At 44.7% G+C, this 57,671-nt stretch carries 40 protein-coding genes, 1 pseudogene and 1 riboswitch (1 of these 42 only partly in view); of the genes and pseudogenes, 22 read left to right on the plus strand and 19 right to left on the minus strand.

What is annotated here, in order from left to right; translation table 11 throughout:
- Window positions 1-56: 56 nt before the first annotated feature.
- On the plus strand, window positions 57-782 hold the full coding sequence (locus AC6I2O_RS00240; protein WP_497741483.1) for a MerR family transcriptional regulator: 726 nt from the start codon (window positions 57-59) through the stop codon (window positions 780-782).
- Window positions 783-1,000: 218 nt separating this feature from the next.
- Here AC6I2O_RS00240 and vanT read toward each other — a convergent pair whose 3' ends face one another.
- The 6 genes from vanT to vanR all read right to left on the minus strand — a co-directional run bounded on the left by vanT (window position 1,001) and on the right by vanR (window position 6,590).
- Window positions 1,001-2,149 carry a serine racemase VanT catalytic subunit gene (gene vanT, locus AC6I2O_RS00245; protein WP_120393608.1) on the minus strand — a complete coding sequence of 383 codons (1,149 nt, stop codon included), beginning with the start codon at window positions 2,147-2,149 and terminating at the stop codon, window positions 1,001-1,003.
- Window positions 2,133-3,149: an acyltransferase family protein gene (locus tag AC6I2O_RS00250; protein ID WP_120393607.1), complete on the minus strand. Its 1,017-nt coding sequence runs from the start codon at window positions 3,147-3,149 to the stop codon at window positions 2,133-2,135. Before AC6I2O_RS00250 ends, vanT begins: the two co-directional genes overlap by 17 nt.
- Entirely contained in the window at window positions 3,139-3,558 is a 420-nt protein-coding gene (locus AC6I2O_RS00255; RefSeq protein WP_497741484.1) for a D-alanyl-D-alanine carboxypeptidase family protein, read from the minus strand. The genes AC6I2O_RS00250 and AC6I2O_RS00255 overlap by 11 nt, the downstream gene beginning before the upstream one ends.
- On the minus strand, window positions 3,555-4,616 hold the full coding sequence (gene vanG / locus AC6I2O_RS00260; RefSeq protein WP_120393605.1) for a D-alanine--D-serine ligase VanG: 1,062 nt from the start codon (window positions 4,614-4,616) through the stop codon (window positions 3,555-3,557). The genes AC6I2O_RS00255 and vanG overlap by 4 nt, the downstream gene beginning before the upstream one ends.
- 146 nt (window positions 4,617-4,762) lie before the next feature.
- Entirely contained in the window at window positions 4,763-5,917 is a 1,155-nt protein-coding gene (locus AC6I2O_RS00265) for a sensor histidine kinase (protein ID WP_120393604.1), read from the minus strand.
- On the minus strand, window positions 5,895-6,590 hold the full coding sequence (gene vanR / locus AC6I2O_RS00270) for a VanR-ABDEGLN family response regulator transcription factor (protein ID WP_135976862.1): 696 nt from the start codon (window positions 6,588-6,590) through the stop codon (window positions 5,895-5,897). The genes AC6I2O_RS00265 and vanR overlap by 23 nt, the downstream gene beginning before the upstream one ends.
- Window positions 6,591-6,913: 323 nt before the next feature.
- Here vanR and AC6I2O_RS00275 point away from each other — a divergent pair, with 323 nt between their 5' ends.
- The 4 genes from AC6I2O_RS00275 to AC6I2O_RS00290 all read left to right on the plus strand — a co-directional run bounded on the left by AC6I2O_RS00275 (window position 6,914) and on the right by AC6I2O_RS00290 (window position 9,380).
- A complete protein-coding gene (locus AC6I2O_RS00275; protein ID WP_497741485.1) occupies window positions 6,914-7,252 on the plus strand; it encodes a hypothetical protein in 339 nt (112 codons plus the stop codon).
- Window positions 7,249-7,416 (plus strand): AlbA family DNA-binding domain-containing protein, encoded by a 168-nt coding sequence (locus tag AC6I2O_RS00280; RefSeq protein WP_497742481.1) that lies wholly within the window; start codon window positions 7,249-7,251, stop codon window positions 7,414-7,416. The genes AC6I2O_RS00275 and AC6I2O_RS00280 overlap by 4 nt, the downstream gene beginning before the upstream one ends.
- Before the next feature lie 90 nt (window positions 7,417-7,506).
- Entirely contained in the window at window positions 7,507-7,881 is a 375-nt protein-coding gene (locus AC6I2O_RS00285) for a TnpV protein (protein ID WP_497741486.1), read from the plus strand.
- Window positions 7,882-8,069: 188 nt separating this feature from the next.
- A complete protein-coding gene (locus tag AC6I2O_RS00290) occupies window positions 8,070-9,380 on the plus strand; it encodes an MATE family efflux transporter (RefSeq protein ID WP_497741487.1) in 1,311 nt (436 codons plus the stop codon).
- An 82-nt stretch (window positions 9,381-9,462) separates the two neighbouring features.
- Here the strand turns inward: AC6I2O_RS00290 and AC6I2O_RS00295 are convergent.
- From AC6I2O_RS00295 to AC6I2O_RS00315, 5 genes and pseudogenes are all read right to left on the minus strand, one after another.
- Window positions 9,463-10,415: pseudogene (locus tag AC6I2O_RS00295) on the minus strand (IS66 family transposase); the annotation flags it as partial.
- A 68-nt stretch (window positions 10,416-10,483) separates the two neighbouring features.
- On the minus strand, window positions 10,484-10,822 hold the full coding sequence (gene tnpB, locus AC6I2O_RS00300; RefSeq protein ID WP_497741488.1) for an IS66 family insertion sequence element accessory protein TnpB: 339 nt from the start codon (window positions 10,820-10,822) through the stop codon (window positions 10,484-10,486).
- Window positions 10,798-11,019, minus strand: coding sequence for an IS66 family insertion sequence element accessory protein TnpA (tnpA, locus tag AC6I2O_RS00305; RefSeq protein WP_497741489.1), 222 nt, complete (start codon window positions 11,017-11,019; stop codon window positions 10,798-10,800). Before tnpA ends, tnpB begins: the two co-directional genes overlap by 25 nt.
- Window positions 11,020-11,173: 154 nt before the next feature.
- Window positions 11,174-12,667, minus strand: coding sequence for an FGGY-family carbohydrate kinase (locus AC6I2O_RS00310; protein ID WP_497741490.1), 1,494 nt, complete (start codon window positions 12,665-12,667; stop codon window positions 11,174-11,176).
- A 68-nt stretch (window positions 12,668-12,735) separates the two neighbouring features.
- Window positions 12,736-13,542, minus strand: coding sequence for a DeoR/GlpR family DNA-binding transcription regulator (locus AC6I2O_RS00315; protein WP_147412316.1), 807 nt, complete (start codon window positions 13,540-13,542; stop codon window positions 12,736-12,738).
- Between the two features lie 434 nt (window positions 13,543-13,976).
- Here AC6I2O_RS00315 and AC6I2O_RS00320 point away from each other — a divergent pair, with 434 nt between their 5' ends.
- From AC6I2O_RS00320 to AC6I2O_RS00355, 8 genes are all read left to right on the plus strand, one after another.
- Complete coding sequence (locus tag AC6I2O_RS00320; RefSeq protein ID WP_120393242.1) at window positions 13,977-15,089, plus strand: 2-hydroxyacid dehydrogenase; 1,113 nt, start codon at window positions 13,977-13,979, stop codon at window positions 15,087-15,089.
- Window positions 15,090-15,248: 159 nt separating this feature from the next.
- Complete coding sequence (locus AC6I2O_RS00325; protein ID WP_120393241.1) at window positions 15,249-16,262, plus strand: zinc-dependent alcohol dehydrogenase family protein; 1,014 nt, start codon at window positions 15,249-15,251, stop codon at window positions 16,260-16,262.
- Between the two features lie 59 nt (window positions 16,263-16,321).
- The gene (locus AC6I2O_RS00330) at window positions 16,322-17,302 is read left to right on the plus strand and encodes a sugar ABC transporter substrate-binding protein (RefSeq protein WP_120393240.1); all 981 of its coding nucleotides are present in this window, start codon (window positions 16,322-16,324) and stop codon (window positions 17,300-17,302) included.
- A gap of 107 nt (window positions 17,303-17,409) precedes the next feature.
- Window positions 17,410-18,897 (plus strand): sugar ABC transporter ATP-binding protein, encoded by a 1,488-nt coding sequence (locus tag AC6I2O_RS00335; RefSeq protein ID WP_120393239.1) that lies wholly within the window; start codon window positions 17,410-17,412, stop codon window positions 18,895-18,897.
- Window positions 18,898-18,926: 29 nt separating this feature from the next.
- Window positions 18,927-19,898 (plus strand): ABC transporter permease, encoded by a 972-nt coding sequence (locus AC6I2O_RS00340; RefSeq protein WP_120393238.1) that lies wholly within the window; start codon window positions 18,927-18,929, stop codon window positions 19,896-19,898.
- Between the two features lie 92 nt (window positions 19,899-19,990).
- Window positions 19,991-20,827 (plus strand): class II aldolase, encoded by an 837-nt coding sequence (locus tag AC6I2O_RS00345; protein WP_497741491.1) that lies wholly within the window; start codon window positions 19,991-19,993, stop codon window positions 20,825-20,827.
- Between the two features lie 33 nt (window positions 20,828-20,860).
- The gene (locus AC6I2O_RS00350; RefSeq protein ID WP_497741492.1) at window positions 20,861-22,348 is read left to right on the plus strand and encodes a xylulokinase; all 1,488 of its coding nucleotides are present in this window, start codon (window positions 20,861-20,863) and stop codon (window positions 22,346-22,348) included.
- Between the two features lie 336 nt (window positions 22,349-22,684).
- The gene (locus AC6I2O_RS00355; protein ID WP_497741493.1) at window positions 22,685-28,372 is read left to right on the plus strand and encodes an InlB B-repeat-containing protein; all 5,688 of its coding nucleotides are present in this window, start codon (window positions 22,685-22,687) and stop codon (window positions 28,370-28,372) included.
- 132 nt (window positions 28,373-28,504) lie between these two features.
- Here AC6I2O_RS00355 and AC6I2O_RS00360 read toward each other — a convergent pair whose 3' ends face one another.
- From AC6I2O_RS00360 to AC6I2O_RS00390, 7 genes are all read right to left on the minus strand, one after another.
- The gene (locus AC6I2O_RS00360; protein ID WP_497741494.1) at window positions 28,505-29,569 is read right to left on the minus strand and encodes a type IV pilus twitching motility protein PilT; all 1,065 of its coding nucleotides are present in this window, start codon (window positions 29,567-29,569) and stop codon (window positions 28,505-28,507) included.
- Window positions 29,570-29,662: 93 nt separating this feature from the next.
- Window positions 29,663-30,142 carry a hypothetical protein gene (locus tag AC6I2O_RS00365; protein WP_120393233.1) on the minus strand — a complete coding sequence of 160 codons (480 nt, stop codon included), beginning with the start codon at window positions 30,140-30,142 and terminating at the stop codon, window positions 29,663-29,665.
- Window positions 30,139-30,585 (minus strand): hypothetical protein, encoded by a 447-nt coding sequence (locus AC6I2O_RS00370; RefSeq protein WP_120393232.1) that lies wholly within the window; start codon window positions 30,583-30,585, stop codon window positions 30,139-30,141. The genes AC6I2O_RS00365 and AC6I2O_RS00370 overlap by 4 nt, the downstream gene beginning before the upstream one ends.
- Before the next feature lie 94 nt (window positions 30,586-30,679).
- Window positions 30,680-31,186 (minus strand): DUF4860 domain-containing protein, encoded by a 507-nt coding sequence (locus AC6I2O_RS00375; RefSeq protein WP_120393231.1) that lies wholly within the window; start codon window positions 31,184-31,186, stop codon window positions 30,680-30,682.
- A gap of 12 nt (window positions 31,187-31,198) precedes the next feature.
- Complete coding sequence (locus AC6I2O_RS00380; RefSeq protein WP_497741495.1) at window positions 31,199-31,540, minus strand: hypothetical protein; 342 nt, start codon at window positions 31,538-31,540, stop codon at window positions 31,199-31,201.
- A 57-nt stretch (window positions 31,541-31,597) separates the two neighbouring features.
- A complete protein-coding gene (locus tag AC6I2O_RS00385) occupies window positions 31,598-32,638 on the minus strand; it encodes a type II secretion system F family protein (RefSeq protein ID WP_120393229.1) in 1,041 nt (346 codons plus the stop codon).
- Between the two features lie 114 nt (window positions 32,639-32,752).
- Entirely contained in the window at window positions 32,753-33,691 is a 939-nt protein-coding gene (locus tag AC6I2O_RS00390) for a transglutaminase-like domain-containing protein (RefSeq protein WP_497741496.1), read from the minus strand.
- A 164-nt stretch (window positions 33,692-33,855) separates the two neighbouring features.
- Window positions 33,856-33,939: riboswitch (cyclic di-GMP riboswitch) on the plus strand.
- Window positions 33,940-34,140: 201 nt separating this feature from the next.
- On the opposite strand from AC6I2O_RS00390, the gene AC6I2O_RS00395 reads away from it, so the two are divergent.
- Window positions 34,141-35,094, plus strand: a complete 954-nt coding sequence (locus tag AC6I2O_RS00395) for an anthrax toxin lethal factor-related metalloendopeptidase (protein WP_497741497.1) — start codon at window positions 34,141-34,143, stop codon at window positions 35,092-35,094.
- A 234-nt stretch (window positions 35,095-35,328) separates the two neighbouring features.
- Window positions 35,329-37,428, plus strand: coding sequence for a hybrid sensor histidine kinase/response regulator (locus AC6I2O_RS00400; RefSeq protein ID WP_497741498.1), 2,100 nt, complete (start codon window positions 35,329-35,331; stop codon window positions 37,426-37,428).
- A gap of 117 nt (window positions 37,429-37,545) precedes the next feature.
- Here AC6I2O_RS00400 and AC6I2O_RS00405 read toward each other — a convergent pair whose 3' ends face one another.
- Window positions 37,546-38,208 carry a YesL family protein gene (locus AC6I2O_RS00405; protein ID WP_120393228.1) on the minus strand — a complete coding sequence of 221 codons (663 nt, stop codon included), beginning with the start codon at window positions 38,206-38,208 and terminating at the stop codon, window positions 37,546-37,548.
- A gap of 420 nt (window positions 38,209-38,628) precedes the next feature.
- On the opposite strand from AC6I2O_RS00405, the gene AC6I2O_RS00410 reads away from it, so the two are divergent.
- From AC6I2O_RS00410 to AC6I2O_RS00440, 7 genes are all read left to right on the plus strand, one after another.
- The gene (locus AC6I2O_RS00410) at window positions 38,629-38,826 is read left to right on the plus strand and encodes a hypothetical protein (protein WP_120393227.1); all 198 of its coding nucleotides are present in this window, start codon (window positions 38,629-38,631) and stop codon (window positions 38,824-38,826) included.
- 11 nt (window positions 38,827-38,837) lie between these two features.
- Window positions 38,838-40,025 (plus strand): AfsR/SARP family transcriptional regulator, encoded by a 1,188-nt coding sequence (locus tag AC6I2O_RS00415; protein WP_497741499.1) that lies wholly within the window; start codon window positions 38,838-38,840, stop codon window positions 40,023-40,025.
- A gap of 20 nt (window positions 40,026-40,045) precedes the next feature.
- Window positions 40,046-40,483 carry a hypothetical protein gene (locus tag AC6I2O_RS00420; protein WP_497741500.1) on the plus strand — a complete coding sequence of 146 codons (438 nt, stop codon included), beginning with the start codon at window positions 40,046-40,048 and terminating at the stop codon, window positions 40,481-40,483.
- Between the two features lie 85 nt (window positions 40,484-40,568).
- Window positions 40,569-50,408, plus strand: a complete 9,840-nt coding sequence (locus AC6I2O_RS00425) for a Cna B-type domain-containing protein (protein WP_497741501.1) — start codon at window positions 40,569-40,571, stop codon at window positions 50,406-50,408.
- A gap of 497 nt (window positions 50,409-50,905) precedes the next feature.
- On the plus strand, window positions 50,906-54,067 hold the full coding sequence (gene ileS / locus AC6I2O_RS00430; RefSeq protein WP_497742482.1) for an isoleucine--tRNA ligase: 3,162 nt from the start codon (window positions 50,906-50,908) through the stop codon (window positions 54,065-54,067).
- Window positions 54,068-54,227: 160 nt separating this feature from the next.
- Complete coding sequence (locus tag AC6I2O_RS00435) at window positions 54,228-56,705, plus strand: glycogen/starch/alpha-glucan phosphorylase (protein WP_120393223.1); 2,478 nt, start codon at window positions 54,228-54,230, stop codon at window positions 56,703-56,705.
- 225 nt (window positions 56,706-56,930) lie between these two features.
- A protein-coding gene (locus tag AC6I2O_RS00440; protein WP_147412315.1) for a M23 family metallopeptidase crosses the window boundary here: on the plus strand, window positions 56,931-57,671 show its 5' portion. It continues 216 nt past the right edge of the window; the window shows 741 of its 957 coding nt (coding positions 1-741); the start codon lies at window positions 56,931-56,933; its stop codon lies off the right edge, out of view.

Below are 57,671 nucleotides of genomic sequence, written 5' to 3' on the forward strand. Positions count from 1 at the left end.
CTTGACTCTGACCTTACGTCATAGCATATAATGAGGTCACACGGGGAGGGGAAGACATGAGAACAGTACATGAGGTAAGCAAGCTGACAGGAGTGAGTATACGCACTCTGCATTATTACGACAGGATCGGGCTTTTGCATCCAACGGAAACAACCCTGTCGGGATACAGGCTGTATGACGATACGGCACTGGAACGTTTGCAGTGTATTTTGCTGTTCCGTGAACTTCAGTTTCCATTAAAGGAGATCAAACGAATTCTGGACAGTCCGAATTTTGATCGGAACAGAGCTCTTGATCAGCAGATTGCGTTACTGGAGCTCAGAAAGGAGCGTTTGGGAGAATTGATTGATCTTGCCCGTGAAATAAGAAGGACAGGAGTGAAGAAATTGGATTTTACAGCATTTGATACAAAAAAACTGGAAGAATACGCACAACAGGCAAAAGAAAACTGGGGAAATACAGAGGCTTATCAGGAATATGAAGAAAAATCGAGAGGTAAGTCCAAGGATGAAGTCCAAGAGAGAAATCGGGGATTGATGGAACTTTTTCAGGGATTTGCAAAGCTTTCGGATCAGACACCGGACAGCGCTGCTGTACAGGAGCAGGTAAAAAAGTTACAGATGTATATTACGGAGCATTTTTATACGTGTACCAAGGAGATTTTAAGAGGACTTGGAACAATGTATGGAGCCGGTGGAGAAATGACAGAAAATATAGACCGGGCGTCGCAGATAGGAACGGCAAAATTTGCAGCGGAAGCAATCCGTATTTATTGTAGTTAAAACAAGGCAGGATTCTCAGAAGAGGGTCCTGTTTTTGTGATATGGTTGAAAAATAGAACAGGTCACAAAAATCACTTAATTTATGTAATTATAACAGAAAATGATATATATTGATAAAACAGGTATTTGCATGAAAATACAACCCGCCAAAACGCTGTTTTTTTATTTGACGAGTTATAAATCCAATCAAAAATCTTATTCTAAACTTCCTGCTATGCCTATAAGAAAATGCTATCTTCCGCTATTTTTTTTATTGATACTCTGCCTAAACGACTTCCTAATTGGCTTAAAATCTCATTTGATATAGTGTTTATACTATCTGCAAGGTCAGCAGCCATGATTTCACTGTTTCCGCTTTTCCCAATAAATACGGCTTCATCCCCGCAAGATACGCCCTTAATATCTGTCACATCTACCATTAACTGATCCATACAAACACGACCGACAATGGCTGCTTTCTGCCCGTTTATCAAAACAAATCCCTTATTTGACAATTCACGGGGAATCCCATCTGCATATCCGACTGCAACAGTAGCAATCTGCATTTCTTTTCCAGCCTTATAAGTCAGACCATAACCGAGTGCTTCACCTTTATGTAACTGCTTTACACACGCAATTCTAGCTTTTAATGATAAAACTGGCTTCAATTTTGTATTAGAAATAATTCTATCTTTCGGAGAGCTTAATACACCATAAAGTGCGATTCCTAATCGTGCATAGTCAAACTTTAAAGCGGGGTAATTCAGTACGCCATAACTTCCTTGTATGTGCGTTTTAAAATGATGTATTCCCTTTCTATGCAGAAAGTTTATTACCATATTAAATTCCTCAATTTGTTTCAGAGTAATATCCCGTTCTGCATCACTAACTCCATCTGACATACACAAATGGGAATATACGCCTGTTATCTTCAGATTCTCAAACTCCCAGATTTTACAAATCTCCTTTATATTTTCGCTTCTTTCCCCTAATCGATGCATACCCGTATCTATTCCAATGTGGACAAAGACAGCTTGTCCAAAGTCATTCAGCAGTTTTGCGTAGGGATAATCAACTACGGTTTGTGTAAGATTGTACTTCACCAAATCAGAAAACTGATTTGGCGAGGTATATCCCAAAATCAAAATCTGCCCTAAAATTCCTGCTTTTCTAAGCAGGGCCGCTTCATTTACTGATGCCACGCAAAAATCTTTAATTTCCAAACCCTGCAATGCTTTTGCAATAAGGACAGCACCATGTCCATAGGCATTTGCTTTAACGGCGGGCATAATCGCACACTTAGGAGAAAGTATTTTTCTGAATTGCCTTATATTGTAAGCCAGATTGTCTATATCCAGTTCAATCCACGCCCTACCTTTTTGATACATTTCTATCTCCCCTTTCAAAAAATATTTGAATCATAAACATGGCTGCCAATGACAATAGACAGACCGAAATATATTGGAAAAAGGAATTGTCCACAAGTATTTTTGTAAGTCCTGTCACTTTAGCGATTAACCGTTGGGCAACAATTACCGCAGGATGAATAATATACAGCACCATTGAGCCATTCCGTATCCAAGCGGGAGCTTTCCCAGAAATTTCAAGCAGTAATTGAAACAAAAAATACATCACTGGCAGCAAAAAGAAATACATACTATTATGCTTTTGGATATGGAAAGAATAAGTAATCCATCCCTCTAAAAGCATAAGTAACGATGCTAACGCAAGTCCCCATTTACATACCTGTTCCCTACAATGAAATTCGGGAACAGCCAGCAACATACCGAGCAGGATATAAATTGGCGCAAAGAAAATACCATTTCTTGTATAACTGCTGACATAGAAAATGCCAGTATATAACGTGCGTAGTAAAGGCACGTTTTCTATAAGACCATAATAGGAATCACCAAATACTCCTATCACATAAGCAATGAGCGAAAAGTAAACTGCTGTCTGAACTGATCTTTTTGTCAGACACGCAAGAAGTACACACCCAATAATTGCGGCGGGAAAATACCACAAATGATAGAACGTGCCGTCAAAAAGAAGCTGCTTTATAAACTCCAAGATAGATTTTGGCATATTCCCAGAATATATTGAAATAGGTATATAAACAGCGGTCACAATGAGGTACAGCCTTATATTTTTAACAAGGTATTTACGGAGAGGATATTTCTTTTTAAAATTGCTAAGCACATAGGGAGCTAATACAAAATATCCTGTCGTCATAAAGAAAAATGGAACAGCAATTCTCCCAATACAATAGGTAATTAAATAATCAATTCCCTCACTCCAGACTGACAATGGCGATATATGAATTGCAATTACCATGAAAGCAGCCACTAAGCGGAAATAATCTATTCCTGCAAATGTTTTATGACGCATAATATTCCCTCGACCTACTTAAAATAGCCCCTTCCTCGTTTGTACCCGAAATCATATACGGCGACATCTCCGATACATCAAGTTTTACAGAGTAACCGCCATCTAAAAAAACATACGAAATTTCGATTTTGTCCGCTTTAGAACTGTTATAAATATAAGGATGCCTTAAATCGGTAGTTTCCTTTAAAAAGCAAATGTATTCTTCTAAAGCCATATCCTTTTCTGCCATAATGACAGAATGGGGATACCCCACATAACGGAAATGCCACGGTTCTGCTCCAATACCCGCTATCTGTTCTTTCCCAGACACATACCTTTCAACAAAACCAAATCGAGGAGCGGTCGCTCTGAACTCCCCACAAATCCCCGTATATGGAAAATGCGGGCAGATAAAGTCAATCTGTGTCACTTCGATACCCCCATTTCAATCAAGCGTTCGATTACTTCATCAAATGGCAGACCTGCTTCTTTTAACATATTGGGATAACGGCTATGCTCCGTAAAGCCGGGGATTGTGTTTACTTCATTAAAATAAATTTCCCCTGCGGGAGTCAAAAACATATCCACCCTTGCAAAACAGCAACAATTTAATGCTTTATAAATTTCAAGAGCTGTTTCTTTAATTTCTTTTGCCTTTTGTGGAGAAATACGTGCAGGTACATGAATACTGGAAGTTTTCAACGTATATTTCTCTGTGTAATCAAAAAATCCATCCGACAATTCAATTTCATCAACCTCACCCACAATCAAATTGGAATCCTTATTCCCCAAAACTGCACACCCAACCTCAAAACCATCAACCATCTCTTCCAGAATAACGGTAGAATCATGCTGGGAGGCACTCTCGATTGCTAAAAGCAAATCCTGTTCATGTAAGACTTTTGAAATCCCAAACGATGAACCAGACCGTACAGGCTTTACGAATAAAGGATAGCCAAGCTCTAGGGCTTTTTTCTGAACCATTTCCTCTGAATAATTTGTCTTAACAATAAAAGACCGTGCAGCTTTTATTCCGCTCATTTGTACGATACGGTGAGCCAGTTCTTTATCCATACACAAAGCGGAAGATAATAAACCACATCCGATAACAGGAATCCCCATCAAATCCAGAACCCCTTGAATTGTTCCATCTTCCCCATTCTTTCCATGTAAAACTGGCAATGCGACATCGAATGAAATTATCTTTAAATGATGATTGTCCAAGTAACACAACCCGTGAACTGTTCTGTCAAAAGACGGAAATACTGGCGTACAGTTTTCTTCTGACTGCCAATTATCCTCCTTTATCTTTTCCAGTTCCCCTTGATACCAGTACCATTTGCCAGAGTGAGGGGCAATGCCTATTAAGATTGGTACATATTTCTTTGTGTCAATACACTTGATCACCGCATATGCCGACTGCAACGAAACGGCATATTCTGTTGAGCAGCCGCCAAAAAAAACGGCAACTTTCTTTTGTTGATTCATTATGAAGTCCTCCTTTTTCTATACTTCTTCTCATACAAAACAAATAGCTTCTATTCAGTATTCATTCTACTGAACAGAAGCTATCCATACTTTAATATTCAATTTTCTAATTCCTAAGAAAATGCTAAGAGAGCCTATATATTTTACTAATGTGTTACAGGTAAAGAGATACGGAAAGTTGTTGATTCGTTTTCACTTTCGGCAGTAATTTTACCTCCATGCAGTGTTATGATTTCTTTTGCAATCGCAAGCCCCAATCCTGCACCTCCCGTATTCGTCGAACGTGCTTCATCCATACGGAAAAACTTCTCAAAAATAGAATTTAACTTACCTGCGGGAATTGTCTTTCCTTTATTGCAAAAATAAATCCAAACATCCGTATCTGTGCTTTCAGCCCATATTTTAATTATCGTATCTGGGTAACTGTAATAAATCGCATTTTTTAAAATGTTATTGAAAACTCTGGCTAACTTCATAGAATCCCCATAAACCGTTACATCTTCATCAACACATACCTCTGTTTGATTACTATGAGCATTTAACAGCGGGTAAAATTCATCTGTCATTTGAACCAACATATGACAGAGGTTTATAGATTCTTTTTCCAAATCAATTTGTTGCAGATTATATCTTGTTATATCAAAAAATTCGTTGATAAGCTTTTCTAAACGAAGTGCTTTGCTTAATGCAATATTTACATATTTTGTTTTTTGTTCTATCGGCATATCCTGTGCTTCATCCAATAATGCTAAATATCCAATAACAGAGGTAAGCGGTGTCTTTAAATCATGTGCAAGATAAGCAATCAAATCATTTTTTCTGCTTGCTTCTTCCTTTAACATTTGTTCATGCCGCTGCATCGTGGATTTTATTTCGGACATCTGGACTGAAATTTCGGCATACTCTTTTGGAAAAATATCTATATTTCCTTTTTCTTCTATCATAAAATCATGCAGCATCACCGAAGTCGCAGTGATGGATTTTCTCACTTCTGCCTTTGCATGTAAATTTGCAAACGCAAAAGTAATTGCAATGCAGATAAGTACGATTATAATCAGAACTGTCAAGATAAATACTTTCAGCTCCGACCACAAAGGCTCTGTAACAAGAATATCTTTTCCCACATCAGCAGAATAAACCTCATGCGTGTTCATGTACTTAGCCGTGAACCAGTCCACAAAAAAGCCGTTCCAAACCTTATCTACCAGATAATACAATCCAAAACATGCAGCAATGCCGAGGATACAAGTGCCAATTAGTGTAGCTGTCTTTGAAATCTTAATTTTCAATTTTGTATCCACACCCCCAGACTGTTTTTATATATTGTGGTTCTTCAAATGAATCTCCCATTTTCTCACGAAGATGCCGAATATGAACAGTAATGGTGTTATTGCTTTTACTGAAATATTCATCCCCCCATATTTGATGAAAAAGTTCCTCCGAACTGACTACATTTCCTTTCTGCTGACACAAAATCCGTAATATAGAAAACTCCGTAGGCGTTAATGAAAGAGGCTTTTCATTTAAAGTACACTCATGCGTTTTCACATTTAGAACTAAACCAGAATGAATCAAAATATCTTCCTCTGGCTCATTTCCCACATTGTATTTTTTATATCTTCTTAGTTGGGCTTTCACACGGGCGACCAATTCTAAAGGCAAAAACGGTTTCGTAATATAATCGTCTGCACCTAATGTTAATCCCGTTATTTTATCAATTTCCTCTCCCTTTGCCGTGAGCATTATCACTGGATAGCGATATTTCTCCCTTATCTTTTTGCATATTTGGAAACCGTTCATATCAGGCAGCATAACATCCAAAATTGCCAAATCAAGGGTTTCACTTTCAATACAAGCCATTGCATCTTTGGCATTATAAAATTTATATACAGTAAAATTCTCATTTTCAAGATAAAGGGAAACAAGGTCTGCTATTTCCTGTTCATCATCTACAATCAGTATTTTATTCTCCATATCAGTCCATTCCTTTCCTTTTGTTTTATTTTACTAAATTGCACATAAGCAATCCTGCACTTTCCAATAAGAAATTGTTAAGATTTTCCTAATCGCCGTATAGATTCAAGGTATCTCTGCAATTTCCGTATCATATTTTGATTGCGACAGTAAGATGAAGTTTTCGGTGGACAGAGAATAAGAGAACGGATCTTTTCTGGATAATAATTTAATAAAAACGCGCAATCGTTGGGCCTGAGGGCAGAACAGTTGCGCGTTTTTTGAAAACTAATTTGTTTAATGTTATTATTTTAATCAAAAATATTGATTAAGAAGAAATAAAAGTGTTACTTAAAGAGTGTGTTAAAACACAAGGGCTTTATACAATAATAGATTTTAGTGAATATATTGCCAGAGAAAGTAGTAAAAGTTTTACAAAATCACAGCTCACAGGTGCCATAGCTCAATTAGTGGATTTAGGTGAGATTATCCGGGTTGAACGAGGATTATATAAGGGAAAATGTTTTGTCGAAAAGTGTATAAAAGGAAATATGAAAGAAAATAACACATTATTTAACAGAGAATCGATATTATGTTTAGATAAAGTGGAAAAAATACTTACAGAATTCGTAGATTCACAAAAAGTTATGCAGTTGAATTCAAGCGTTGTGGGAATGGTATAGAATCGGATACTTATGAAACAGTCTGTTCTTTTTTGAACAGGTTTGGTGGAGATATTTTCATGGGGGTGTTAGATGATGGAACGATATTAGGTGTGCCGGAAAAAGCGGCTACAGACATGGTAAAAAACTTTATTAGTGTCACAAGTAACCCGGGGATTACTTAACTTAAAGATAACATATACATACAGCCTGCTGATACATTGCTTGCAGATACCCCGCAGAAGCCAAAACACACAGAAAAGGAGTTTTTGCATATGAAATCACTATTTGAACAGTTAGGCGGTACGTATCATGTAGAAAATGGGTATCTTATTCCAGATTTAAGATTACCCACCGAAGAAGAACAGGCGATAGGCACATGGGGACAGCGGCATCTGGACTATCTGAAGCAGTACCGCAGGGTTATATACACGAACCTTCTCACAAGCGGCAAGTTGAATGTATACCTTGCTGACACTGACAGACAGGCACAGGAATGCTTTGAAAGGCTCATAGAGGGCATGAAGCAGGCACAGGGCATAACGGAACGCCTAAAGGAAGAAAATGCCTTAGAATGGACAGGGCGGCTCAATAACATAAGGGCTTGTGCGAGGGAGATTGTGAACGAGGAGCTTATTTTTTCTAAGTAAAAACAGCAGATTTGGGATTTGACTTTTGATAAAAATTTGTTATAATGAATGTGCTTGTCAGAGGACTTGCAATCAAATAAGATTGTTGAAGTGGGATAAGACCTATTGGGCTTTATCCCACTTTTTGTTTATTTAGATGGGATGAAGCATAAACATGCTTTGTCCCATTTCCTGTATGGAGGTATATTATGAATGCAAAAGTAAAATCTTTATGCGGTTACATTTTCCCTGCTATGGGAGGCTTATTTGTAACCTATCTTTACAATGTTGTTGATGGAATTTTTGTCGGTCAAGGTGTTGGTTCGGCGGCTTTAGGTGCAGTAAATATTGCAGTTCCGTTTATCACTTTTGTTGTAGCCATTGCCGCTATGTTTCCAATGGGCGGTGCAACTGTAGTTGCAATACGAATGGGGAGAGAGGATAAAAAGGGGGCAAATCAAGCGTTTATGACAGCAATTACATTAACACTTGCTATGTCTGTTTTATTAATGATTGTTGGTATGGTGTTCTCACAACAAATTGTGGATATAAGTGGAGCAAGCAAGTTAAGTGATGAAATGAGAAAAATGGCGGCGGACTATCTGCTTTATTATTCAGCCTTTTCTATTCCGATGCTCATGAGTACCTGTCTATCCGTATTTGTGAGGAATGACGGTTCTCCGACTCTCTCTTTCATTGGGATGTGTGTTGGTGCGATTGCAAACATATTTTTAGATTGGCTTTTTATTTTCCCGTTTGGAATGGGAATAATTGGTGCAGCAGTTGCATCGGGATTAGGACAGGTATTTTCTGTACTTGTTCTGCTGTCACATTTTTGGAACAAAAAAGGACGCTTGAAACTGAATTTAATAAAATTGGAGATAACACTTGTTAAGAAAATTTGTAAGCGTGGTGTTCCTGAAGCAATTTCACAACTTACAACTCCCGTAACGGCATTATGCTACAACATTATGTTAGCAAGCCTTGTTGGAGATATTGGCGTATCAACTTTCAGTGTATTGAGTTTTATTTATTCCCTTGCGAATGCAATTCTTTCGGGTGTTGCACAAGGCTTACAGCCACTTTGGGGGAACAGCTATGGTAAAAAGGATACTGGAGAAATAAATTGGCTTTTCCGTTGTGGAATTATCATCAACTTAGTTTTGTCTGCCTTAATTTACAGTGCGTTGTTTTTCTTTGATAAACCTGTTATTTGTATTTTCAACAGCGATACAGAACTTGTGCAGACTGCATCTAAAGCATTGCCTTTGTTCTGTTTGTCATTTATTCCAATGGCGTTAAACCTTATTTATACATCGTTTCTTTATTCGACAAAAAGAACAAAGCAATCAAATGTTATTGCAGTAAGTAGGGGAATTATTATAAAAGCGATGGCAATATGCAGTATTCCAATGCTATTCGGAAAAGAAATGATTTGGGTTGCTCCATTTATAGCTGAAACAATAACTCTTATAATTGCAATTACAATTACCAAACATACAAAATTGATTTTTCAATAGTTTATCGGCTTTATTCGTAAGCGTCAAATAAGATAGTGGATAGAAAAATAACCACCAACCCTCTATACTAAAAGGGCAGTGGTTATCTACAACGTTCCTGTACCATGGGATCCCATGGCAGATAATCATCCAGATATTCCGGATTTTCAAGAGATCCCCCCACTTGCGGCAGCACCTTTCGGGCTTCCCGAAAACAGCCAGTTCTTACGGCCGATCACAAACGGACGGATACAGTTCTCCGCTAAAGAGTTGCTGATGGAACAGTTCCCATCCTCAAGATAGTTGAAGAACTCCTGCCGGTTGTTCAGGGCATAATGGAAAGCTGTATGGAGTTTCGACTTTGGAAGTTCTCCGACAGAGTTTATCTCTGCCCATGACCAGAAAGCCTCGAGAAGCGGTTTCTCGCGGTTAAGCCGTTCTTTTTTCTTCTGCTCCGGGGGAAGGCCGTCCAATTCCTTTTCTATCTCAAACAACTTATTCAGCCGCAGGACTGCTTCCGCGGGCTTCATCAATGTGCAGATACTCCTGTTTCAGAAGTTCCTGCCTGAGATGACCGACCACATGGGAAAGCCAGTCCCGATAGACGACCATGAGCCAGTTCGACATCGTCGCCCTGCTTAATGACAGTCCCATGGCCTCCCATTCCTTTTCCTGGCGGTATAAGGGGATACCCAGTTCAAACTTCTGGTGGATGAGCCACGAAATCGTGGAAGCAGATGCAAGGGAGTGCATGACCGGGGGACAGGGCACCGGAGATTTTTCCATATAAGGTGTTCCGTTTTTTCGGCATGCCCTGCATTCATAAGTTTCCCGGTAATGATCGACCACTTTTAGGCTGGCAGGAATGAACTGTACTTCAGTACGGACAAACTCCTCACCGACTTTTACCATGGCGCTCCCGCACCTTTCACAGATCTGTTCACGCTCATCGATCGTGTGGAGCACTTTGCTGCGGGGAATGTCTTTTATCAGCTTCTCCCGCTGGCCGGCATATTTCCTTTTACGCAGATGTTTTTCGACCTCCACCAAATCCGGCATGGGCTGAAAACCTTCTTTTTTCTGATAGGTTCATTATACCATAAAACAGCAGGATTTTCCAGCACTTATAAGGAATTCCCGGTTTTTCCGGGCTTTGTAGGAGCCCATTTGCGCACTGCTTTTGGCTGTTCCGGGTTCAGACCCTCCAGCAGCCAGCGCAGCTGCTGATGGGAGATCTGTCTGGCTTCTTCACCTGTGCGCGGCCACTTTAGACGGCCGTTTTCGTAGCGCTTATAGAAAAGGCAGAAGCCGTCCCCTTCATAGTGGACTGCCTTGATCCGGTCCGCACGCTTCCCACAGAAAAGGAATAAGGAATTGCTGTAAGGATCAAGCTGAAAGCTGTATTTTATGATATCTACCAGGCCGTCCAGCTGTTTTCTCATATCCGTGTACCCGGCCTGCATCCATGACTCTTTCGGGGCAGTTCCTCAAGCGCCAGCTTCCGAATCTTTGCGATCCAGTAATAATAGCTTTTTAAAGAGATATCATGCTGTTCGCACCATGCCTGGTTTGTCAGGCCGGAGGCTCTGCATTGCCGGATCACGTTCAGCCAGTACTGAAGTTTTACCTGTTTATCAGGAGTTAAAGATGAAATATCCATGGGTTCGCCCCTTTTTCTTAGATTTAGAGTTTCGAGAGCGGACTCTAAAAACTCTAACCCTAAGTTTACAAGAGAACGCCAAATATTTCACTACACGTTCTTATTTGACGCTTACGACATTCTGAGTACTCTGCGGGAAACATGGATTTTGACTTTACACGCGAAATTCATGCATTTTTTCATAAAATTCTCTGAATTTCCCATACTTTTCTTCATGCATCGCAAAGTTTGCAGGATCAGGAAGCGTCTCAGTGGCATACTGCACAACCTCACGGACGCAGGCGGCGATATCGGGATATGCGCCGATGGCAACTGCGGCAAGGATCATGCAGCCGAGTGTTCCGGCTTCGTTGTTTTGCAGTGTGTAGACAGGCTTCCGGAAAATATCAGCGCGCAGGCGGGCGGAAACGGAAGAATTTGCAGCTCCTCCGGATATTACGATTTTTTCAAAATCAAGACCAAGCGGCGCCGCGTATTCATGTGCCAGCCGGATCTGATAGATCATGGATTCCTTTAATGCAAGATACAGGTCTTCCGCAGTGGTATCGAGGGTCAGTCCGCAGATAGAACCGGCCATGGCATTTAAGTTCAGGTCCGGATGTCCCGAGGAGCCGAATTGTGGGAGAATCAGCACATTTGTCTGTGCATCCATTACGCGCTCATCCATGCACCGGAAAAAGTCTGTGCCCTTTGCAGTGCAGGTCTGATAGATTCCCTGAAACAAGACATCGCGCGCCCAGTTTGAGAGTGCGCCGCACGTCGTAATTTCCAGTGTTGTAAAATACGAATCAGGAAGCGGATAGATCATACATGGCAGATCAAACTTCTTCAGGATGCTTTCATCGTACGTTTTCGGTAGCATCAGAGCAAGGCATTCGCATGTTCCGATTCCGTCTTCGGCAATCGAGTAGTCCAGGAACCCGCATCCAAGCGCTGCGCAGACCTGATCGTGGGCTCCCGCGACAACCGGAATGGAACCATGCATGCCGCAGCTTTCGGCCATATCATGTTTTACATACCCGATCACGGCTCCGGAAGGAACAAGCTCGGAAAAATGCTCCGGTGTAAGTCCGGCCAGGGCCAACAGTTTTTCATCCCATTTCAGATTGTGAATATCAACAGACATGCTTCTGGCACCCGTGCTGTAGCTGACCTTGCGCTCTCCGGTCAGCAGGTACCCGATATAATCTTCATAGAAAAAGATTTTGCGGGCTTTTGGAATCACATCCGTGTGATCATACAGCCAGATCATTTTCGGAAGCGAGTAGAGCTGGCTTGGCATCAGGCCAGACACCGCAAACGCATAGTCTGCGCCAAACTCCTGGCATATTTTATCAACACCCTCCTGTCCGCGGTTATCGCCAGTTACCATGGAATTGCATAAAACACGATCCTGTTCATCGAGAATAACGAGAGATTCGCCAAGGCAGGTAACAGCAATCGCCTGGACAGGCTCCGGACAATTCAAAACCGCCTCCTTCAAAGACTCAAAAACACATTCCCGAACTGTATCGGGTTCAATTTCGCGGATACCATTGCCGCGTCGTTCTGTATATTTTCTTCCGGCTGTGCTCAGTACCTTTCCACGGAGATCAAAAGCACATACCTTACAGCCGCTTGTTCCGACATCAATTCCTATAATCGCCATAATATCCCCCCCTGTCTGTTTCTCTGAAAATTTTTGTATCTGCGATCCGGATTCGCCCTGCAATTATTTTACTTTGTGATACCGACCGCAGTTTCTGCAAGAATCAGATTTCCTCCAAGCTTTTTGATGTGTGCCTGAATCTTTTCCGGAATCGCGCTGTCTGTGATGATTCCGTCAAAATCTCTCACGGAAGCATACGTGGTCAGACTGTGACTGTCAAATTTAGAAGAATCTGCGAGCAGATAGATTTTATCAGAAACACTCATGATTTTCTGCTTCAGTCCCAGCTCTGTCAGATTTCCAATCATCACGTTTCCATCGGGTGATATGGCGTTGCAGGCCAGAAAGGCAATGTCCGCATGGAAGTTATTGATTTGTGCTTCTGCAAGCGTTCCGCGGGAGGACCAGGTATTCAGATCCACTTCGCCGCCGATGATAATGACACTTGGGCACTGGTGCGTCAAAAGGGTTGCGGCCAGATTGACCCCGTTTGTGATAAAAGTGCAGGGAATGTCCTGAGAAACGGATTTGGCAAGAGAAAACGTAGTTGTTCCGGAATCCAGGAAAACAAATTGTTTTGGCTGAATCATCCGCGAAGCGGTCTGCGCAATCGCCTGTTTGCTGGAGGCCTGCTCTGCCATACGCGTAACATAAGGGGGCTCCAGTTTGAGCGTTCCCTGAGCGTCCTCCTGTTCTGCAAGGACTGCACCGCCATGCGTTCTCACGATTTTTCCTTTTTCAACGAGACAGTCAAAATCTCTGCGGATTGTCATATCAGTTACTTTGAAACGGCGTACCAGATCATGAATCTGTACCTTTCCCTCGTGAGAAAGAAGTTCCAAAATAGTATCAAGACGCTGGTCTTTTGTTATCAATAGAAACACCACCTTAAATATACAGATTTAGTATCAGCCGCTCCTTTTTCATTTCCATGAAAGTACAACTCAAGTAAACATGTTTGCATTTCCATTTGCCGCTGTATGCGAGCCGGCAAAACACTGTGAACTGGATGTCACTTTGTTGGCGTTTTATGTAGAGAAGCTGAAATAGAAAATGTTTGATATTTGGATTAAATTCAAACAAACATGTTATGGTTAGTATAAAATAAAACATCATGGGAAGTCAAGCAAAATGAAGATATCGGTAAAATAAACAAAAATAGGACATTAAAATATAGGATAAATCAGAAAAAATGAACTATTGACGAAAAAAATAAATTGATTTATTGTAAAATAAAGTTTAAAACAAACACAATAAACAAACATGAAACAAACATTTTGAGCAGTAGCAATTCGGAGGAGGAAGCAGTATGAAGGTTTTATGTATGTATGATGGATTGTATAAAAATTACAAAGAGCAGATTGCCTATTCGGAAGAATATGCACGGAAATTTACGGATGGTCCTATTATTGTGGGTGAGTATACAGATCCGGACCCGGAGGTGGATTTTATTAAAAATATCTATCGCCTGGAAAAGTTCGGACCGGAGCCAGAGCCGACAGTTCCTGTTTATTTGGAACATAAAGACTCAGAAGTGCTGGCAGTTTCGTTTTCTCCGGTTTCCGGTCAGATGATGGATGTGTTTGAAAATCTGCGTGTGATCGGCATTTCGCGAACGGGCACGGAAAATGTAAATATTCAGGCAGCCACAGAGCGCGGAATCCTCGTTGTTCATGCAGCAGGAAGAAATGCAAATGCCGTTTCTGATTATGCAATCGGGTTGATGCTGGCAGAATCAAGAAATATAGCAAGACAGCATGCGCTGATGAAGAAGGGCGGACTGACTGCCATTTATTCGAATAATGCGATCTTGCCGGATCTTTGCGGTAAAACAATCGGTCTTTTCGGTTTTGGATATATTGGAAGGCTGATGGCAGAGAAGCTTAGCGGATTCCATGTAAATATAATAGCAGTAGATCCGTTTGTTTCAGAAGAGGATATGAAGAAATGGAATGTCACAAAAGTGGATCTCGAAACCTTGTGCCGGGAATCCGATTTTATCAGCATTCATGCACGCCAGACAGCCGACAATTTCCATACGTTTGGAGAAGAGCAGTTCCGTATGATGAAACCGACCGCCTATTTTATCAATACGGCGCGCGCATCCATGGTGGATTATGACGCACTTGTAAAAGCGTTGCAGGAACATAGAATTGCAGGTGCGGCGACGGATGTTTATCCCAAAATGCCGCTGGATTCGGACGATCCGATTCGAAAGCTTGATAATATCACGCTTTCTGCTCATCTTGCAGGAAGCACGCGGGATGCTGTGATTAATTCATGGAAATTCGTATTTCAGAGAACCGCAAACGTGATTCACGGCATATCAAATTTTGGTGTACTGAATCCTGAAGTTCTGGAGATGGATGTGTTTAAAAACTGGTGCGATGCAGTAAAAAATGACATTCATCTGATTTCTTAGTTGTTTAAAATACACAAAAATATGTTAGATATTTTGTGTAAATAAACACTTGAAACAATAAAATAAACATGATAACATGTTAAACAAACAAAACAAACATAAATCAAACATTCCGTGAAGGAGAAAGCTGAACGTAAGCGATAAAAGGAGTATTGAAGTATGAAAGCACTTTATATTGAAAAAGAAAACACGGTTTATTTGAAAGATGTGGAGGTACCACAGCCGCAGCCGGACGAGCTGCTGATTAAAGTGGCGGCGAGCGGATTTTGCGGATCTGATATACATATTCTAAAAGGCGGACATGTGCAGAAGTATCCGGTGATTCCGGGGCACGAGTTCTCCGGAGTGGTTGAGGCAGTCGGAAGCAAGGTCATGAATTTTAAAGTGGGAGACCGTGTTTCCGCAGATCCGAATGTCTTTTGTGAGAACTGCGATGCCTGTAAGAGCAATCATCAGATTCACTGTAAGAATCTTTCCGTTCTCGGGAGCCTGCGGGACGGCGCATTTGCCGAGTATGTGACAGTGCCGGAACGGTGTGCGTTTCACATCGGAGACCTTGATTTTATCCAGGCTTCCATGGCAGAACCACTTGGCTGTGTCATAAACAGCCATAACAAATACGAAATACCGATTGGTTCCACTGTGTTGATTATGGGAGCCGGGACGATCGGCCTGATGCAGATGATGCTGTCGAAAAAACGTGGTGCAGCGCGCGTTGTTATGACAGATATCAAAGAAACACAGCTGGAAAAAGCAAAAGAGCTGGGGGCAGATTTTACAGTTAAGTCTGAGGCGGATGTGGAACAGAAGCTTCGCAGGATTGCACCGGAGGGCTTTGATATTGTAATTGATGCGACCGGTGTTCCGAAGTGTGTAGAGATGGGAATCCGACTTGTCAAATACGCGGGGAAAATGATTGTATTCGGAGCGTGTCCGGTTGGAAGCCAGATAACGGTTGACCCGTTTGATATTTATTTCCGGGATCTTCAGATCATTGGTTCTTATGCGCTGGAAAAAACGCTGGGCCAGGCAATTGCCATGCTGCAAAGCGGCGCGCTTGATCTTCGTCCGCTTGTGGGCCAGGTGGTCAGTCTGGAAGAGTCGGTACAGGTCTTCCGGGATTTTGCAGATGGAAAGACAAGCAATAAATTAATTGTCAGCTTCTTTGACTGATCGGGCATTTGTTTTCATAGGATCTCAAAAAATTATATATATTTAAGGAGGATTTTGTAATGAGAAAGAGACATTTATTAACAGGCGTTCTGGCAACATCACTGGCACTGTCACTGGCGGGCGGAAACCTTGCAATGGCGCAGGAAGCAAAAGAGCTGAAGATTGCTTATTCTATTCCGCAGATGTTTTCAACCTTCTGGGCAGCATGTATGAAGGGGTTTGAGGATCAGTGTGAAGCGTACGGTTACGAGGCAGTTACGCTTGACCCGAACGGAGATACGGAGCTTCAGATGAGCCAGCTGCTCAACCAGGCGACTACAGGAGCAGACGCAATCGTTATTTCCCCGATTGAGAAAGATACGATTGGACCAACGGTTGATCAGATCAATGCACAGGGCATTCCGGTATTCTGTATTGACAGAAAAGGTTCCGGAGACGTTGTATCTATGCTGACAACGGACAACTATCAGGCAGGCGTTGATATGGCAAAACAGATGATTGCAGATTATGGCGAGGAGTTCAAGCTTCTGATCGTTCAGGGCGTTCTTTCCGATCAGCCGACCATTGACAGAACAGCAGGTGTGGAAGATACCATCAAAGAGTATCCGGGTATTGAGCTCGTAGGCGACCCGTCTGCAGGCGAGTACAGCGAGGAAGCGGCGATGTCAGTCGTTAAGAACTATCTGGAGAGCAATCCGGATATCGACGTTATTTTCCTTGATACAGACGCACTTCTGAAGGGCGCATACGCAGCAATCACAGAAGCCGGCCACACAGGCAAGGTTGGCGAGGAAGGCCATATTGGTCTTTACTCTGTTGACGGTGAAGGCTTCGTGCTGGATATGATCAGAGAAGGTACCTGTGATGGCGTTTACTCTCAGTATCCGATCACGCTTGGAGCAGACGTAGTTACCAAGATCAAAGAGTACTATGAAGGCGGTGAGATGGAACCGACTTATGATTATGGCGGAGACGTTGTAACGTGTGCAAACATTGAATCCTTTGGAACCGAAACACTTTGGGGCGACCTTGTTCGATAAGTAATTATTTGGCCCGTTTCCCGGGTGGCTTAACATGACAATCCGGCCTGAAGACTTTTGAAAACGGCGAGGTCTTCAGGCCGCTTTTTAATAAGGAAGAAATAAACATGGAACCAATTATTGAAATGAAAAACATAGTTAAGACATTTTCCGATAATGTAGTGCTTGACCATGTGAACTTTACCTTACATAAGGGAGAAACGTGTGCGCTTCTCGGGGTAAACGGCGCAGGAAAGTCTACGCTGATCAAAATTCTTAACGGTATTTACCATGCGGACAGCGGGGAAATTTTCTTTGAAGGAAACAAAGTAAAAATCAGCGAGCCGCAGGATGCGGAAAAACTGGGTATCCGTTTTGTGCATCAGGAATTAAACGTGTGTCCGGATTTAACAGTAGCGGAAAATATTTTTATCGGTCATTTAAAAAAGAACCGGTTTGGATTTTATAATTCCAGAGAAGTATACAAGGCTGCACAGGAGCTGATTGATCAGCTGAAAATTGATATTAAGGCAACCGATAAGGTCGGCGACTTAAGAGCAGCAGAAAAGCAGATTATTGAGATTTTAAAAGCAATGACTTTAAATTCGAAAGTACTGGTACTCGATGAGCCGACTTCTTCTTTAAGTGAGAAGGAGAAAGTTATTTTCTTTCATCTGCTCGCAACCTTAAAGGAGCGGGGAGTATCGTTTATCTTTATTTCGCATTTCCTTGAGGACGTCCTTCAGATCAGCGACCGTGCGATAGCACTGAAGGATGCAAAGAACAACGGTGAATTTGATACCAAGCATGCGACAAAGGATGATCTCATTTTTGCGATGATGGGTAAAAATGCAGTGCAGCGGGAGCGTGTGGAACGCAGTGAAAAAAGTGATGCGGCTCCGGTGCTGGAACTGAAAGATCTGTGCAGTGCCGGGAAGTTCAGTCACATTAATCTGTCAGTGCAGCGGGGAACAATTCTTGGAGTCTGCGGCCTGCTTGGAGCCGGAAAATCAGAGATTGCAAGGGCGATTTATGGCCTTGATCCGTATGACAGCGGTACGATTGTATACAAGGGTGAGGTAATCAGGCGTCCGAAACCGGAAATGATGATGAAAAAGCATGTGGCCATCGTGACAGAGGACCGAAAGCTTGAGGGGTTTGCGCCGCTGATGTCGATCAGCGAGAATATTACCCTGTCCGTGCTCCGTAATTTTTCCACAAAGCTTGGTTTTATGAAAGAAAAAGCACGGGCAGCCGAGAGTCTTCGGATTGCAAAAGACGTAACCGTAAAAATGACGTCTGACCAGCAGAAAGTGGAAAGCTTAAGCGGTGGAAATCAGCAGAAGGTTATCATCGGCCGCTGTCTGGAAAGCAATCCGGATCTGTTTATTCTGGATGAGCCGACACGGGGCGTTGATGTTTATGCAAAAACAGAAATTTACAATATTCTGATTGATATGGCAAACAGAGGCGTAACAGTCCTGATCTTTTCTTCGGAGCTGGAAGAGTTGCTGTCTGTGTGTACGGAAATTATTATTTTGCGAAGCGGTGAGATAAAGGGACGCGTTTCTGCCAAAGAAACCGATAAGGCACAGCTTCTTTCGATGATCAGCTAATTACGAAAATAAAAAACAGAGGTCCAAACATGAAAAATAAGAGTTCAATTTCATCATTTTTATCGGAATACGTGGTGTTACTTGGGATTATCGTTGCATTTTTTGTCGGAATGTCGATCGCATCACCGTATTTCCTTACATTTTCTAATATCACGAATATTATCCAGTATGTCAGTACATACGGAATAGTCTCAATCGGTATGTTGCTGGTGATTCTGACCGGCGGTATCAACCTGTCTGTTGGCGGTACGCTGGCGATTTCCGCATACATAGGGTGTTCTCTGATGCTGAAAGGGTACCCGTGGTTTGTTTCCGTGCTTGTCTGTGTTCTGGTCGGAATGTTTGTCGGCCTGATTAACGGACTGGCTGTTACGAAACTGAATATACCTCCGCTGATCGCAACGCTTGCAGTAGAGCAGATGGCAAGAGGTATGCATCTCGGGCTGGCACAGGGTGCTCCGCTGACCGGATTTTCACAGACCTACCTGAATATCGGTGCAAGTAAGCTGCTGAATCTGCCGATGTCCGTATGGTGGACGATTCTGCTTTATATCATTTTCTTTGTAATTCTGCACAAGACATGCTTTGGAAGAACGGTATACGCGGTGGGCGGCAATCCGATGGCGGCCAGAGTTGCAGGCGTGAACAATGACAAGATGATTATTTCTGTTTATATGCTGGCTGGATTTTTGTGTGCAGCTGCCGGTATCATCGTGACAGGCCGTATGAATTCCGTTGCAGTTTCCATTGCACAGGGACTTGATACCCGTTGTATTACCTGCTGTGTGCTTGGCGGAGCCAGTGTCACGCGTGGCGGGAAAGGAACGATTATCGGGTGCTTCCTCGGCGTGTTTATCATTGGTCTGCTTCAGAACAGCCTTGATCTGCTGGCAGTGTCGTCTTACTGGCAGACATTTATCCAGGGTGTTGTTCTTTTCCTTGCTGTTTCAGCGGGGTTTTTCCGTACTTTCTTTGCAGAGAGGAGGACGAAGGTTCGGTAATCCAATAGATTTTGAGGGGCTGTCTTGCGAAAGGCGATATGTAGAAGGCCGAGACGTTTTGGTGTGGATGGGAGAATGGAGGATTTCTAGGAATGAAACTGGTGAATGGATACGATTTAATGAAATTTGCGAAGAAATATGGGTATGTGCTTCCGGCGTTTAATACGACGAATCTTGAGATGACGTATGCGATTGCGAATGGCTTGATGGAGGCGAATCTGCCGGGATATATTCAGATTTCTTCGAATAATCTGCGGCTTTCTAATCCGGAGGTGATTGCGGGCATAGCGAGGGATGCGGTTAAAAAATCAGAGACGCCGATCGGGTTGCATCTGGATCATGGCAGATCTTTTGCAGATGTGAAGGCTTGTGTAGATGCAGGATTTACTTCAATTATGATTGATATGTCTCATCTTCCGTTTGAGGAGAATGTACGAGAGTCAAAAAGGGCTGCGGAGTACTGTCATTTTTATGGGATTCCGGTGGAGGTGGAACTGGGTGCGCTTCGCGGAAAGGAAGAGGATATAGTGGATGAGAGCGGGTGTAAGACGGACCCGGATATGGTGGAATCTTACGTGGAAGGCACCGGGTGCGATGTTCTGGCTGTTTCCGTTGGAAATGTACATGGTCTTTGCCTGAATCCAGAAATTGATATTCCGCTTCTTGCCAGGATTCATGAGGTCTCAAAGGTACCGCTCGTTCTTCACGGCGGCTCCGGTATTCCAAAAGAAGTAATCTGGGAAGCAAAGAAGCATGGGCTGATTAAGATTAATTATGGCTCAGATCTTCGCAGGGAATATATTCGAACGTTTGGCGAAGCGTATGAGGCAAATCATAATGAACACGATGTCATACATCTGAGTATTGATGCAGTGAAAAATGTTGCGGACAGAGTTAAAGAGCTCGTTATGATGATCAATGAGCATTAATACAGGACAATCATATTTAACAGGTGCAGAAGAATGAAACGATTATATCTGGGTATTGATCTTGGCACGTCAGCCATGAAAATAGTGTTAATGGATGAACAGAAGCAGGTATTGGCACAGACTACTGAGGAATACCAGTTATCAAGTCCGCAGGCAGGGTGGAGCGAGATAGATCAGGAACTCTGGTTTGAACGTATGGTACAGGGAATCCGGAAAGTCCTGGAAGGCCGGGATGCATCGGGTCTACGCAGCATAGGGCTTACGGGACAGATGCACACACTGCTCGTTCTGGACGGGGTAGGCAGGTGCATTCGGCCGGCATTGATGTGGAACGATCTTCGGACAAAGGACTTGATTGTAGAACTGAAAGAGAATATGAGGTCATTTGAGGACGGGGAATATTTTTCACGGATTATATCAACCGGCAGTCCGGCTGCAAATCTTTACTGGATGAAAAAGTACGAGCCGGAGAATTTCTCCAGAATTGAAAAATTCCTGATCGGTGCAGACTATCTGGTGTATCGTCTGACTGGTTGTTACGGTACTGATTATTGTGAAGCGTCGACCTCCTGTCTTTACGAAATCAGAAACCGGAGATGGTCTGCACAGATGCGGGAGTTTCTTGGCCTGAAAGAATCAGCATATCCTGACGTCCACGAGAGTGCGCATGTGAGTGGAACTGTGACGCCGGAAATGGCGGAGCTGCTTGGTATCTCCACAGAGGTTACGGTACTGACCGGTACCGGGGATAACCCGGCCATGGCAATTTCGACGGGATGTCTCGGAAAGGGCTATCCAGTGATTTCACTTGGTACTTCGGGTGTGCTGGTAATACCGGTTGAGCCAGACCGGGACAATCCATATGGGAAAAAAATTCTGTTTTCTTTTGATAATCAGAAATATTACAATCTGGTGCAGGGCGTCGTCCAGTCAAATGGCAGTACGATGGAATGGTGGCTTCGCAAGGTACTGAAAAAAAAGGATTTTTCTTACATAGATAAAGGGATTGATCTGGAAAGGGCAAAACGAAATTCTGTTATCTTTTATCCGCATCTTGCAGGAGAAAAAACGCTGTATGCAGACCCGGCGCTGAGGGGTTCTTTTTTTGGCATCAGTGCGGACAGTGAACAGGAAGATCTGACGTATTCTGTTCTGGAAGGCCTTTGTTTTGGATTCCGGGAGCTTTCTGAAAAAATGGAGCTGCCACTTGCACATTATGGAAGTGTGAAGGTAGTCGGAGGCGGATCAAAAAGCAGCGTGTGGCTGCAAATTATGGCGAATGTCCTGAATCTTCCGATAGAACGAATGGATGGAATGATTGGCGCTGCCTATGGTATGGCGCTGTTAACGGCACATCGTGACGGCAAGGCGACAGATTATACGAGAATTGTTGAGAAAACCATCCATGTAGAAGAATGTTTCCAGCCAGATCCGGAAATGGCAGCGATCTGTAACAAAAAATATCAGATTTATAAACGAATTTACACTGGTATGAAATATATCACAGGAACTACTTCGTGAACGCTGTAATCAGATTGACGGCATGTACCATGTCTTTTTCAGAAATCTGTGTTGCAGAATAAAAGAATACAAAGTAACTGTAAAGAAAAACAAAGTAAAAAAGTCAAAAAAAGCATTGAAGCATGATTTGATTATTTGCACAATGCTTTTTTTGATGCAATTTTAAAAAAATGACATTTATTACAAAAAATAAATGAATAGAACAAAGAAAATATAAGAAATAGGAAAAGAAAATGTAATTACTTTTACTGGAAAATTGTGTATAATTTACTATGTATTAATAATTAATAAAGGAACTTTTATTTTTAGAAAGGTTCAAGAAAGGAAGGTAGGGATATGGCAAAGAAGCGATTAGGTAGGAAAATATTATCGCAGGTTTTGGCTGTGAGTATGGTATTTTCTTTGTGGGGGGGACCAGTCAATGCATTAGCTGCTGAAACGCCTGTTGCAGTTGAGGGTTCTACAGAAGCCATGACAGAAGCTCAGACCACAGAAGAGACAACCGCGCCGGAGACACAGGCTGAGACAACAGCAGAAACAAAAGCGCCGGAGACAGAGAAACCAGCGGAAGTACAGACAGAAGCACCGGAGACAGAGAAACCAGCAGAAGTACAGACAGAAGCGCCGGAACAGACGGAGGCACAGACAGAAACACCGAAGGAGACACAGAAGCCGGAACAGACGGAGGCATCGGCAGAGATACCGAAAGAGACAGAAAAGCTGGAACAGGAACAGACAGAAGCGCCGACGCAGAATGTGCTGAAGTCGCCGGCGAAAGAAACAGCATCAACTACAGAAATTTATTTCCGCTCAAATGGAAATGGATACGTTACAAACGGTGAGACAGCAGGAATTGATTTTTTATATAAAAATGTAGAAGCTGGACAGGAGATTCAGGTTCCGGGAGTACAACCGTTTGACGGATATGTATTTGCGGGCTGGAGAGAAAAGAGCGCATCCGGAACACCGGTTGAACTCGGTTCAAAGGTAACGGGAACAGATACAGATCAGACGTATTATGCACTTTTTACTCCAAAGACAATTACATTGACATTTGTAGTGAAGGAGCCGGGAACGGCAACCATCAAGAATTCAGGTACCAGTAATATGGTGACTTATGAAACGATTGATGACCATACGGTAAAGGCTGTTTATAAGTATAATAAAAACTCTGTAAAAGTAAAATTTCCGACTGTAACCATAGCGGACGGATATGAAGGAACGGGTACAGGTACTTATAAATCTTATTGGACAAAGCCGGATGGAAATCGTACGCCGGATACAACAAACATGACCGGTACGCTTCCGTTTGAAGATCAGACATATACCCTGATTACGCAGCCGAAAAGCAGTCGTAATTTTACAGTAAAGTGCCTGAATGCAGCCGGAACAGAGGTGTATAGTTTTACAAGTAAAAGAAATTTGAATGAGACTGCTGTATTATTTAGTTCTTACACGATCGGCAAAATTGAGGAAAAGGGTTATACTGTTTCGGACGCAGCAAGAGCTTATCAGGTTCGTTATGTAAAGGCAAATGAACTGGAATTGCTGGACGAAGAAGGAAATGTATTGCAGACATCAGTTCTGGATTCTGACGATCTCGTATTGAATGTGAAGCTTACAGAAGAAGAACCGGTAACGACAAATATCAAATTCTACAGCACGGCCGGCGGAAGTATTGCAGTCGAAGGAGAGACAAAGAATCCTGTGGAGTACAGCGATGTGGCAGCAGGAACTACGGTTGCAGTGCCGGAAGTATCATCGTTTACCGGTTACGAATTTAAGGGCTGGAGAAAAGGCAGCGCAAGCGGAGAGGCCGTTGATCTTGGTTCTGCTGTGACAGCAACAGAAGAGGATCAGATTTATTATGCAACATTTGACCGAAAAACCATTGTCATTACTTTTACAGTAGAAGACCCGAATGCAGCGACGCTCAGCAAACCGAAAACAGGTTTCGGCGGAGCCAGCTCAACCATTACGTATGAGCAGATTGATGCACAGACGATGACAGCTACCTATAAATATCCGTATGCAAACGGAGGAGTGAAATTATGGTATCCGACGGCAACGATTGCTGCTGGATATAACACCTCTTTTGTAAAAGGCGAGGGAACCTACTGGCGTCATGAAGACGGAAGCGAGGGAATCGGAAAGGAAGAACTTTCTGTTCTGCCGTCAGAGAATGAGACAATGACGCTTGTTGTCAGCCCGGTTACAAAGAGAAACGGTAAGATTATTTTCCGGGGGGAAGACGGAACCGTTGTTTATACGTCTTATCCGACAATGATTTTGAATCAGAAAATAGATCTGATCAGCAGCTATGTGACGGATGCAGCGGACACAGCCGGATATGAAATTCCGGAGGAAATGAAAGCTTATACGGTACATTATGAGAAAGCTAACTGCATAGAAATCAAAAATGCAGCCGGAGAAACCGTTTTTACAGGAACCAGTACTAATGGCAGCGATACAATTCTGCTTACCGTGACAGTTCCGAAAAAACAAGTAAAGAGAACGATCACGTTCAACAGTGGTGCAAACGGCAAATTTGTTGTTGATGGAGAAGAAAAAAGCAGCGTTACCTACAGTGATGTAACGGTAGGTCAGGAGATTTCGGTACCGGAAGTAAAAGCAGACAATTATTTCGAATTTGCAGGCTGGAGAAAAGACAGCGCTACAGGGCCGGAGTGGGTGCTTGGCGAGACAGTTGTGGGAACAGAGTCAGACCAGACCTACTATGCAGTTTATGAGAGAAGGACAGTTAAGATTACCTTTAAAGTAAAGGAACCAGGTTCGGCAACGCTTACAGCCCTAAAAGGAAGCAGCCAGACAAAGGCGGAGCAGATTGATCCGGAAACAGTAGTAGTTACTTATCCAGCTAATTATTATATACAGGGAAGTATAAAAATTAACTTTCCAAAGGCAACGATAGCGGACGGATATGAAAAAAGTTTAAGCGCGGCACAGAGCTTTAAGTCTTACTGGGAGAGACCGAGCGGAAGCAGAGACAGCGGCGGTACCATGACGTTTGTTTCAAATGAAGACGAAACGTACTATCTGGTGGCCATGCCAAAATCATCACGGGATTATTACATTAAGTTCCTGAATGCGAACGGCGAGGAGATTACCAGCAGCTCCACAAAAGTAAATCTGAATGAGACGGAAAAAGTAATGCAGTTTTCTTCTGTAATCAATAGGATTGAAGAAAAAGGTTATTTTATTCCGGAAGACGTTATGGGATATACCGTGACGTATGACAGAGCCAACGCAATAGACCTGAAGAATGCTGCGGGCGAAGTTGTGGAAACCCTCACAGGAACAGGGGAATTTATCTTTACAGTGACGCTTCCGAAAGCATGTACGATTGAAACAGCCAGCAACGATAATGTAACAATCGACGAGACTGCGAAGGTAGCTCCGGGTTCTGCTCATACTGTACATTTTACGGTAAACGAAGGCTGTGCAATTTCCAGTGTGATTATAGACGGAGAAAAATTAAGCAAAGAGGAAATCGCGGCTTTGAATGGCGCTTACACATTTGAGAACGTGCAGGGAGATCATCAGATCCGTGTAGACGCAGAACCGGTATCTTCTATTTCTTTCCACGCAGGATACGGCGGAGAGCTTGTTGTAGATGGCGAAACAAAGAGAGATATCAGCTACGAAGAACTGATGAATGGTACAACAATTACGGTACCTGAGACAAAACCGATGACCGGTTATGAGTTCAAGGGCTGGAAAAAAGGAAGCGCAAACGGAGAGGCTGTTGAACTTGGCGCTGCGGTTATGGCAACCGGTGAGGATCAGGTATATTATGCAGTATTCCAGGCAAAAACGATTACGCTTACTTTTGTGGTGAAGGAACCGGGGTCGGCGACACTTACAAAAGCCCAGGGAAGAGGTACAAAAGCAGAGCAGATTGATGAATCTACTGTAAAGGTTACCTACACATATCCGACCAGTACAATTCCGGGAAGCATTCAGATTAAATATCCGAGCGTAAAAGTAGCAGCGGGATATGAAAAAATAGGAAGTGGGAAATACGCTTCTTACTGGACGACTCCGGATGGAAATCGTACACCGGATACAGGAACGATGACAGGATATATCCCGACAGAGGATGGCACTTACACACTGATTGCAGCTCCGTCCACTATCATGAACTGGGAAGTAGATTTTGTGGACGCAGATGGAACAAGAATTGATTATACAACTGGTAAGAACAATCTGAATGAGACAAAGACAGTACTTTCGTATCAGTCTGTAATTACAAGGATTGAAAATAAAGGCTACTTTATTCCGGAAGAAATTAAGGAATATACGCTGACGTATGAAAAAGCAAATGCAATGGAAATGAAGAATGCGGAAGGCGAAGTCGTTCAGGAAGGCGTTCTGCAGACAACCGGATCAAGAAAAATGATTTTCACCGTGGAACTTCCGAAGGTATATGAAATCACCACGACAGGTGAAAATGTAACCATCAGCGAATCCGGTAAGGCCCCGGCAGGCTCTGATTACACAGTAACCTTTGCAGCAAATGAAGGCTATGGTATTTCAAGCGTGACTGTAGACGATGTAGTGCTTAGCAAGGAAGAGATTCAGGCTCTGAACGGCTCCTATACGTTTGCAGATCTGAGTGCAAACCATACGATTGCCGTAGCGGCAACGCATGAACCGAAGCTTGAGGCAGCCCTGAACATTACATCCACACCGGGTGCTGATGGCGTTTATAAGCTTGGCGAAACAATTACTTATACGGTAACTGTAACAAACACAGGAAATATCCCGCTGAAGAATATCGTAGCAGAAAGCGTTCTGAGTCGTGCAGACGGAATGTCAGTCGCTCCGGACGGACAGGCAGAAGGCCTGGAAGTTCTGGCAGTTGGCGAGACGAGAACGTTTACGTACAGCCATGTCGTTACGGCAGAGGATCTTGGAAATACGCTGATCTGCAAGGCAACCGTATCCGGTAGTGCAGAACCGGTTCCAGACAGTGAGGCAGAGGCTCTGAGCGTGTCTGTGGAAGCAGCAGCGGTCGCAACGGAAGATCCGTATAACTGCGCAGTAAACGTAACGCTGAATCTGGTAGAGGCAGTTGCAGATACACCGTACGTGGTAGAAAATGCAGAATTCTATGTAGCGCTGTTTGCAGATGCGGAAATGACGCAGAGAGTCAGCGACGTAAAGGCGCTTTCCTTCAACCGTGAGAATTCATCGGCAGCTGTGACCTTTGACGGTCTGCAGAAGGGAAGCTACTACGTAGCAGAGACAAATGCAGCAGGTGCTGTAGTAACAAATGGTATCCTGGACGGTGTGGAATACCAGGTATACTACGGCGAAAACGGAAGCCAGAAGGTAGATCTCACAGAAAACGGACAGGTTGCAGCATTTACATTTGCAAATGCCTTCCTGAATATGGGTGCAGCGAAATACGATAACGCAGAGCTGACGATTACGAAACTGGTAAAGAAGAGCAATGGAAAAGCACTGAAGAGCGATGAGATTTTCTATTTTGGTCTGTTTAAGGATGCAGCTTATACGCAACCAACTGACAGCGGCGACAGCATGGTTGCAATTGATATGAACGGAAAATCTTCCGCAAGTACTACGGTAGAAGTATATATGGCAGAAGGCGAAGAAACGACCCTGTATGTGACAGAAGTAAACGCAGACGGCAGACCGGTGACACAGGACACTGACTTTGCGTACACGATGACAGGTGCAGGCGCGGTAACTCTGAACCTGACTGACCGTAGAACAGCGGAGCTGACACTTACGAATACGCAGAAGGAAGAGGAAGAGATCGAGACAGAAAAACCGACGGAGAAAGAAACAGAAAAGAAAGACGATCCGAAAAAGGATGACAAAAAAGATGATAAGAAAGACGACAAGAAGGATGACAAGAAAAAAGAAGCAGTAAAGACCGGAGACAACACACCGATCATGCTGTACGTGGTTCTGCTTGTATTTGCAGCAGTTCTCATGGCAGGCATCCCTGTTCTTTCCCGCAGGCGCAGAAGATAGTAATAACAGTGCAAAATGGAGACCGTATTAGATCTTATGCTAAATGGAAAAGAGGCATAAAATAATACAGGCAGTGAAAACCCCTGGCATAACATGCATACGTTATGTCAGGGGTTTCTGTTGTCCTGATAATTACAGCTTTTTCTTCAGCATTTCCGCGTTGGTAGAATACTGCAACGCCGTCTCACGTGAGATACGGCCCGCCTTGTAAAGTTGCAGCAGGCTGTTATCCATAGAGATCATGTCCTCCTTGGCGGAGGTATAAATGATTCCTTCGATCTGGTGCGTTTTGTTATCCCGGATCATATTACTGATCGCAGGTGTCATAATCATAATCTCGAAAGCCGGGATCATTCCGCCCTGAATCGAAGGAACAAGCTGCTGTGAAATAACGGCCCGCAGAACCATGGAAAGCTGCATGGCAATCTGATGCTGCTGGGACGGGTCAAAGACATCAATAATACGGCTGATCGTGCTGGCAGCCCCGATGGTATGAAGGCTGGAAAGCACCAGATGGCCTGTTTCAGCGGCCGTCATGGCAGTCTGAATCGTCTCATGGTCACGCATCTCACCGAGCAGAATCACATCCGGACTCTGGCGCAGCGCTGCACGAAGCGCCGTCAGATAATTATCCGTATCCGTGGATATTTCTCTCTGGCTGACAATACTCTTTTTATGACGATGCAGAAACTCCAGCGGATCTTCCAGCGTAATAATATGATCCTGCCGGGTGGAATTAATCTGATCCACAAGGCAGGAGAGCGTTGTAGACTTCCCGCTTCCCGCTGGCCCGGTCACGAGAATCAGCCCCTTTGTCATAGAGGTAAGAGACAAAACAGCAGGCGGAATCCCGATTTCATCAGGACGCGGCAGCTCAAACGCAATGATACGGATGACAGCCGCCAGAGATCCCCTCTGCTTATACGTGCTGACACGGAAACGGGAGAGCCCTGGAATCGCAAAAGAAAAATCATCATCCCCGGTCTCAAGAAAACGCTCAATCGAACGATTCCCGGCCAGCTCATAAATATTGCGGATGAAAAGTTCTGTGTCATGCGGCATCAGCCGTTCACCTTCCGTGTGCATGATGCCATTCACCTTATAAGAAATCGGAAGACCGGCGACAACAAAGATGTCAGAGGCCCCTGCGGATGTGGCGGACTGAAGAAAGGCTGCCGCGTTATTTGTGTCACTCATATGGAAATCTCCTTTAAAAATGATTTTTTGTAATGGGTTGGGAAGAGGACGCCGCCTTGCAGCATGTACAAAAACGGGGTTCCGGCAACTCTGTCACCCCGGCTGATACAGGTTTTCGGATTTATCAGGCGTCCACTCGCCGGTATTCACGGTTTCAAAGGATGTGATATGAAAAAGCGTATCTTCCGTACGGTCCGGGTATTCCGGATGGAGGGAGACGCAGATTACCTGGTTTTCTGTAATTGGTACGGAAAAGGTGATCGAAAGTGCGTCGCTGTTCCATTCGGCTTCACTGACCAGTGCAGAGATAGAGGCGCACTGATTTATATAGGAAGACTTTGGATCGTCTGCGGTCTCGGCTTTTTTTAAATAGCCGGCGAGCGCTGCGTCAATCCGGGAAATTATTTCATTCGCAGAAGTTACGGCAGCGTAATACTGCGTCGTCCGGTCTGCAGACTTCTGACTTAATGTTTCGTCTGCTGTGGCACCTGAGAGGGAGAGCAGAGAAAAGGTAATCAGGCACAGGGACAGAAAAATAAGAAGCATCAGGGAAACACCGGATGTTTTTCTCATTGCAGCGCCTCCTTTCGTGTCAGAGCAAGGTGAAAGGATACGGGGAGCTGATAAATCAGTTCATGTTTTCTGTCTTCCATTTGGATTTCTGCCCGGAGCGTATGATCTTCCTGCTCCATTACGACGGTCAGCGCATAAGATGCATGTTCCGCGGAACAAGGTAGAAAATCGTGATCGTAGGTAATGAAAAAACCATCGGAAGTAACGGAAGCATCTGGAAAAAAGGAGGCTGCCTCCGTTGGTGTTATTGCGCCCTGTTCGATGACTGAGGCAACAGAGGCTGCTATTGCCTGGGCATGAGAGAGCGCTTCCGAATGCTGCGTGATTGTGTGCGACTTAACGAAAAGACGCAGACAGACGGTACTGATGATCAGAAAGAAAAACAGCACAATCAAAAACTCAATGAAAAACAGGCGGGAACCTGTCCTGGAATTTCGATTCATAACGCCTCCTGTTGCAATGATAAGAAGCCAGTTATGAGAAACCGCAAGTCGGATTCTCATAAAAAAGTATCAGATATTTTCGGATCGGTCTGTTTCACCGGCTACGTATGGGAATCAGAGTGGAAAGCTGCTCACCTTTTGGGCTGACGGCAGTGACGGAGAGGAGAGGGTCCGTACCGGGCTCTTCTATCTCTTTGATGTCAAAATCGGACAGCTCTACAATGGGGGTGCCAAGCGCTTTCTCAGGGACAGTACTTTCGCGGACAAACAGCTCATACAGTGCATGGTCAGAAAAGTACACGTAGGTGAGAAACGCACCGGTTTTTCCCTCTGCCTCTTCGGTCGTATCGAAAAAAGCAATCGCCGGCAGGTCTTCGACGGAGGTCAGAAATATGCTGCCGGTTTTGTCATGTTGCCGTACTTTTTCGGTAAGATAAGCAATTGCTGTCCGCGAGGTGTAGTTTTCATTTAGATGTGATACACCGCTTTTATAAATCGCGGAACCCATCTGTGCGAGAAAAACGGTAAAAAGAAAAAAAACAAGCAGCAAAAGAAACGAAAAAAGAGAATCAATGGAATGATTTTTCTGTTTGGCGTTCATGGTTCCCTCCTTTTATTTCTTTGTATCGGTTCGCTGAAAAACGTTGACATCAGGCATCAGGTTTGAACCGATAATCTCATAGCTGACGAGGTATTTGTCCAGATTCCAGCTGATGCCGTAGTGGTCGCGGATGTAATCAATGCTTTCCGGGTATCTGCCTTCCATCGCATAGCTGTGAACTGCACTGTGCAGGATTGCGAGACGGAGGCTTTCGGCCTGACTGTCCCCTGCCGTCTTTTGGACTCTGGAGGTCCCGAAAAGCAGAACAGTGACAAGACTGCTGAATAGAACGACCGTGACGAGCAGACGACGCAGCAGATGAGAAGAAGATTTTTTCTGTGTAAAACGGTTCATAAGATTCCTTTCATCTTTTTAGAGTACAGACGTTGCGTACGTGCCAGTCTGTTCCGGTTATCCGATGTTTGCCATGACACTGAGCAATGGAAGCATCACAGACACCAGAATGATTCCGGTTAAAAGAGAGAGTACGGCTGTCATGGTTGGTTCCAGCGCCCCAACGGCTTTCTGAATACGGTTGTCGGCCTCTTCCTGTTCGCTTACAGCGATTTGCTTCAACGCATCCTCTGCGGAGCCGGTGCGAAAACCAATCGAGAGCATCCGCGCATTCAAGCCGGTAATGATACTGGCATCGCGCAGGGAATCTGCGAGATCGCTGCCTTCCTCAAGCAGAGCGGCAGCTTTTTCCATTTTTCCCTGAAAGAGTTTCTGATCAGTCAGGCCTGCAGCGAGCGTAAAGCTTTCGCCCATGTCAAGCCCGCTGTGCAGCGCCAGTGACAGCGCATCCGAAAAGCGGGAACGTGCAAGGCGTTCCATGACTTTGCGTCCAAGCGGCAACTTTGTAATCACAAGAATCAGCATTTCCCTGCCCTTTTTGGAACGCAGCGCCAGAACACATGCAAGGGCCAAAAGTACAATCATAACGAGCAAAATAGTGGCAGCCGCCTGCATCACACCGGAAAGCCGGAATATCATGGAAGATACGCCGGTCATTTCAATACCGAGCTGTTCAAAGACTTCGCCAAATACAGGCATTACCTGTGTCATAAGAACAAGCAGTACCGCAAACAGCATACAAATCAGAATCAGAGGATAGGTCAGCGCTTCCCGGATGCTGCGGGTGAGCGATTCCTGCCGTTTGTAATAATCACAAAGCGATGACATGACCTCCTCAAGGGTGCCGGAGCGTTCTCCGATCTCTGTCATTTTTATAAAATATTCTGGAAAAACACCGCTTGTAAGCAGTGCTTCAGCCAGTTCACCCGTCTCTTCGAGGGAACTGTAAATGGCTCTTATTATGTTGCGTCCCTCTCCCTCCGGCATATCCTCCTGCATGATGGAAACACCTTCCAGCACCGAAATACCGGAATGAAGAATCATGGCCAGCTGACCGGAAAAGGCAGATAGCTCGTTGTCTGTTAACATTTGCTTCATAGGTCCTCCCTGTTTTGTATTCGATCATATTGTAAGATTCCTGTAAAGAATGAGATTCCTGGCCTATGGAATCTGTATAGGTTGTCTGGACAGCGTATGCAGGTAATGCGAGTGTCAGCGGACATATTGCAGAATATAATTGCTTCCGTCTCCAATGTAGTCGCGGATATTTTGTTCTTCACCGAGTGCGGAGGCAAAGGTCGGGTCCATCATTTTCCATTCTCTGCCATTAAATTCGACGGCATTCTTTACCCAGCCGATGGATTCCATATAGACGTCAATCCAGGCATGGTGGATTTCACCGCTGTAGCCGATGGACAGTTTGGCGGGAATGGACAGGGACCGCAACATAGCGACAGACAGTGCTGCGTAGTCAAAACAGATTCCTGTCTTGGTGCGAAGGGTGTCATCCACATCCGGAAGATAACCGGATTCTACGGTGGCAGCTTTTTCCTCGTCATATGTAATATTTTCCGTGACATACTGGTAAATGGCAGTCAGTGCTTCCAGATCTGTTTTGGCGTCTGCGGAAAGCTCTGCAGCAAGGTGAATTGCCTCATTGTCTTCGGAAAAATCCACATACTGATTTGGGTATAGAAAAGGAAGAAATTCACTTTTCAGTTCCAACGTCAGTGAATGAGTGAGCAGCGATACGTACTGGTCTCCGCCGACATTTTCAAAAGCAAGGACAATGTAGCTTCCGTTTCCAGCAGTTAAGGGAAAGACAGCGGGAGCATCTGCGTTGTCCAGAAAATATTTATAAATGACCTGATCGGGTCCGGTCACCTGTATGTTTATTGTTTTTCCGGGTTCTGAGAGTCTGCCTGTAAAATAGCCGTCCGAAACATTGGTAAAATCAAGTGTAAGAGCTCCGGCAGTCACAGTATCCTGATCACCGGATACAGGTACAAGCACATGTGTGACACCGGGCTTGTATGCGCCGACCTCGTTTGATTTTTTATCTTTTCCGGCTTGTCCGCAGCTGCAGCAGCAGATACAGATCAGAAATGCGAGCGCCGCACAAAGAACCCGGCGGCAACAGATTCGTTTCATATTATTAATAGAAAGTACTCCTTCAATATAGTAGAATTTGTTATTATTTTGCAGTTTTTTGCAGGAGATGTCAAGTGTTAAGAAGCGGATTCTTTTTTTGGAATAATTTTGGAAAAAGTGGTTGACAGCTGAAGAAATGGGGATTAGAATAAATGTAAATAAATCAGATATAAGGGCAAACCCGTTGAAAAGCGGGGACGCAAAGCCAGGGGTCTAAGGTCTGCGGACTATGATAGCCGGTTGCCACATTCTTTGATGCATGTGATAGATATCGTATGGGTCTGACATTGTTGAGTGATTTTTGGATTCTTGACAGGTCGAGTGAGAATGCGTAGTTGGTAACCGCTGAATATATATATTTAGTGGTTATTTTTGCGTTTAGCTTTTATGTCGAGTGCTATATTATTATATATTATATAAAGGAAAAGATGTATCAGGAGGAGATCACGATGAAGGGGAAAAGCGTAAAGGATTTATTTAAGAAAACATCGGTTAAGATTGGAAGTGTGGTACTTGCAGCAGCGATTGTAGCAGGAAGCCTGTGGGCTGTGAATTCTCAGAATCATATGGTGCCAGAGCTCGTGACCTTTGTAGATACAGACGGAAGTGTATCAATTGAGGGGGATGGAGTTCCGCTTGCGGCTCCGAAGGTTACAAAGTCTACAAAGACGAAAAAGAAAACAAAGAAAATCAAACTGAAAAAGGCTTCCAAGAAAACATATAAGAAAAAAGGAAAATCAACCACAAAGAAAAGTACAAAGAAATCCAAATCAGGAAGTACTTCCACCACAACGGTTACGGTTGTTGCAACGAATGTAATGAACCAGTATAAGAAAGGTTCTAAGGTGAACACACAGGTTACAACGACAAAGACGACTGTTACAAAGACTGTTATGTCTCAGCAGGCAGAGACTTTGCAGAAAGAGCTGGCATCCAGCTCAGGCAACGTATCAGTGGCAACACTGGCTCCGCTTGTAGACAGCCGCGTTGCAAATGCATTTAATACACTTGGCTTTTCCATTAAGATGAATAGCAGTGTTTCTTATTCGGGATTGTTTGATGCGAGAAGCCGCTCCATTACTCTGAAAAGAGCAGATTCCACGATTTACCACGAGCTTGGACACTTCCTAGCGTTCATTGCAGGAAACTACGATATGTCGGCAGAGTTCAAGAATATTTACAACCGTGAGAAATCGAAATACACAGCATTCAACAAAGCATACGTGCTTTCTAACAGCTCTGAATATTTTGCAGAGTCTTTCAAGAATTATACGTTAGAGCCGGCTGCTCTTCAGGCTTCCAGACCGGAGACCTACAAGGCAATACAGAACGCACTTTCCAAGGTGACTGACAGCCAGGTATCAAGAATCTGGAATGTATATAAGACGGTATGGCAGTCATAAGTGTCTGCGCAAAATCACAAAACAGAATCTAAAAGGGCTGCTGCAAAACCAAATCGTTTTGCAGCAGCCCTTTTTCATGCGTAAATAGGAAAGAGAACAGTTTGTAATTCCATTTGACAGTGATTGAAGCGAAGTGTAAATTAACAAAATTCGCAAAGTGTATTTTGTCTGGTTGACAAGAAAAAGTAAACAAAAGTATAATAAATCATATACCAGGAATTGGAAGAAAGTGGGGTGTTTTCATTGATTTTAAATGAGCAGGCGTTTCCTGTAATTGAACAGATTACAGCAGGGATGCCGGGTGGCTTCTTTATTTATCATGCAGATCAGAACGAAAAGCTGATCTATGCAAATATAGCGCTTATTCGCATGTTCGGGTGTGAAAGTCTGGATGATTTTAAAGAGTATACAGGCTATACGTTCCGCGGGATGGTTCATCCGGAAGATTTCGAAATGGTAGAACAGAGCATTCGTCATCAAATTAGTGAAAAAGACCTTGATTTTGTAGAATACAGGATTGTCCGCAAAGACGGGGAAATCCGCTGGATGGAGGATTACGGGCATTTTGTACATACCAATAAATATGGGGATATTTTTTACGTATTTCTCGAAGATGCGACAGAAAAATATTTAAAAAAACAAAAAGATGAAGAAGCGAAAATTCTGATGCAGGAAAAGCTTGGAGCGCTGGAGAAGCTTGCGCATGAGACGACTTCGCTGAATATTGTTCATGAGATGCTAGGATCTGGCAAATGGAGCATGGAATTTAATGAACAGGGGAAGATGATCCGCGTTCTCTGGAGTAAACAGTTCCGGCGTATGATTGGCTATCATGACGAAACAGATTTTCCGAACACGCTGGAAGCGTGGAGCAATCTTCTGCATGAAGAGGATAAAGAGCGGGTTCTGAAAGAATATTATGACACGATTCATGATTATACGGGTCAGAAAAAGTATGATGTGGAGTACCGTCTTCTGACAAAAACGGGTGGTTATCACTGGTATCGCGCTACGGGTATGCTTTCCAGACGCAAGGATGGGTCGCCAATTACATACGTCGGAATGTTTGTTGATATAACTGCGCAGAAGCAGCTGGATCAGGAGCTGATCCAAAAACAGAAGCAGCTGGAGAAGGCGCTTGAGAAGGCACAGCGTTCCGATCAGGCCAAAACAGTATTTCTCAACAATATGTCACATGATATCCGCACGCCGATGAATGCGATTATCGGTTTTTCAAATCTTGCCTTGCTTCATATGGAAAACAGAGATCAGGTCAGAGAGTATTTGTCGAAAATTATGGTATCGAGCAATCATTTGCTGGAGTTGATTAATGATGTGCTGGATATGAGCCATATCGAGAGCGGCAAGCTACAGATTCAGGAGCAGGATTGCAACATTCTGGAAATATTACGTGATTTGCAGACGATTGTACAGGCAGATGTACAGGCAAAGGAGCTGGAATTTTCAATTGATACAGTCAATGTGGAGCATGAAGTAGTTCTGTGTGACAAGCTAAGGCTGACAAGAGTTCTTCTTAATATTGTCAGCAATGCTTTAAAGTTTACACCGAAACGGGGCTGTATCCATGTCTGTGTGACGGAAAAAGGTGAGAGGCAGGAGCAATATGTGTCTTATGAAATTCGGGTGAGGGATACGGGGATTGGTATGAGCCGTGAATTTCTTGCGCATATTTTTGAACCGTTTGAGCGTGAGAGAACGTCTACGGTCAGTGGCATTCAGGGAACCGGCCTTGGTATGCCAATTACAAAGAATATTGTAAATATGATGAACGGCACAATCACAATAGACAGTGAACAAGGAAAAGGGACAGAGGTTACACTTTGCTTTTTGTTCCGGGTGCCGCAGTGTATCTGTGAACCGGATTGTAAGCCAGAGAAAAATGAAGCAGAGGTGTCGTTTTGTGGGAAACGCATTCTTCTGACTGAGGATAATGAGCTGAATCAGGAGATTGCAATGACGATTCTGGAGGAGGCCGGGTTTGAGGTCGACGTAGCAGAAAACGGAGCAGTTGCAGTTGAAAAAATGAAGAACTCAGCTCCGGGCACGTATGACGTTATTTTAATGGATATTCAAATGCCAGTGATGGATGGGTATGAGGCGACTGCAGCGATCAGAAGCCTTGAAAATCAGGCGCTTGCGCAGACTCCGATTATTGCAATTACTGCGAATGCATTTGTGGAGGATAAAAGGCGTGCCATTGATGCGGGAATGAACGGGCATCTTGGTAAGCCGATTGAAATTGATAAATTGATAACTGCTTTACAAAATATTTTTGCTGGTTCGTGTGAAAAGCAGAATGATTACAGGTGCTAGATATACAAGTACGGATCAGGCTGTCATAAAAAACTGCCACACAACAGAGATTCTGAGGGTTGATATGCTCAGGTTCAGATCTGTTGTGCGGCAGTTTTTTTATTTTATAAAATATAATTATTGCGTATCATCGTCCGACGAAAATTGAGTTTTTTCAGAAGGCATATACTTTTTAAAAATTCGATTCAGGAAAAAAGAATTAGCAAATGCAATCAATGCAAACCCGCACACAATCCAGACTAGAATTCCGTACCAGAGTGTATACGCATTCCAAAATGTCAGGAAAACGGAGCCGACGATGAGGAGCATCATGACAAGGGTACGCGGGAAATCGGCGATTGCCATGATAAATGCATTGCGGAAGGTAACAGCAATGCTGTTTTCAAATCGGGATAATAACGGAAATATGTAAATAAGCTCCATCACGTAAAGAATCGTGATTGCAGAGATCAGTACGAGAAACACTGCTCCAAAGGAATTGTCAGAATGGTTTAGGATATAGATATCAAGTCCCAGAACACTTCCCGCGAACAAAAGTGCAACCCAGATGATAGTCGCTTGCCGGAAATTTTGCCGAAAGGATTTCAGGAAAGAGCGAACGACGTATCCTTCCTCATTTGCAGCCATTTTCAGAGTTACATAATAAAGGGCCGTTGTGGAGGCGCCAATGGTGAAAACAGGAAGCGAACAGAGAAGGAAAATGAGGTTGAGAATCATCAGATCTGCAAGCCTGCCCATTGCACGGAAAAAGGCGTTATCCATATTAAAAATATTCTGCATAAAATCACTCGCTTTCTTGGTTGAATTAAAATTACTGTCCTCATTATAGGGGATATTGGACAAAAAAGCAACGAGCAGTTCTTTGGCTTTCCGAAAGAGTTTTCGGACGGTCAGTCATTTTACAGGTGGTCATTTGAAAGAAATAAATATAATAAAATTTATTTTCGTTACCATTTTGTGACATTGACAGTGTATCATACATTTAGTAAACTTGTTATAAGAAAAGGATTTTATTAAGAATGAAATTAAAATGCTATTTTGACAGGCAAATATTCGTTTGCTTTTGGCCTAAAAAGTTAAAAGCAGTTATATGGAACAAAACCATTCAGAGGATGCGAAACCCATTTGGGGTTCGTGCGCTTTGAATGGTTTTTTGCGTGTGCTTGTCTTTTTGATAGAGTCGGGGAGGAGATACAGGGAATGAAAGGGAAACAGGTATTTGTTCTTGAAATCAACAGTACGGAACGCCAGAGCTGGCAGGGAAATGTGGAATGGGTGCAGGGAAAGAAAAAGAAATCGTTTCGGAGTGTTATGGAGTTGCTGCGCTTAATTGATTCTGTTGTGTGTGACGAGGCGCCGCCTGCTCTTGACGAAGAAACTGAGCTGATAAATGAGTAGGATGAGGACATATGAAAAAAGTGAAAATGCAGTTATTTGGAAGTCTTCTGCTGAGTTGTGACAGTGGTAACCTGGGGGAAGAAAAACTTCGTTCCAACAAACTGACACGTCTTTTAGCATATCTTCTGATTCACCGGGGCAGTGCGTTGACACATCATCAGTTGATTGAGGTGTTTTGGGAAGATGCCGGTAAAAATCCGGAAGGGGCTTTGAAAAATATGATGTACCGGGTTCGAAACGAGCTTAAGGCGCTTGGAAAGGAAAAGTTTATCTGTACAGTGCCGGGGGCTTACCGCTGGAATCCTGAGATTGAGGTGGAAACTGATTATGAAGCTTTTGAGCAGATGGTAGCTAAGCTTCGCGCAACAGTCGACCAGCAAGAGCAGGAAACGCTGTGCCGCAGCATCATTGCCGGATATAAAAACAATATTACGGCAAAGATTGCGGATGAATCTTGGATATTGCCGAAGGTGATCTGGTATCAGTCTGCGTATCTGGATGCAGTCAAACAGTTATGTACCATACTGGGACCAGAAGAACGCTGGAGTGAAGTGGAAATGATATGCCATCATGCATTGCAGGTAGATGCTCTGGATGAGGATATTCATTGTTATCTGATTCGCAGTCTGAGTGGACAGAAAAAGTACGATCTGGCACTTACACAGTACGAAAAGGCAAGCCGGCTGTTTTATGAAAATATGGGAATCCAAAATCCGGAAAAGCTTCAGGTGGTATTTAGTCAAATAACGACAGAAACAGGGGAACAAAGGACAGATATCGGGAAATTTCTGGAGGAGGCAGGCGAACAGATTGGAATGCAGGGCGCTTTTTTCTGTGATTACCAGATTTTCCGTCAGATTTATCAGATGGAGATGAGACGTATTAATCGCCTTGGGATTGCTGAGTTCATTATACTTTTTACGCTTCGGAGAAAGTATCGAATCCAAACTGGTGAAAAGATAGATCACGGAATGATTGAAGGGATGAATATTCTTGAGAGGGTAGTTCGTGCTTCTCTGCGAATGGGAGATGTGGCAGCAAAGTATAGCCCGATACAGGTGGCGGTGCTCCTGCCTATTTGTACGTATGAAGCAGGCGTCCAGGTGGCAGATCGGATCTGCAATAATTTCCGGGAGAGTATCGGGAAACGGAGACTGGAATTGCTGTATGAACTCGCAGAGCTTTCGCCTTCTGGATAGAAAATGGAAAGGAACGATATATGCAGCAAGAAAAGATAGATGGCAGAGTATATCCGATGAATGCGATCCGAGTCTGTATCGACGAAGAAAACGGAGATCTGAAAGGCAGGATATACAGCAAAATGAGTGCAAAGCCGTTAAGGTTCCGCAATTGTACAGAAATGTTTCTCATTGCAGATCAGCTGTTTGACGAATGTGGATATCCACAGACGTTTCAGGAAAAGAGGAGCTTTCAGGATGAAACGAGCACGGCACATTATGCACGGCCGAAAGTGCGCCGGGAGGATGAGGAGGTTATGAAACAGTGCGGTGTATGTCGCACGGTTGATATTCTGGTCCGCAGCCGTAGAAGAGCGGGGTGGCAGGGCGTTTTGAGCTGTGAAGATGCACGGCCTCCGATGGAGTTTCAAAGCGAGATGGAATTGTTGAAATACCTTGCTATGGCACGAAAGACATAGATAGGAGTATGAGAATCCGTAAAAGAGTCTGAGAAAATGTAGGGTTGTTTTTAGATTTGAATTTGAGGAATGGGAGGAACAGATAATGAAGAAAAGACCTGAATGGAGAAAGGCGCTATCGGTAATGCTTGCAGTTTCGATGATGCTGCAAAGCTGTACTGTGGTTTCTGCCGGGGAAACTGAGGCTGAGATTATCGTAGAGCACGAAGGGCAATCATCAGGAAATAAGGAAACAGAATCAAAGAAATCGGATTTTCCGGAGATCAGTATTGAATCGGTTACGACTGAATCAAACATCGAAGGAGAAGATATAACAAAGTCAGAAGCACAGAAGGATGCTGTTTTTACAGTGACCTTTGATGCGCATTCTGCAGATCATGGCGTGATTCGTGTGGGCAAAACGGACTTGAATGAAGATGCCCTTTCTTCCTATAAAAAAGAGGTTAAGGGTAACGGAAAATATACGTTCCAGGTAACTGCCGCCGACGGCTATATAGTGGACCGGGTGACGGCAGATAATCAGGAGATACCCAGGGTAGCTGATAAAACGGATACGTATGAAATAGCGGCGGTTGAGAGGGACACAGTAATCGCAGTTACGTATAAGGAGCGAGAGAGTCAGGAGACAAATGATACGGTACAGGGATTTCAGCGTGCAGCACTGACGGTTGGACAGCAGTCCTACATTATGGGTCAGGAAGGAAGTGAGCACACATGGGATATTCTGGATGAAACGATAATATCTGTCGTAAGTACAGATGGAGCGCTCGCAGAACTGAAGGCCAATGCAGAAGGAATCGTATATATTGCACATTCTTATGTGGCAAACGGCGAGAGTGATATACGGATGGAAACCTTTGAGGTGACGGTTACGGCAGCCGGGCAGTCAGCGACGGAAGCACCAGAAACAGAGAGTGTTGAGGAGCCAGAAGCACCGGAAACAGAGAATGGTGAGGAGCCAGAAGCGCCGGAAACAGAGAGTGTTGAGGAGCCAGAAGCGCCGGAAACAGAAAATGGTGAGGAGCCAGAAGCGCCGGAAACAGAGAGTGTTGAGGAGCCAGAAGCGCCGGAAACAGAAATGACCGAAGCACAGGCAGACATGGTAGAACATGCGGTGGCATTTGAAGTGTCAGAGGGAGCTGTTGTTACGGTAGATGGTGTGGATGCAACTAATACAATAGCAGTGGCAAAGAATGGAGCCATTGAGTTTACAGTAATTGCAGACGAGGGCTATGAGGTTACGGATGTTTTGGTTGAAGGAACCGGAAAAGCCGGGCTCAATCAGGCGACCAGGGAGAACGATAATTATATTATAGAAGGAATCCTGACGGATGACACTGTGGTGCGTGTAAAAACGCAGGCAGTGATTTCGGAAGCAGAGGGGCAGGATGGCATAAAGAAAGCAGCGGCAAGATCTGCTCTTGCACCGATAGCAGCAGAGGCCGGAATTATGGCGGCAGCTGACAACGCAGAGACCATTGTGATTGGTGAGACGCAGAAGCTTTATGGGACTACGGACGGGAACAGTCATGAATGGACAACCGGAGATAGTAATATAGCTGTTGTTTCAGGAAGCGGAAGTACCGGAACGGTACAAGGAATAAACGCAGGGACAGTTACAATCACACATAGGTATAATAAAGGAAAAAAATGGACGAGTGAAACTTTCCAGGTAACAGTAGTGGGAACTGAGTATACCTTGACATTTCACGCGAATGGCGGTTCAAATGCTCCTTCCGCAATAACAGTAGCGTACGATGCAGAAAACAAGGAGGTCATTCTTCCGGATCAGGGAAGTATGAGACGCGATGGCTATACATTTATGGGCTGGGGAGAAACGGAAAAGTCCGGTATGGCAAATCAGTCGAATGGCGGGGATGTGACAATTTATCCTGCCGGATATACGTGGCTGATTGAGGAAAATAAGACGCTGTATGCAGTCTGGGCTCAGAAAAACAGAGAGGCATATTATTTTGTAAGGTTGGATGGAAACATTCCGGACGAACCGGGAAATTATGGAGCAAGTGATTATACGGATGAGTTAGAAAGCATGAAAGGAATTGTCAAATATGACACTTTTTATGCTGATACAATTAATGGCGTAAATGACCATCTTGGAACAATTCCGAGCACCAGGGCTATCCGCGAAGCTTGCAATGCGAAGGCTAGTAAGATTCGTTTTGGAGATGGAAGCGGTTATATTCCATGTCAGACGGATAGTGAATTTGAAGAAAAGTATTATGTGCTTTGGTATGTAATTAAGCAGAGTATTCATGTTGACGGTGTATTGCTGAAGAAGAATTTGTATAATGTGATCTATAATCCAAATGCTCTGGAAGGCCAATATACAGGAACGGTTCCAATCGGAGCACAGTATGCGCAGGGAATAAGGGTTACTGTTTCTGGCACAGATTTGAAAAGAGATGGCTATACATTTTTAGGCTGGTCAAGGGATCCGTATGCATCAGAACCTGAGTATGTGCAAGGGAATACGTTCGCGATGCCAGGAGAAAACGTTGTTCTGTATGCAGTCTGGAGACCAAATAATAATACGGCTTACAAGGTGGAGTATTATTATCAGAAGGAAGACGGGAGTTATCCGGACCAAGCGACGCTGACAAGTAGTATGCGTTACGGGGTAACAGATCGGACGGCACGTGTGACGGGTGCAGATAAGACGCCGGATGCGGCTTATCCGAATTATACAGAGGACAGTACAAATGACAAGAAGATTTATGAAGCTATCGTAAAAGCGGATGGAAGTACTGTGCTGAAGGTATATTTTAAACGTCAGATCAATATAGCAGGTACAAAAACATGGATTGCTCCGGTGGGCAGCGAGCATCCGGAGATTGTCATTTATCTGTTGAGGGATGGCAAAAAAATTCAGGAGGTTTCTCTTGCGGGACAGACAGAATACTCTTTCGGGAAGTTTGATCAGTTTGATGAAGAGGGAAATCCGTATGATTATGCGGTTGAAGAAGCTGCAGTAAACGGCTATACAACGACGTATCAGGGATACAATATCACAAATACAATTGTACAGGATCACAGTATTGTGGTAAGCGGAACAAAGACTTGGGTAGTCCCGGCAGACACGGAGGTTCCGTCCATCACAATCAATCTTTTGAGAGATGGAGTGCAAATTGATTCTGTGACACTGGAACCAGGAACCACAGAATATACGTTCTCGAATCTTCCGAAGTATGCTCTGGATAACGGGGGAGACGGTCATGTATATGAGTATACGGTAGAAGAAAAAGCTGTAGCGGGTTATACAAGTGTTCAAAACGGCAACAATTTTACAAATACGATCGCACAGGATAACAGCGTATCGGTAAGCGGAACGAAGACGTGGATTGATCCGGTTGGAACGAAACATCCGGAAATCACAATTTATCTGCTGCAAGACGGTAAAAGGGTAGCTTCGACGACACTTGCAGACGGCGAGACGGAGTATACCTTTGAGAACCTTGAGAAGTATGATTTAATCGACGGTCATGTATATCAGTACACGGTGGAGGAAACGCCGGTAGAAGGCTATGCTTCTGTCCGAGATGGTTATGACTTTACAAATACAATCAATCAGGACAATACGGTAAGCGTAAGCGGAATCAAGACATGGATAGCGCCGGGAGGAACGGAATATCCGGAGATTACGATCAATCTGCTTCAGGATGGTGTGAAGATCGACAGTCAGACCCTTGCAGACGGAACAACGAGCTATGCGTTTACAGAGCTTGAGCGGTACGATCTGGAAGACGGGCACGCGTATGAATACACTGTGGAAGAAGAAGCGGTAGAAGGTTATACGAGTGTACAGAGCGGAAATAATTTCACAAACACGATTGCCCAGGATACCAGCGTAGTGGTAAGCGGAACGAAGACATGGATTGATCCGGAAGGAACGGTTCATCCGACGATTACGGTGACACTGCTGCAAGACGGTGAGGCAATTGACAGCCGTCAGCTTGCGGATGGAACGACAGAGTATACGTTTGAAAACCTTGACAAGTATGATCTGAGCGACGGTCATGTATATCGTTATACTGTGAGAGAGGAAGCGGTAGAGGGATATACGAGTGTACAAAACGGATACGATTTTACAAATACAATTGCGCAGGATACCAGCGTAATTGTAAGCGGAACAAAGACCTGGATCGACCCGGTAGGAACAGTACATCCGACGATCACAATCAATCTGCTCCGTGACGGCAAGAAAATTGACAGCAGGGAACTTGCGCACGGAACAACGGAATATCGTTTTGAGAATCTTGATAAGTATGATTTGACGGACGGTCATGTATATGTATATACGGTGGAAGAAGAACCGGTAGAAGGTTATTCCCGTAGACAGAACGGAACAGATTTTGTGAATACAATTGCGCAGGATATCAGCGTATCAGTGAGCGGAACGAAGACGTGGATTGCACCGGAAGGCATGGAACATCCGGAAATCACAATCCGCCTGCTTCGTGATGGCAAAGAGGTAGATGCTGTTACACTTGCAAATGGTGAGACAAAATATGCATTTGAAAACCTTCCGAAGTATGATCTGAGGGATGGTCATGTATATGTGTACCGTGTGAAAGAGGACCCGGTAGCAGGTTATACAGGCACGCAGAGCGAAAATGATTTCACGAATACGATCGCCCAGGATAGCAGCGTATCGGTAAGCGGAACGAAGACGTGGATTGATCCGGAAGGAACGGTTCACCCGGATATTACAATCAACCTGCTTTGCGACGGCGAGAAATTAGATTCTGTTACACTGAAAGACGGAACGACTGATTATGCATTTACAGGACTTGACAAATATGACTTAAGTGACGGCCATGTATATGAGTATACAGTAGAAGAGGAAGCCGTAGCGGGTTATACAAGTACACAGAACGGAACTCATTTCACAAACACGATTACGCAGGATAAGAGCGTATCGGTAAGCGGAACGAAGACGTGGATTGATCCGGTTGGCACGGAACATCCGGAAATCACGATATATCTGCTTCGTGACGGTGAGAGAGTTGCTACGACGACAATTGCAGACGGCGAGACAGGGTATGTATTTGAAAACCTTGATAAGTATGATCTGACGGATGGTCATGTATATCAGTATACCGTGGAGGAAGCGCCGGTAGAAGGCTATGCTTCTGTCCGAGATGGTTATGACTTTACAAATACAATCAATCAGGACAATACGGTAAGCGTAAGCGGAATCAAGACGTGGATAGCGCCGGAAGGAACGGAATATCCGGAGATTACGATCAATCTGCTTCAGGATGGTGTGAAGATCGACAGTCAGACCCTTGCAGACGGAACAACGAGCTATGCGTTTACAGAGCTTGAGCGTTACGATCTGGAAGACGGGCATGCGTATGAATACACTGTGGAAGAAGAAGCGGTAGAAGGTTATACAAGTGTACAGAACGGAAATAATTTCACAAACACGATTGCACAGGATAAGAGCGTATCGGTAAGCGGAACGAAAACGTGGATTGATCCGGAAGGAACGGTTCATCCCACGATTACGGTGACACTGCTGCAAGACGGTGAGGCAATTGACAGCCGCCAGCTTGCGGACGGAACGACAGAGTATACGTTTGAAAACCTTGACAAGTACGATCTGAGCGACGGTCATGTATATCGTTATACTGTAAGAGAGGAAGCGGTAGAGGGATATACGAGTGTACAAAACGGAAATGATTTTACAAACACAATTGTACAGGATATGAGCGTATCAGTAAGCGGAACGAAAATCTGGATCGACCCGGTAGGAACGGAGCATCCGGAGATTACGATCAATCTGCTTCGCGACGGTGTACCGTACGATATGAAGACGCTGCAGAACGGACAGACGGGTTACTCTTTTACGGGTCTTCCGAAATATGATCTGAACGATGGCCATGTATATGAATATACGGTGGAAGAGGAAGACGTAGAGGGTTATACGGGTACACAAACCGGAAACGACTTTACAAATACTATCGCGCAGGATCACAGTGTTGTGGTAAGCGGAACGAAGACGTGGATTGATCCGGAAGGAACAGAGCATCCGGAGATTACATTTACGCTGCTGCGAGACGGCGTGGAGGTCGGAACAACAACGCTTACAGACGGTGAGACAGAGTATGTATTTGAAAATCTTCCAAAATATGACTTGACCGACGGTCATGTATATCACTATACGGTAAGAGAAGAGCCGGTAGAGGGATATACGAGCGCACAGAGCGGAAACAATTTCACAAACACAATCGCACAGGATAAGCGTGTGAGTGTGAGCGGAACGAAGACGTGGATTGACCCGGTAGGAACGGTACATCCGAACATTACGGTCAATTTGCTGCGGGACGGCGTGGAGATTGCGAGCCGCACGCTTGCAGACGGCGAGACAGCGTATACATTTGAAAACCTTGATAAGTACGATTTAACGGACGGCCATGTATACGAGTATGCAGTGGAAGAGGAAGCGGTAGAAGGCTATACCAGTGCCCAAAATGGAACTGACATTACGAACACGATTGTACAGGATAACAGTGTATCAATTAGTGGTATAAAAACCTGGGTTGACCCGGCTGGCACGGTTCATCCGGAGATTACCATTCAACTTCTCCGTGATGGAGAGGTGATACAGCGCCTGACGCTTGCAGATGGCGAGACAGAATATGCGTTTGACAGACTGCCGAAATATGATTTAACGGATGGCCATGTGTATGAATATACGGTGGAAGAAGTGTCGGCAGAAGGTTATACCGGAACGCAGGATGGAAATGATATTACGAACACCATCAATCAGGATTACAGCGTAGTCGTAAGCGGAACGAAGACCTGGAATATGCTCGAGGGTGAGACGTACCCGGCGATTACAGTCAACCTGCTCCGTGATGGCGTGATGGTCGACAGCCAGGTACTGGAAAACGGTGCGGCATCGTATACGTTTGAAAACCTTCCGAAGTATGCAGTAGGAACGGTTGACGGCTATACGGGCGCATACGATGGTCATGCATTTGTCTATACGGTAACTGAAAATGACGTACCGGGCTACACGAAAACGCAAGATGGTACAGCATTGACGAACACGGCAGAGACCACTTCAGTAGAGGTTACAAAGAGCTGGCAGGATGGAGAAGGAAATGCACTGGCTGAGGAATTGATTCCAGAGGAACTTACGGTAACGCTGCTTCGTCAGGGCGTGGCATATGGGGAGCCGGTGGTGCTGAACGATGCAAATGGATGGAGTTATCGTATCGAAGGTCTTCCGACGCATGATGAGACAGGAGCACCGTACAGTTATTCCGTAAGAGAAACGCAGATCGAAGGTTTCACAGGAACAGAAACCGTACAGGCGACCTTAAAGACGGCAGAGATCACAGAAGGCTATGAAGCAGCGCTTGTCAATGTAAGGAGTGATGAAACACCAGTTGAGCCGACAAAGACGCATACCGCTCCGAAGATTCAGGTAGAAGGAACGACGCAGATGGTAGAGGTCGGAGAGACCGTTACGTATGCAATTACGTATTATAATCACAATAATACGGCGGCTGATGTGACGATCACTGATACACTTCCGACAGGACTGGAATATGTGGAATCAGATCCGGAAGCAGAGGTTTCCGGTCAGACAGTCACATGGACGTTTGAACAGGTAGCTCCATTTACAGGCGGTACGGTAAATGTGACGGCCAGAGTGACGCAGGAAGCTCTGACGGCGGCTAATCCGGTTCTTGATAACCGGGCCGAAATCACATTGGGAGATGCACGGCAGGAGACGAATACAGACAGCGTAACTGTATATCATCCGGAGTGGACAGTTGATAAGACTGTAAGCGGAATGACAGGCGCAATGGGTGAGAATGGCGTACAGAGTGCACGCGTGGGTGATGAACTGACGTATCTTGTAACAATTGCGAATACGGGAAATGTAACGATCACCAAGCCGGTAACAGATGTCTTTCTGATTGACGGCGAAGAGGCGAGTCCGCAGCTGCATCCGACAGAAGAAAGCCAGGGCATTTATGAAAATGGAAGCATTACTCTTGCACCGGGCGAGACAGCGATTCTGATGTCTGTCTATACGGTAAAAGCAACGGATAACCAGTTGCTCAATACAGTGCGTGCAGGAAGCGAGCCGGAAGATCCGGAGAAGCAGGTACCGACCGATGTGGAGGACAATCCGGACTGGACGGTTGAAAAACAGCTCGTAAATGAAGGAACCGGAGCAAACAATGCATTTGTACTTGGTGAAACCGCACAGTTTGATATCACGATAACCAATACCGGTAATACAAAGCTTGAAAACCTTACGGTAAGCGAGATCGCGGGGGCTGTATTTGCAGAAGATCCGGAAGGACGTTATACGGTTGATGCACAGACGAATACAGCGATTGTGACACTGGAGGAACAGGAAGCCGTTACGATTCGTGCAGAATATACGGTCGGAGAGGCTGACCTGAACCGGACAGATCTGGAAAACGTTGCGACAGCAACGCTCGGGGAGAAAGAAGTTCCGAGCAATCCAGTTCCGTTTATACCGGAGGAGCGCAATCCGCGGCTTGAGGTTACGAAGACAGTCACCTCAGTACCGGCAGCGGCAGACGGAAAATATGTGGTTGGAGAAGAAATCACGTATCAGGTAACGGTACGCAATACCGGTAACTTGACAATGCAGGATCTCGATGTACTTGACACTCTGACCAGACCGGAAAATAATGGTACAGTCGTACCAAGTGGCTTTGAGGATGTGCTGGCGGCATTTGAAAATGCAATCCTTGCACCGAACGAAGAAGTAACCGTGACGTATTCTTATATTGTGACAGAGCAGGATCTGGGCGGTGAACTTGTGAATGCAGTTACGGCATCCGGTGCGCCCGCAGTACCGAATCCTGATCCGGAAAGACCGGACCCGAACCCGGGGAATGAGGACGAAGTGCCGGTTGTCACTGAGGATCCGTCAGACAGCAGCATTGTTGTGACAAAGCAGCTCACGGATGCGTTTGAAAATCCTGTTACAGTTGGCGCAGCAACCTTCTACGTATCACTGTTTGAAGATGAAGCGCTGACGAGACGTGTAGGGGATGTCAGAGCAATCAATTTTACAGACACACAGGCAACCTCTGGCGTAACCTTTGACGGACTGCAGCGTGGCGTATACTACGTGGCAGAGACAGATGCGCAGGGTAATGTGCTCAGGGCAAATATAGAGCACGAAGGCGGACTGTTCTCACCGGCTTATGCGAACGGACAGCAGGTTACGATTGCGCAGAACGGAGCAAACGCCGCGTTTGAATTCTCGAATCAGTTCCTTGTTCTGCCGAGCGGTTACTACGCATACGTAACGAACCTTGCGATTACCAAACGCGTACGCAGCAGCCAGGGCAGGGCACAGAAATCAAACGAGACCTTCTATGCAGGTGTGTTCTTGGATGAGGCGCATACAAGGCTTGCGACGGAAGACGATGGCGTCAGCCAGAGCATTGTTCCGATCAGCATGTCAGGGAATGCCGAGGCAACCGTAAACATTGAGGTTGCAAATCCACAAGAAGGACAGAGAAGTTTCTATATTACCGAGGTATCCGCAGACGGAACACCGGTGGAGCAGATCGCGAACTTTGCATATGACTGGGAAGTAGAAAATGAGATAGTTACTGTAGAGAGCGATACGACAGATGCTTCTGTGACAATCACGAACACTGTGGTGGAACAGGATGAAGCGTATACCGACACTGTGATCGAAAATTCGTCTGAAAACACTGAGCAGAATGGACAGAAAGTGGAAAGCGCCGGAATGGCAAAGATGAATACAAAGAGCGTAAAAACAGGAGATGAAACACCGATCTTTGGATTTGCGCTGCTGCTGACAGCATCAGCACTGATACTGTTGATTCTTGAGGAAAGACGAAGAAGACGCAGATCAGGAAACAATCAGTAAAACGAAATAAGCAAAAAAAGGCCCGGCCCGCAGGAACAAATAAGGAACCTGCGGGCCGGGCTTTTTGGGGATTCTTGTTTTGTATATATTTAAAATAAGGTATTGGACGGAGGGTATTCTATAAATATTTTTCAACTACTTTTTCCGGGATACCATATTTTTCAGCTTCGAATCCATGCGCCGACTGGCATGGGTTTCTGTTTTTATTTTACCATGTCTGTCAGAGCCGTACAAATAAAATATATATAAACCATAAGCGGATTTTCAGCAGAATAGCGGAGCATATAAATATCTGTCGTTTTTCCACGAAAAAAATACGCAACTTCCTGTATTTTCAACGATTCGTAAATTGACAATAGAAGCGGTGGTGGGCTATAATTATATGATACGTGTATGCCCGGAGCCGCGGGATGGTTCCGGCAGCCGGATTTGTGATGTATGAATATACTATTCGGTATAATAGAAACGATCCGATTATTTAAAGGAGGCAGACGATGCTGTACGATAAGGTACCTACCAGTCTGAATTTTGTCGAACGTGAAAAGCAGACGGAAAAGTTCTGGAAAGAGAACAAAATTTTTGAAAAAAGTATGGAACAGCGGGAAGGCTGTGAGACCTACACATTTTATGACGGTCCGCCGACCGCGAACGGCAAGCCGCATATCGGTCATGTGTTGACCCGCGTGATTAAAGATATGATTCCGCGTTACCAGACCATGAAGGGAAAAATCGTTCCGAGAAAGGCCGGATGGGATACGCATGGGCTTCCGGTGGAACTGGAAGTGGAAAAGCTGCTTGGTCTCGATGGCAAGGAGCAGATTGAAGAGTACGGTCTGATTCCGTTTATTGATAAATGTAAAGAAAGTGTCTGGAAATACAAGGGTATGTGGGAGGACTTCTCCGGTACAGTTGGTTTCTGGGCAGATATGGATGATCCGTATGTGACATATCATGATGATTATATTGAGTCCGAATGGTGGGCCTTAAAAGAAATCTGGAACAAGCAGCTGCTTTATAAGGGCTTTAAGGTTGTTCCATACTGTCCGCGCTGCGGGACACCGCTTTCTGCCCAGGAAGTAGCGCAGGGGTACAAGACGGTGAAGGAGCGTTCTGCGATTGTACGCTTTAAGGCAGTTGGCGAGGATGCGTATTTCCTGGCGTGGACGACGACGCCCTGGACACTTCCGTCGAACGTCGGCCTCTGTGTTAATCCGGAGGATACGTACTGCAAGGTGAAGGCAGCTGACGGTTACACCTACTATATGGCACAGGAGCTCCTGGATAAGGTTCTGGGCCGTCTGGGAGATGAGGAAAAGGGAATTCCGGCTTATGAAGTCCTGGAAACTTATAAAGGAAAAGATCTGGAATACAGAGAGTATGAGCCGCTGTTTGCATGCGCCGATGAGGTTGCGGCAAAACAGAGAAAGAAAGGCCATTTTGTGACATGTGACGGTTACGTTACGATGTCAGACGGTACCGGTATCGTTCATATCGCTCCGGCCTTCGGTGAGGACGACGGACGTGTGGGACGCAAATATGACCTCCCGTTTGTACAGTTTGTAGACGGCAAAGGAAATATGACAGAGGATACACCGTATGCGGGCCTGTTCGTTAAGGATGCGGACAAGCCGATTCTGGTTGATCTGGAAAAAGAAGGCAAGCTGTACGACGCGCCGAAGTTTGAGCATGAGTATCCGCACTGCTGGCGCTGTGATACGCCGCTGATCTATTATGCGCGTGAATCCTGGTTTATCAAAATGACAGAGGTCAGAGATGATCTGATCGCAAACAACAACACCATCAACTGGATTCCGGAGAGCATCGGCAAGGGACGTTTCGGCGACTGGCTGGAGAATGTGCAGGACTGGGGTATTTCAAGAAACCGTTACTGGGGTACTCCGCTGAATATCTGGGAGTGCGAGGACTGCGGTCATATGCATTCCATCGGAAGCCGCCAGGAGCTCTTTGAGATGAGCGGTAACGAGGCAGCAAAGACGGTGGAGCTGCATCGTCCGTATATTGACGAGATTACGATCAAATGTCCGCATTGCGGCAAAACAATGCACCGCGTGCCAGAAGTAATTGACTGCTGGTTTGATTCCGGGGCAATGCCGTTTGCACAGTATCATTATCCATTTGAAAATAAAGAATATTTTGAGGCGCATTTCCCGGCGCAGTTTATTTCCGAGGCAGTCGATCAGACAAGAGGGTGGTTCTATTCCCTGCTTGCAGAGTCAACGCTTCTGTTTAACAAAGCGCCGTATGAGAATGTAATCGTCCTTGGCCACGTGCAGGATGAGAACGGCCAGAAAATGAGTAAATCCAAAGGAAATGCAGTGGACCCGTTTGATGCGCTTGAGACGTACGGAGCCGATGCGATCCGCTGGTATTTCTATATCAACAGCGCGCCGTGGCTGCCGAACCGTTTCCACGGGAAGGCTGTGCAGGAGGGCCAGCGTAAGTTCATGGGAACTTTGTGGAATACGTACGCATTCTTTGTGCTGTATGCCAACATTGACAATTTCAATCCGATGAACTATACCCTGGATTATGAGCAGCTCCCGGTGATGGATAAGTGGCTGCTTTCCAAGATGTATACCATGATTCAGACAGTAGATGCCGATCTCGGCAATTATAAGATTCCGGAGGCGGCGAGAGCGCTGCAGGAATTTGTGGATGACATGAGTAACTGGTACGTCAGAAGAAGCCGTGAGCGTTTCTGGGCAAAGGGCATGGAGCAGGATAAGATCAATGCTTACATGACGCTGTATACAGCACTCGTTAATGTGTGTAAGGCGGCAGCGCCGATGGTTCCGTTTATGACAGAGGACATTTACCGCAATATCGTCTGCACTGTTGATGCATCCGCACCGGAGAGTATTCATCTGTGTGATTTCCCGGTTGTGGATGAGACACGCATTGATAAAGAACTTGAGCAGGATATGGACGAGGTGCTGAAGGTGGTTGTGATGGGCCGTGCTTGCAGAAACACTGCCAATATCAAAAACCGTCAGCCGGTTGCGCAGATGTTTATCAAAGCGCCGCATGCACTTCCGGAGTACTTTGTGGAAATTATCCGTGATGAGCTGAATGTAAAGAACGTGGAATTTACGCAGGATGTTAGTGCGTATACTTCTTATAATTTCAAGCCGCAGCTCAAGACCGTGGGACCAAAGTACGGCAAGCTGCTCGGCAAGATTCGCCAGGCGCTTCCGGAGCTGGACGGCAATGCGGCCATGGCTGATTTAAAGACAAACGGCGTTCTGAAGCTGGTGTTTGACGGCGAGGAGGTGCTTCTGACGCCGGAAGACCTGCTGATTGAGACGGCACAGGCAGAAGGATATATCTCTGAGAATAATGGAGATATTTCGGTTGTCCTGAGTACGGTTCTGACACCGGAACTGATTGAAGAGGGATTTGTGCGCGAGCTGATCAGCAAGATTCAGACCATGCGTAAAGAGGCAGGCTTTGAAGTTATGGATAAAATCCGCGTATCGGTAAAAGATAATGAAAAGATTCAGACTGTGATGCAGAAGTTTGAAAAAGAGATTCAGACAGACGTTATGGCAGATGAAATTGTATACGAAACGAGCGTCGGATATAGCAAAGAATGGAGCATCAACGGAGAAGCAGTAACGCTTGGCGTTGAGAAGCTGTAACAGACCGCACCATAGACTTCAAAGCGTGGAGCAGAGATCAGGGTATCGTTTTTTTGCAGGTAAAATCAGTTATTAAGATCATACATCCGGCTGGTGAGGGGTTGCCAGCCGGATGCCTTGTAGGTCCAGGGGTAGCGAAGAATGGAAAGGAAAACAAACCATGAATAAATTAATCGACAAGGAAGTATTCAAGGAGAGAGTAAAAGATAACGTAAAAACGCTTTACCGAAAAACCATCAGGGAGGCAGATCAGCAGCAGCTTTTTCAGGCAGTGTCCTACGCTGTAAAGGATGAAATTATCAACAACTGGCTGGCAACGCAGAAGCAGTACGAAATCGACGATCCGAAAACGGTTTATTATATGTCCATGGAATTCCTGATGGGCCGTGCGCTTGGAAACAACCTGATTAATCTGACTGCTTACAAAGAGGTAAAGGAAGCGCTGGAGGAAATGGGCTTTGACCTCAATGTGATCGAGGATCAGGAGCCGGACGCAGCGCTTGGAAACGGTGGCCTTGGACGTCTGGCAGCCTGTTTCCTGGATTCTCTGGCTACGCTTGGCTATTCTGCATATGGCTGTGGAATCCGTTATCGTTACGGAATGTTTAAACAGAAAATTGAAAACGGTTATCAGATCGAAGTCCCGGATAACTGGCTGAAGAACGGAAATCCGTTTGAGTTGCGCCGTCCGGAATATGCAAAGACCGTAAAATTTGGCGGATACGTGCGCGTTGAATACGACGAGAAGAACCGGAGAAACAATTTTATTCATGAGGGATATCAGTCTGTAAGGGCAATCCCGTTTGATATGCCGATTCTCGGATACAACAATAACGTTGTAAATACACTGCGCGTCTGGGATGCGGAGGCGATTGCAGATTTCCATCTGGATTCTTTCGATAAAGGTGATTATCAGAAAGCAGTAGAGCAGGAGAATCTGGCAAAGAATATCGTGGACGTGCTCTATCCGAACGATAATCATTATGCAGGAAAAGAGCTCCGGCTGAAACAGCAGTATTTCTTTATTTCAGCAAGTGTGCAGGAAGCGATTGCAAAATATAAGAGAACACATGACGATATCCGCAAATTCCATGAAAAAGTGACCTTCCAGTTAAACGACACGCATCCGACGGTAGCGATTGCGGAACTGATGCGTATTCTTTTGGATGAGGAAGGCCTTGAGTGGGACGAGGCATGGGAGATCACGACAAAGACGTGTGCTTATACGAATCATACGATCATGGCAGAGGCGCTCGAGAAATGGCCGATTGAGTTGTTCTCTAGACTGCTTCCGCGTGTTTATCAGATCGTAGAGGAAATCAACCGCCGCTTTGTTGAGGAGATCCAGAGAAAATATCCGGGCAATCAGGAAAAAATCCGGAAGATGGCTATCATTTACGACGGACAGGTAAAGATGGCGCATCTGGCGATTGCAGCAGGCTACTCTGTAAACGGCGTTGCAAGGCTGCACACGGAAATCCTGAAAAATCAGGAGCTGAAAGATTTCTATGAGATGATGCCGCAGAAATTCAACAACAAGACAAACGGTATCACACAGAGAAGATTCCTGCTTCACGCAAATCCGCTTCTGGCTGAATGGGTAACAGACCACATCGGTGATGAGTGGATTACAGACCTGACGCAGATTGCAAAGATGAAGGTTTACGCGGAGGACCCGAAGGCTCAGCAGGAGTTTATGAACATTAAATACCAGAACAAGCTGCGTCTCGCAAAATATATCAAAGAGCATAATGGAATCGAGGTTGATCCCCGTTCTATTTTCGATGTGCAGGTAAAACGTCTGCATGAGTACAAACGTCAGCTTCTGAATATCCTGCATGTGATGTATCTGTATAATAAAATCAAAGACCATCCGGAGATGGATTTCTATCCGAGAACGTTTATCTTCGGCGCCAAGGCGGCGGCAGGTTATCGCCGTGCAAAACTGACGATCAAGCTGATCAACAGTGTGGCAGAAGTAATTAATAACGATAAATCTATCAATGGTAAGCTGAAGGTGGTATTTATCGAGGATTACCGTGTATCGAACGCAGAGCTGATCTTTGCAGCAGCAGATGTTTCTGAGCAGATTTCAACAGCGAGCAAGGAAGCTTCCGGTACCGGCAATATGAAATTCATGCTGAACGGCGCTCCGACGGTTGGAACGATGGATGGCGCGAATGTGGAGATCGTTGAGGAAGTCGGCATGGAGAATGCGTTTATATTTGGCTTGTCGGCAGATGAGGTAATTCGCTATGAAAATGAAGGCGGTTATCATCCTACGGATTATTTCAATAACGACCAGGATATCCGCCGCGTGCTGATGCAGCTGATTAACGGCGAGTATTCCAGAGATACCGAGATGTTCCGCGATATCTATGATTCACTCCTGAACACAAACAGCAGCGATAAACCGGATACGTATTTTATTCTGGCAGATTTCAAATCCTATGCCGCAGCACAGGAGCGCGTGGAAAAAGCATACCGCGATGAAGCAGGCTGGGCAAAGATGGCGATTTTGAATATGGCTTGCAGTGGAAAATTTACGTCCGACCGTACGATTCAGCAGTATGTGGATGAAATCTGGCATCTGGACAAAGTAAAAGTTGAGGTAGATCCGGAGTCGTTTGAGGTTTAAGAAATAAGATGATAAAACAAGGTTGTTGCCGATGATGCAGCGGCCTTGTTTTCGTTGATACAGAAATTAACGTAACTTGAGGGACTGTTATTTTTTACACAGTATGTGAGCTGGCGTGTCTGCTACAGTATTTTTTTCTGTACAAGATTTTTTCTGTATAAACTGTGCTTTTCTGGCAATCCTATCATTAAACCGGTGAGGAATCATAATGATGAGGTGAATGATATGGATAAGAGAGCATTTAAAAACTTTATTACAAAGCGCAGCAGTATCTGGACAATCAGTCTTTGCATGACGGGCATTCTGGTGCTCGGCGGTATTGCAGCGGTAAATCAGACACGACAGAAAAGAGACACGCAGCAGGAAACAGAGCTTGATCAGCTGGCGTATCTGGAAGAAGAAATAGGTCCAACGGATGACATCGAGGATGCTTTGTTCCCGACACTTGAGGATAAGATGGCAAAAGATATGGCGAAAGAAGCTTCCGCAAATGGTCAGGCGGATGACAAGGATGCGCAGACAGCTTCCGCGGATGGACAGACAGACGACACACAGACAGCTTCCGTGGATGGTCAGGCAGACGGCACACAGACCGCCTCCTCAGATGGACAGACAGATCCAGCGCAGGCGGTTTCCGCGAATGGTCAGGCAGACGGTACACCGGTCGTTTCTGCAGAAGGCCAGGATGGAATGACAGATACATCAGCAGCAGAGGCATCTTCCAGCCAGATTATTTCGGAGCAGGCACTGGTTGCAGAGGGCATCAGTTTCACAGATGATAATTCTCTGATGTGGCCGGCAGCTGGAACAATTTTGCTGGACTACAGCATGGATGGAAGTATCTATTTTCCGACATTGAACCAGTATAAATATAATCCGGCAATTGTGATTGGCAGCGATACGGGAAATCAGGTTCTGGCAGCTGCAAAGGGAATCGTAGAGTCGGTATATATTGATGAAGAGACA

This window comes from Blautia sp. St.27G3, from assembly GCF_059728505.1.

Coding starts and splice junctions, on each gene's coding strand:
- AC6I2O_RS00415 (WP_497741499.1), top strand. CDS start 38,838: ATGAAAAAAGTGAAAATGCAGTTATTTGGAAGTCTTCTGCTGAGTTGT.
- vanG (WP_120393605.1), bottom strand. CDS start 4,616: ATGAATCAACAAAAGAAAGTTGCCGTTTTTTTTGGCGGCTGCTCAACA.
- AC6I2O_RS00310 (WP_497741490.1), bottom strand. CDS start 12,667: ATGGCGATTATAGGAATTGATGTCGGAACAAGCGGCTGTAAGGTATGT.
- AC6I2O_RS00385 (WP_120393229.1), bottom strand. CDS start 32,638: ATGAAGCAAATGTTAACAGACAACGAGCTATCTGCCTTTTCCGGTCAG.
- vanT (WP_120393608.1), bottom strand. CDS start 2,149: ATGTATCAAAAAGGTAGGGCGTGGATTGAACTGGATATAGACAATCTG.
- tnpB (WP_497741488.1), bottom strand. CDS start 10,822: ATGCAGGCCGGGTACACGGATATGAGAAAACAGCTGGACGGCCTGGTA.
- AC6I2O_RS00375 (WP_120393231.1), bottom strand. CDS start 31,186: ATGAACGCCAAACAGAAAAATCATTCCATTGATTCTCTTTTTTCGTTT.
- AC6I2O_RS00365 (WP_120393233.1), bottom strand. CDS start 30,142: ATGAGAAAAACATCCGGTGTTTCCCTGATGCTTCTTATTTTTCTGTCC.
- AC6I2O_RS00405 (WP_120393228.1), bottom strand. CDS start 38,208: ATGCAGAATATTTTTAATATGGATAACGCCTTTTTCCGTGCAATGGGC.
- AC6I2O_RS00420 (WP_497741500.1), top strand. CDS start 40,046: ATGCAGCAAGAAAAGATAGATGGCAGAGTATATCCGATGAATGCGATC.
- AC6I2O_RS00320 (WP_120393242.1), top strand. CDS start 13,977: ATGAAGGTTTTATGTATGTATGATGGATTGTATAAAAATTACAAAGAG.
- AC6I2O_RS00390 (WP_497741496.1), bottom strand. CDS start 33,691: ATGAAACGAATCTGTTGCCGCCGGGTTCTTTGTGCGGCGCTCGCATTT.
- AC6I2O_RS00380 (WP_497741495.1), bottom strand. CDS start 31,540: ATGAACCGTTTTACACAGAAAAAATCTTCTTCTCATCTGCTGCGTCGT.
- AC6I2O_RS00355 (WP_497741493.1), top strand. CDS start 22,685: ATGGCAAAGAAGCGATTAGGTAGGAAAATATTATCGCAGGTTTTGGCT.
- AC6I2O_RS00435 (WP_120393223.1), top strand. CDS start 54,228: ATGAATAAATTAATCGACAAGGAAGTATTCAAGGAGAGAGTAAAAGAT.
- AC6I2O_RS00285 (WP_497741486.1), top strand. CDS start 7,507: ATGAAATCACTATTTGAACAGTTAGGCGGTACGTATCATGTAGAAAAT.
- AC6I2O_RS00240 (WP_497741483.1), top strand. CDS start 57: ATGAGAACAGTACATGAGGTAAGCAAGCTGACAGGAGTGAGTATACGC.
- AC6I2O_RS00290 (WP_497741487.1), top strand. CDS start 8,070: ATGAATGCAAAAGTAAAATCTTTATGCGGTTACATTTTCCCTGCTATG.
- AC6I2O_RS00350 (WP_497741492.1), top strand. CDS start 20,861: ATGAAACGATTATATCTGGGTATTGATCTTGGCACGTCAGCCATGAAA.
- vanR (WP_135976862.1), bottom strand. CDS start 6,590: ATGGAGAATAAAATACTGATTGTAGATGATGAACAGGAAATAGCAGAC.
- AC6I2O_RS00410 (WP_120393227.1), top strand. CDS start 38,629: ATGAAAGGGAAACAGGTATTTGTTCTTGAAATCAACAGTACGGAACGC.
- AC6I2O_RS00370 (WP_120393232.1), bottom strand. CDS start 30,585: ATGAATCGAAATTCCAGGACAGGTTCCCGCCTGTTTTTCATTGAGTTT.
- AC6I2O_RS00250 (WP_120393607.1), bottom strand. CDS start 3,149: ATGCGTCATAAAACATTTGCAGGAATAGATTATTTCCGCTTAGTGGCT.
- AC6I2O_RS00395 (WP_497741497.1), top strand. CDS start 34,141: ATGAAGGGGAAAAGCGTAAAGGATTTATTTAAGAAAACATCGGTTAAG.
- AC6I2O_RS00335 (WP_120393239.1), top strand. CDS start 17,410: ATGGAACCAATTATTGAAATGAAAAACATAGTTAAGACATTTTCCGAT.
- AC6I2O_RS00360 (WP_497741494.1), bottom strand. CDS start 29,569: ATGAGTGACACAAATAACGCGGCAGCCTTTCTTCAGTCCGCCACATCC.
- AC6I2O_RS00340 (WP_120393238.1), top strand. CDS start 18,927: ATGAAAAATAAGAGTTCAATTTCATCATTTTTATCGGAATACGTGGTG.
- AC6I2O_RS00325 (WP_120393241.1), top strand. CDS start 15,249: ATGAAAGCACTTTATATTGAAAAAGAAAACACGGTTTATTTGAAAGAT.
- AC6I2O_RS00330 (WP_120393240.1), top strand. CDS start 16,322: ATGAGAAAGAGACATTTATTAACAGGCGTTCTGGCAACATCACTGGCA.
- AC6I2O_RS00345 (WP_497741491.1), top strand. CDS start 19,991: ATGAAACTGGTGAATGGATACGATTTAATGAAATTTGCGAAGAAATAT.
- AC6I2O_RS00425 (WP_497741501.1), top strand. CDS start 40,569: ATGAAGAAAAGACCTGAATGGAGAAAGGCGCTATCGGTAATGCTTGCA.
- tnpA (WP_497741489.1), bottom strand. CDS start 11,019: ATGGATATTTCATCTTTAACTCCTGATAAACAGGTAAAACTTCAGTAC.